Here is a 57,671-nt window from a genome sequence, read left to right as displayed (position 1 = left end):
GCACAAATGTTTGTGCGCCATCAAGGTGTAATTTAAAACTGATTTCGGTTCCTATCCAAGCTTCTGGCATATTACCTGAATGCTGCCAACGCACGGTTTTATTTGGCACTAGCTCGATCACTTTAAAATCAGGGCCGCCGCCATTAAAACGAAACTTGATAATTGAACCAACCTCTCCTGCCCCTGAGATATCGTTGGTCCACCATTGAGTCAGGCCATCATTAGCGCTAGTTTTATACTAATGGCTTACATAATGTCGACTGAACATTAAGAAAAACTAATCACGCCAGCTTTATAAATTCGACTTTACTGACTTCTGAGCAACCACTGTTGTCGCTTTATTTAGTGGTTTTAACCCAAATAAAAACCTAAGTATATTAAAGGGTTTAATAATGAAATAACAAATTCCACTTGTTATCAAAAATGATAAAGCGAATAGTGAAATTACTTTAATCGACAAGGGCATTTGCCAATTAATTACAAAATAACCTATCACCACTATTACGGTTTGATGAAAAATATAAAAGGGGTAAATAAGCTCATTGCTGATGTGAAGCCACTTGGGTGTTTTTGTTAAATAATACTGAGCGAAACCTAACATAGTTAACAGCATAGACCAGGATACCAAGCAGCAAACTGTCCACCATAATGCCCAACGGGTATCTAGTGACAAGTATTCACTCAGATCAGGTGAATAATAGTACCCATAGAAAATCAATGTACTAACGAGCAGTATAATTAGATTAAAAAATCGTTGGTCGCATATGGCTTGCCAAACACTTTTACTACGAATGAAAATCATACCTGTGATGAAAAAGAAAAAGTAATAGGCTGAAGATGACAGGTTCTCAATTTTGTTATCATCGCTGGCAAACGTTAAAGAAAAATATACTTTGATAATGATTAGAAACCCAACCAATAAAAACAATCCTGCTCTGCATTTAGCAATGGTTTTCACCGCGTTTATGACTACCTTCCCAAAATTAAAATTTAAAAACATATTGATAGGAATGGCCAGAAAGGCAAATACAATCAGGTACTCAATAAACCAAAGATGATTCGCTTCAAAATTAAGCACAAGTTTGGGGTATTCTTGCCAGTATGACTGAAGTTGATTGATGTTTTCAATATAGTTCTGTGGGGGAACAACCAATAACAACCCAACAAGTAGAGGAATAAAAAGCCTTAATAACTTGTCTAATGCAAATTTTTTAATTGTTACCTTGGACAGTAAAATAACGGTGCCAACCCCAGAAATAAAAAATAAGGCAGGTAACCTAAATTGTTCAAAATAGACCATTACGTCATCAAGTAACTTACTTGATTCATTATTCATGATATGCCAATTATCACCATTAAAAGGCATAAAAACATGATGAAGGAATACTGCAAAAATCAATATAACCCTCAACCAATCTAATTCAGATAACCTGGCAGCATTCTTCAATTCCATTTGATAACCGTATCCTTAAAATATAAATTAATGTTATGACATTGGCATAGCTTGCAGCGTGGTTATACTCTATACATCTTTAAAGCTTCATTCATGCTTAACTAAATTTCAGTAAAAATGCCAATTTATGCCGTTTTTGGTGCGAACATAATAACAGCCATACCAACTAATGCAATTGAGCCACCAACAACATCCCAAAATGTAGGTTTGACGCCATCAACGCCCCAAAGCCATAATATTGCGACAAAAATATATACACCACCATACGCCGCATAAACACGACCAGCGGCCGTAGGATGCAACGTTAGTAGCCATGCGAATAATGCGAGACTTGCCGCTGCTGGAATTAGCAACAAAATACTTTTATCTTGCTTTAGCCAAAGGTAGGGTAAATAACAACCAACAATTTCTGCTAGCGCAGTAATGGCAAAAAGAGCGATTGTTTTAAGTTCAAACATAAGAGTCCTCGTATCTAGTTAAATTGCCAACTATTAGCTCAACTACTTGTTGTACTGGTTTTGCTAATAGGATATTGACGTTGCTAAAAGCGGTAAATGAATATAGCCAACTGGATTTTTTCACATCCGAACAGTACTAAGTAAACGATTATCAGTTTTGGCTTAATTGACTTTTTAGTGGTTGGGCAACAACTTATATCCACTTTCAACATAAACATTACCCTAATTTAGGCCTATCAGTTAAAGTTATTCGCCCTTTTGCTTTACAGAATTCAACCTCAGATATAATGCGCCAAGCACTGCGGCAAGTACCGAGGCAACTAAAATAGCTGTTTTGGCGTATTGCAGTTGCTCAGGTCGTCCATCAAATCCTAGCATGGCGATAAAAGTAGACATGGTGAAGCCAATACCGGTTATCAGTGAAGCACCTACAACGTGTTGAAAGTTAACGCCACCGGGCAAGGTGCCTAACTTGTAACGCAGAGCTAGCCAACAAGCGCCAGAAATACCGATAAATTTACCCAGTAATAACCCAGAAATAATACCTAAACCAATAGGATGTTGCAGGCTATCAACAAGTGAGTTTAAGCTAAACACTACACCCGCATTAGTTAAAGCAAATAGCGGTAAAATAAACAATGCTACTGGCAAATCTAGGGCATCTTCCCATCTACGCAAAGGCGTACTAGCTTCTTCAACAACATCACGTACTTTTAAGACCTTTTCGTGGTCTTCCTTACTACCAAGCACATCTACCGACTTAGGTTTCTTCTCCATCGATTTAATGATTGATTTTGCTTTATTTAGTAATTTTTTTGATGCTAACTCTGGACGTGCTGGTACGGTCAAAGCAATGGCGACACCGGCAACCGTAGGATGAACGCCAGATTTAAGCATTAGCAACCACGTGGCAATGCTAACAATAATATAAAACAGTGGTTGTCGTACGCCGGCATAGTTAGCAACGGCTAAAAAAGCGATAAGTGCAAATGCGCTCGACAGTGGCATGATAGAAATTTGCTCAGTATAAAATATGGCAATAACAAGTATTGCGCCAACATCGTCAACAATAGCAAGGCCAACAATGAAAGCTAACAGGCTGTCAGGTATATGTTTTCTTACGATGGTCAACACACCGAGAGCAAAAGCAGTATCGGTGGCCATGGGTATGCCCCAACCTATTTGTGAATCAAGAGAGTAATTAAACATTGAGTAGATTAATGCCGGACAAATCATGCCACCTAGCGCACAAAAAATCAGCATGCGACGATTTTCAGGTTCCGCCAGATCGCCCACTAACACTTCGCGTTTGATCTCAAGGCCAAGTAAAAAGAAAAATATCACCATTAAGCCATCATTAATAATATGCTTAAGTGACGCTTTAAATTCGAAGTCGCCAAAAATCAAGCCAATTGGCGTGTGCACTAAATTGACATAACTTGCTGAGTAGATTGAGTTTGCCCACCATAGAGCTACGATTGTTGACAACAAAAGAAACAAACTGGAGGTTGTTTGGGCACGAATAAAGCTGGAAAATTGTGGCTGAATATTGTTCAAGCCTCGTTCTAATGCATTTTTAGAGTCGTTGGTCATCTAGTTTCCTTAATGATATAAATGGGCTGAATTACCAATTAGCTCCAACTAACCGAAAACACCAATATTTTTTGTAAATATGAAAGTACTGAAAGCAACTTAAAGGGACAAGCTTTCTAAAGTCAGCTTATAAAATGATAGATGCTAACCAGCTGCTTAATATTTACAGCTAATAGTTACTTAATAGCATACTAATTCATAGCCAAAATGCCAACTTAATCATGTTTATTCAAAGCCTTGTTCAAATTTATTATTACCATTCGCTTAGTTTTAAACCATACAAGTAAGCCACTATAAATTGCAGCAAGATTTTGTTTATAAAACACTAATATAGTTTGTTCGTGCTACACTGTTTTATCAAAATTTCATTGCTAATAGTGCTTTGCAATAGTGCATTGTTAATGTCGCTTTATCAATGGTTAGACTAATTTTCAACTTGCTCGATATTTTAAAATAACGAATTTTAAGAAATAAATGACGAAGAAACTAAAAGGCTATTAAGTGAGTATTCTAACGGTTGAGCATATCAGTAAAAACTTTGGTGAATTGCAAGCTGTAGACAATGTCAGCTTTGAAATTAACCAAGGAGATATTGTTGGTTTTTTAGGAAAAAATGGCGCAGGTAAAACGACCTTAATGCGTATTATAACAGCTTTTCTAGCGCCATCTTCTGGCAGAGTTTTCATTGATGGCGATGATATTACTCAGCACTCGTTAACCATTAGACAGAAAATTGGTTACCTACCAGAAACGCCGCCTTTGTATAACAACATGACGGTATTGCAGTATGTAAAGTTTGCCGCTGAAATAAAAGGCGTGTCATCTAAAAATCAAAAGGTTCAAATAGCAAAAACCTTAGAAGAATGCCAATTAGCGCACGTTAAAGACAAAATTATTTCAACATTATCTAAAGGTTACAAGCAAAGAGTCGGTATAGCTCAGGCTATTATTCACGAGCCTAAATTACTTATTTTAGATGAGCCAACCAGTGGCCTAGATCCCATACAAGTTCAGCAAGTTTTAGCGTTAATTAACAATCAACGAGAACAGAGAACGGTATTGCTCAGTACACATACTTTGCCTGAAATTGAAAAAATAGCACAACGCATATTAATGATTAAATCTGGTCAGCTTATTATAGATGAACCTTTAGATACCTTACTCAAAGGTAAAGAGCAACAAGATAGCCAAGCGCTCCCCATAACATTAGAGCAAATATTTATTAACCATCATCAAGCACCAACGTCCGTACCCTCGTCAACATTAACGCAAAGTGTAAGTCATTACTGATGAATAAAATTATCGCACTAACCAAAAAAGAGCTACATAGCTATTTTAGTAGCCCTGTCGCTTACATCATTCTCATTGCTTGTTTGTCTTTGTTTAATATCCTTTTTTTCATGCTTATAGAGCAAAATAGAGAAGTGTCGTTACGCGATATATTCCAAGTCATGGAGTTTATGTTCATCTTCATTATCCCTTTATTAACCATGAAGTTATTTGCTGAAGAAAAGGCTAATGGCACCATGGAATTTTTACTTACCGCGCCTTTAACTCCGAGCATGATAGTTTTAGGTAAGTATTTCAGCATGCTGATTTTTTACTCGCTATTAATTGGCGTAACCAGTGTTTATTATTTTATTGTTGATTATTACGGAGAGCCTGATCCTTACAGTATTTTATCGGGTTATGTCGGTATTTGGTTAGAAGGTGCCTTTTTTATCGCTATAGGTTTACTAACCTCATCATGGACACGCAATCAAATAATTGCCGCCATGACTTCTTACCTGATCCTATTTTCACTTTACTTTTCAATAAGCTTTACCAAATATTTCACAGGTTTTGCTGAAAGTTTTTTCACTCAATTAAGCACACGCACACATCTTGAAAATTTCGCTATTGGTGTTATCACAGCCAGCGACGTTATCTATTATTTAGCCGGCATTGTACTTTGTTTGGTATTAACCTGTTTAAGCATCAACCATAGGTTGTGGCAATAAATGAGCATTAAAAACAATAAACGTTTACACATTACAAAGTTATTACCAACGTTGGTTGGCGTAGCACTGTTTAGCTTTATATTAGGCTTGTCATTATTTTATATCGACGCAGCGTTTTCTTTACTTTCCTTAAGCCTAGCCAGCGGTTTAACACTTAGCGGTGGCATTACTCTTTTAGTCTTACTGATATTGAACAACAAAATTAATCATAAAGCTTTGACGGAAAAAACTAATCAAGTTGCTAGCAGCGGACGTTTTATCGGTAAACAATGGAAAAAAATCTTAATCATTTTGATCATGATTATGGCGAGTGTAGCCTTTATTGCAATTAGCCACTATGCGGCTAATAGCATAACTACACGATGGGATGTTACGGAAAATAAACAACATACTTTAACAAAAAACACTGTCGACTTTATTAGTACCCTTAAAGAAGAAGTAGAATTAACCGCACTTTATGTCGGCTTACCACCAAAATATTTACAAGATTTATTTAATGAATATGAACGGCTATCTGCTGGACTTATTAGCACGCAAATAATTGACCCAATAGAAAACATTTCATTTGCTGCTAAATTTGGCAATGTGGTGAGTGGCCGTGAGCGCAAAGTTATAGTGCAATCGAGCAATGGCCGTAAAGACGTTGATTTTAGCGATGACGCACTAACGGAAGAAAAACTCACTAATACCATTGCCCGTGCTAGTCGCCCACCAAGGCAAGTTTACTTTCTCGTGGGCCATGGCGAATATTCACTAACAAATACTGACAATGTTGGCTTATCAACTTTTAAACAATTATTGGCCGATAACAACGTACAAAGCAAAACATTAATGTTAGGTATTACCCAGTCTATCCCTGTTGATTGCGATGTGCTTATTATTGCTGGTGCGCGCACTGAACTTACCGCACAGGAAGATAAGTTAATTGTTGATTATTTAACCGCGGGTGGCGATGCGCTATTTCTGATTGAACATACTACAGTTACAACACCTGATAAGCCCTTAACAGCAGAGCAGTTGCAAGAAAACCCATCATTAAATAGCATTATTAATCAGTGGGGACTTAACGTTAAGTCAGATATTGTGGTTGATTTAACTAACCATGTTGGCGACGATGTTGGCAGCCCCGCCACCAAAAACTACCAAAAGCATAAAGCCATTACCGAAGGTTTAGATTATACCTTTTACGTTAGGCCACGCTCCATTGAGAGGTTAGCTGAACGTCGCCCAAGCATTAAATTAGCGGTGATTGCGTCTACGGCATCAAAAGAAAAAAGTTGGGCAGAAACCAATAGAAATTTAGCCATTCAATATGATCAAGGCATAGATACCCCTGGCCCAGTACCAATTTCTTATGTCGTGCTTGAAGAACACAAAGCTGAAAATACTGCGCCAAATAGCCCCCCCTACAAAATGAAAACGGCTCGTTCAGACACTCGAATCATTGTTTTTACTGACGCAGACTTCTTAACCAATGTTTATATTAATCAATACAGTAATGCCCAAATGGGGCTTAATATTGTTAACTGGTTAGCGGAATTAGACTATAAGGCTTTTGTCAGTGCAAAAGCGATAAAAATTGAACGTTTAGACTTAACCAGCAAACAAAAACGTCAGGTTGTAGTGATATTATTCTTCACCATATTTATCTTTTTTATTGTCGGGATTGTGGTTTGGTTAAAGTCTAAACAGCGTTAATTTAAAGCTGCAACTGTTACCTAATACCAAACTTGGCTAACCATAATTGCCAACGTAAATGCCGATAACTGCTTTGCAATTTAATTAACTGAATATGACGTTCTTGTTGGCTTATATCATCAAAGTTTTGATAAGCTAAATGTGCAAAGCACTTTGATATTGTCGTAAAGTGCGCTGACAACTCAGGACGAGTGGCTGCAACAATGTCAGCAAATTGCTCTGCGGTCATCGACCTTGCCTTTACCAACTTATGCTTTGCCATTAATGCTAGCGTTTTTAAATAAAGTGCTTTTATTTTATCATCAGGTTTCACTCTCACCTTAACTGATTTATACACATAAACCAGCAAGGCTATAGTGATTAATATCAGTAAAAAATAAACAATGTTTTTGCCCTGCTTTAAACTTGCTAAAAGCTCTGCCATAACTCGTGATTGTTTTTGGCCTGTGTAACCAATAACCCAGCGAGTCCATTGATAGTCAATGGCGTCAATTTGCATTTTAAGTTGCTTATACCACCACATTGCACGTAACGGTTGCATCGAAAAAAGCCCGGAAGATAAATTGTCATATTCCTGCATTAAATTGCTCGAAAAACCACTTTCTACACGCTCAGGATCTACGGCTGCTGTAGGGTCTACTCGCTGCCAACCACTATCTGGTAACCATACTTCTGACCACGCATGGGCATTGCGCTGATAAACACTTAAATAATTACCGCTAGGATTAAACTCGCCGCCTAAATACCCCACCACCATACGAGCAGGAATGCCTGCAGCACGCATTAAATAAGTAAATGTGCTAGCATAATGTTCACAAAACCCCGCCCGAGTGTCAAAGTAAAACTGATCTAAACTATTATTGTTCAAGCGCGGTGGCTGTAAAGTATAGAAATAGTTTTCTTGGTTAAACTCAGCTAACACGCGATTAATTAATTGGCTATTATCGCTATACTGCCTGCGTAATTGTCGACCTTTAGCCAACAATCTGGGGTTATTTTCGGTGCTTAAAAGCAAATTCAAAGCACGTGTTTCATCAGCTAATATCGGCGCAAGTTTGGCTTTGGGATAACTGGTAACTTGATAACTCAATGTTTGGCTAATAATACCGCGATAAAACAAAGAAAAATCATTACGTTGACCAATATCTCCTTGTTCACTGGTAGCAAAATCAAGCGCAAACAACCAAGATTGAAAACTGGGTTCCGCAATAACTTGATAACTTAAGCCTTCACCAGTTATCTGAACACTTGCTGAGCTATTCGCATGCTCTAAGGTTGCTGAGCCATAGCGCTGATTATTTCGTTGGCCTTTTTCTCGCAAACCTTGTCGCCAAGTAACACCATCAAAATCATCTAATACCATTGCGCGCCAGTATAGCTGTGCATGTTCGGGGTTACTGTTTTGAAAACTCACTCGAAACGCTAATTCATCTGACAAAGCTAACTGCGCTATATCGCCAATTTTTACGTTATCAGAAAGTCCAACCTTGGCCGATTCAACATTGGGCACCTGCCAAAATGGACTTAACTTGGGAAAACCAACAAATAAAATCACCGCTAACGGTACTGAATATAAGCTGAGTTTTGCTAATAACTTAGCTTGTGCAGACATCGCCATTGTTGGTGCAAATAAATTAATTAAAATTAAAAAGTTGCCTAAAACTAAAACAATAACTGCTAATGAAAAGTAAATAGATTGAATAAAAATCAATGACGAAGTAGCAACAAAAATGCCTAATACCACTAATTGATATAAATCTTTACGACTGGGTATTTCAAACATTTTTAAGCTATAAGCAAAGCATAATAAATGGATCATGCTCAGTAAAAGTCCTAACTCTTGCCCTGCGAACGCAATTCCTACGCTACCTGAAATAGCTAATAAAAATATCAGCCATGAAGGTAATATTTTAGGTGCTGCATAGAAACTTATAGATTGGCTAGTAGGAGATGCTAAAGAGCTTTTACGCACGAGTTTGAAATGCACAAAAAATTGTAGCGCCAAAGCAAAAATGGCAAATAATAAATACAACAAATTAAACTGCAGAACTAAGGTTAAAAGGTTAAGCAGTTGAAAAGCTAATAAACTAAAATACATTTTGCCATTAAGCTTTAGCTTATTATTTTTGCTAGGCTTTTTGCTTTTTCTTGGCAAAACGTTTTCTTCAATGCTTTGTTTAGATTTTTTTGTCATCATGCGCTCAATAACGTGCCAATGCACTTAAGCATTTTAAGGTATGTTGTGAACTATGGTCATATTCAACCATTTGATTAGGCAGTTTCAGTGAAAAGGCTATCTGTTTATCACTGCAATCTTTAATGGCATAACTAAGCCAACTTAAACGCTGTTCAAGTGTGCCTGAGGGCAAGTGTTCAAAGTCTAATTCTAGCTTGCCTGATAAGGCTTGTTGATATTGTTTTGTTAACCAGCCTTGCCCACGAGCTACATGCTTCCATGCGACACGACTGAGAGGTTCGCCCAGCTGATAATGTTGTAATTGATGAAATTCATCTTGGCCCGGTTGATAGCTGTCTTGATAACTTTCAACATTATTTTCTGCCTCTTCGCCTGCAACACTTTGTTGCTTATCAGTCCAAAGGTTGGCGATAGGTTTAGGGTAAGCCGTTACTTGCTGAGCAAAATCTAATCGTGTCCAGGTTCTAAATAAGCCAAAACCAAACTCGCTGATAATTAATACCCTACCTAACGGGTATTCGCCGCGTTTGCACACTCGATACGGTATGCGAATATTATTTTCACCTGCAGTTAATTCAATAAGTTTTACTTGGTCAAACTGGCTTGTGAAGGTTTGGCTTTCAATCTGCTTATTGTCGCTTAAGCTGTTATCAATTTTTTGATCAAGCTTTGCGGGCGCTTGAGCAAAAGAAAAACTAATATTAAAGCGCGCTTTATTACTAGTAACAACGAGCGGAAAATAAAGCTGCGCATCAACAAAACCTTGCAATGAACTGGTTGCCTGAAACTTTAAGCCAGAAAGATTAAAAAAGCTGTGGTGTAAAACCACAATAAAAAAACTGACCAGTAAATAACTGATTAAGATAATGACATTATTTTGGTAATTGGTGCCCAGTAAAAAAAGCAACAACATAAATATCATCAAACCAGCGCCAAATCGCGTTGGAATAATAAAAATATTGCGATGATTAATAACTTGTTGGCTGTGTTGTGGAATGCGACGTGCTAACCAAGTATTAAAGCGCTTATTTAATGCGCCTTTTAGTCCTGCAGTTACCGATGAAAACATGGTGTTTTTTCGCTTACTTAACAATTAACTGCCCTTACTCAATAGCTTTGATTGATAGCAGTGATTCGATAGGCCTGCTAAATTTACAATGTGATATATCGCAAGTTTATGTCTTAAGTAACAACTAAACTAGCGGATTGGTCGGGTCAACTTGTGACAATATTTGCTGAGATATTTCATCTGTCTGATCAAAAATATGATGTTGTTGTGGTGCTAATCTATGTTCACAAACAGGAGAAAACACCGCTTGAATATCTTCGGGTATAACATAATCACGATTTTCCATAAAAGCCCAAGACTTAGCAGCCGCTAATAATGATTTTCCTGCACGTGGCGATAATGCTTTAGCTTGTGACTCACTTTGTCGACTGACTCTACATAGCGCGATAACATAATCAACAATCGCCGGTGAAACGCGAACGCTAGAGATATGCTGCTGTATTTCTCGTAATTGCTCAACCTGTAAAAAAGGCTTAATTTCAATGACATCACGATGTGACGCTGTTGATTGTAAAATTTCACGCTCAGCATCTATGCTAGGAAACCCAAGTGAAAGTCGCATCATGAAGCGGTCTAATTGTGATTCAGGTAACGGATAAGTTCCCGCATGTGACATCGGGTTTTGCGTAGCAATAACAAAAAATGGCTCAGGTAATTGATGAGTAACACCATCGACACTCACTCGCCCTTCTTCCATCGCTTCTAGCAAAGCACTTTGGGTTTTAGGGCTAGCGCGGTTTACTTCATCAGCTAAAACCACTTGATTAAAAATAGCCCCCGGATGGAGTTGAAATGATTTGGTCGTTTCATCAAAAATAGCAATACCGATAACATCGGCAGGCATTAAATCTGAGGTAAATTGAATACGTTGATACGACAAGCCTAACGTTAAGGCTAAAGTATTAGCTAGGGTAGTTTTACCCATGCCTGGTAAATCTTCAATTAAAATATGCCCTTTAGCTAACAAACACGCCAAGGCTAACTTCACTTGATGAGGCTTGCCAATGACAACGGATTCTATTTGAGCCAAAATTTTGGCAACCACAGTTTGCATACTTGTTGTTCCTCATAATTGAAACATCAGCATAATTAATTATTTAGTGAATACCAAGAAAAATAAATAAATAACAAGGACATTATCATCACACAATATGACGCAGTAACAGCATGAAAAATATAGTTGAAATCAAATAAACGACAAATAGCATGAAATTGACTAAAAAAAACAGCTTATTGTTTGACCTCAGTCAACGACCGACATTAAAAGTTTGTGGCATGCTAGCTAAATGGGTAAATCGAGACGCTAAATAAACATGTATTTGCTATCGATTAATCATTACTTTAGCCCAGTTGCCCGCGCACTTTCGAGTTTTGCTTGCTCATATGCCGTAACTGATTCAACAAATACCCATGAGAACAAATTGTATATAGGGGGGAAGTTATGGATATATATTTTAGCGAAATAAACTATTTAATAGACCCATCAAATCGAACGTTACATGCCGACTATCAGCAGTTTTTACTATCGCTCATTGGTCTTACCGTTATAGATATCAGTGGTGAAAATAATAGTGAATGGCGAGTTATTTCGACATTATTGCACGGAGATGAACCTTCAGGACTTATTGCCATACACCGATGGCTTACCACGGATAATACATTACCTCGACCTAAAACCAATATTCGTATCATTATTTCCTCCGTTGAAGCGGCTACTTATCAACATTTATTTCATCACCGATACCTACCTAAAGGTGTTGACTTAAATCGTTGCTTTAATGAGAAAATCATCAGAAATAGCGATAGTAAAAATAAAAATATTGCTGGTTATATCGAACGGGCGAAATTAATAGTCAATGCGATTAGTGAAGTTAACCCTAAGGCCATCATCGACTTACATAATACTTCAGGTAACGGGCCTGCTTTTGCCGTCAGTACCTTGATTAACCCCAACGTGTTGTCACTGACTTCTTATTTTTGTGATACCTTGATCTTATCTAATATTCGCATTGGCGCTATGATGGAGCTGAATTTTTGTTGCCCTGTTGTCACCATTGAGTGCGGTGGTAGCCATGATGACCAAGCACACGAGGTTGCTTACAAAGGCATTCAAAAATTTACTCAATACGATGGCCATTATGCTCTACCACAAAATAAAGCCGTAAAAATATTTTACAAACCTTTGCGTGTGGTGATTAAAGCCGAACGAAAACTTTCATTTAGCGAACATGATGAAGGCTACAGTGGCGTAACCTTAAGAAAAAATATTGAACAATTTAACTTCGGTGGATGCTGTGACGGACTACTATTAGGCTGGATCGATGATAATGGCTTAGAAAATCTTGAAATGTTCAACGACCAAGGGGTTAACGTTATTGAAAAATATTTTAAAATAGATGATAACAAATTGGTCTGTGCGACCAATTTTAAAATGTTTATGGCGTCAAATAAAAGTGATATTTCTCGCTCTGATTGTCTGTTCTATGTGGTTAATAATGTTAATAACTTTCTGTAATAATTATCATCAATGATTATATTATTAAATTTTAATAACTATCTATCTCAATTTAGCTATTGATGCACTTAGCTAATAGCAAATGGTGCATCAGCTATCGCTTGTTCAAGTGCGATATTAACTAAACCAAAATCGCGTAGCGCGTGAATAAACTTCAAGGTTTTAAAGCTGTCAAACCATACGATTAATTGCTTATCAAATTGTGCTTGCTTCGCTGACTGTTGTTTGGCAATAAAAGCGCGTAAACCGATATCTGTTAATGCCTGTTGAATGTTTTCAGGTAGAGTTATAAACCAAAGTTCAGGTTGTTGTCGATATTGCCATAGGCTTTCAAAGGCTTGTAAACAGACTTTTAATGCGGTAAAAATCTCTGGATGATAATAAAGATAATCCTGGCCTTGCTCCGTCAATTGCATAATATTTTGCACGGCTGGCCCAGTGCCAAAAGGCACGCGTTGTGAAGGTCTTGCATCAAGCTTAATCGTTACATCGCCTAAATATGTCACTTCACCCAGTTTTGCGAGTTTATTTAAGAGATAAAAATCTTCTCCTGCGCTGCGTTTAGGAAAACCTCGTGCCTGACAATAGGCCAGCATATCGAAAGATAAAATACTGCCGATGGTAAAATATGCATAAGGTGATTGCGCGTATTTTAAACCGGCAACGTAATAACGTAAGGCATTTTCATAGCGTAAATTTGCCTGGTGAATTGCCTGTTGGTTACTGTGATGATAAAAATTACAACACGTTGCTACGGCATTTTTAAGCTTTAAACTATCACTAGCATGAGCGCTAAAATAATTATCAGGAAGGTACGCGTCAGCATCGGTTGAATGCACCCAAGCAGATAAAACATTACCGGTAATAAATAGTTTAACGGCTAAGTCTGCACCAATTTTTCTTGCTAAGCCCACTCCTTGCTCCGATGGAATAGGTTGATTGTAACGATTAACCATCAAGATGGCCGAATTAGCATTTTCATTCCGACTAGCATGGTTTATATCGATTAAGCTTAAGTTATCTTGCTGCCAAATCTTCGCCCCCTGCTTAGCAATATTCTGTGCTAAATCAATTTGATCCTGTTGGTGCTGACGACCAAAGTCATTATCAGGTTGATTAATGACCACAATAACTAAGCATTGTTGCTCAGCAAGTGTTGAGTCAATAAAACGCTCAATAAATTGCACTGTCTCTTGAAACGCTGGGATTACTAATACATGTTGATAGCGGTGATGTTCTGAGAACGTCGCCAGCGATAATACTTCTGGCTCAGCATAATGGGCTAGGTATTTAACCGATGTTTTATGCTGTTGTAGCCTAGTGCTGTCGTTAATCATAATACTTAGTACTTAGATTGGATAACTAAAAGCCTGTTATATAAAAACCTGTTTTACAAACTTGTACCTAACAACTGGCTATCACAAACGCTTAAGATTAATTAATGTAAAGCAGCACGAAATGGCAGCGCCGCACAAATATCAGCTTCTATGTCTAAAACTTCAGCTAAACGTTGATCAACATCTGCCTTGTCAAAATACTCATAAGCTAATTCAATAAATAAATTTTTATGCTTTTCTTCTGATTTAGCAATAGCTTGATAAAAGTCTTTATCTTTACCTTCTGGCAACGCTTGTGCAATTAGAGAAAATCGTTCATGGCCGCGAGCTTCAATAACGCCTGCTACGATTAATCGGTCCATAAAAAAAACATCGCTGCCATTGCGAAATACTTTCCTAATTTGATTGATGTAAGGGTCTTTTTCATCAGCGCCTAATTGTCCACCGCGGGCATAAATTAACTTTAGTACCTGTTTAAAGTGGATAAGTTCTTCAATGGCTAAATCTGCCATGGCTTTTACCACTGACTTTCTATCAGGATAATGAGAAATCATTGACATCGCCATACCTGAAGCTTTTTTCTCTGCTGCGGCGTGATCAGTTAAAAATGCATCGAAGTCGCTAAGCACGACTTCGGCCCACGCTTTAGGGGTTTGATATTTTAATTCGAACATAGATAAAATTTTACTAATGATAAAAGAAATAAATAATGGCGTCATTTTACACGCCTAAAAATAAGCGACAAGAAAAAGCGACAATAAAATACTTAAATCAGAGCAATATTATCGGCTTTGCCATCTCTGCTGCGTAGCTGGTCTAAATAAAAGTAAATTGTATTTAAGACACATTTTGAATAATTAAAGCGTTAACTTAAGTGATTAAATTCACAATAATTCTCTTCTGCTCATCACGCCAATATCTTATACTGCGCAGTCATCATAATTGAGACTTAAATGACAAATAAACAACTTTTACCCCTACTGATTTTAATGGTTATTTTTAGCCCATTAGCCATAGACATTTTTTTACCCGCTTTGCCGGTTATGGCAGCAGAATTCGTCGTTCCTATGAATGAAATTCAGTGGAGCATAACAATATTTATTTTAAGTTTGGGTTTTGGCCAGCTTATAAGTGGGCCACTTGCTGATCGTTATGGTCGTCGACCTATCGCTATAGGCGGCATAGTTATCTATGGCTTGGCTTCTATCATCTCAGCTTATTCGGACAGCTTAGCGTTTTTTCTTGTCAGTCGTTTAATGCAAGGTTTTGGTGCATGTGCGATAGTCGTTTCAGCGTTTGCCAGTGTACGTGATAAATATAACGCGATTGAAAGTGGCGTGATGTACTCTTATTTAAATAGCGCCATATGCTGTATTCCTGCCCTAGCCCCCTTGTTAGGTAATGTACTAACAGAGCATTTTGGTTGGCGTAGTAACTTTGAATTTATGGCAGGCTACGCTGTTTTTGCCGGTTTAATTTTGTTTTTCACTCTTAAAGAAACCAGGCCAGCACATACACAAAAACATAAAAACCTGATTTCTATAGCGCATTTTATGCCGGTATTGAAACATCCAGTATTTATGTTTAATGCCTTACTTGTAATGTTATCTATGGCAATTATTATTGCTTATGTCAGCAGTTCGCCAGCTTGGTTAATGGTACGCTTAGGTTTAAATCAAGAAAGCTTTGTCTATTGGTTTAGTTTAAATGCCACGATTAACATTGTTGCTTGTTTTCTGGCTCCTAGAGTTTTAATCAAGTTTGGTGCCAGAATAACAATAGGCTTTGGCATGGTTTTACTCATTATCGCCGGTTTGTTAATGTTAGCTTTATTGCCTTGGCAAACACCTAGCGCGTTTATGATACCGATAATGATCAGTTCACTCGGTTTTTCGTTCCTTATGGGCGCATGTGCTGGACAAGCACTCGCACCTTTTGGTGAAAAAGCAGGTTCAGCTTCAGCTCTTTTAGGCTTTATGCAAATGAGCGGTTCAGCGGTTATTGTTTACTTATTACAATTATTACCCCTAAATGAAGCTGAGCAATTAACTTTATTGATGCTGAGCATAATTCCCGTATATGCGATATGGAAATTACCGCAAGTAAAAAAACATATTTTGCTAGATAACTATTAAACGCTTTAACCAATCGATTTAAATTGATTGGTTAAACATTACTTTTACTGTTGAAAATTATGCCTGATTTTATCCTTTCACAGTTGCTCGTTACCGTGACACTTATTATTGAGTGCTGCGCCATGCAATTTAAAAACAAAAACTATATTTTAGCAGCGTTATCAGTGAGCTGCTTGTTTAATGGTTTTCATTATCTGTTGCTTGACCAACCAACAGCTGGCTATATATTTTTATTTTCTAGCATTCGTTTTTTAATATCCATTAAGTGGAAGTTTCAATGGATTTCGATAGCATCGCTCAGTCTAAGTTTACTGATCACCGTATCCACCTATAACGGCCTACTGAGTATTATTGGCTTTATGGCAACCATTTTGATCACCACAGGTTCATTTAGCCATAATGATAAGTTTTTACGCTTAATGATGATTTCGGGCGGATCACTGTGGTTTATTCACAACCTTATTTTAGGTTCACCAATTGGAGTTGTCGTAGAAACTGTTTTCGTTGGCAGTAGCTGTATTGGTTATTATCGTTATTATATTGCGAAGAAGCCGGAACAGCCTTTTCCTTTATAACATTGGCTGAGCAAACCATTGCTAAAGGCTTAAATTTGATAATTGTAAAACATGATCAATTTGGTGAGCTAGCTATGCCAAAATTTATATAAATTATTTACTTAAAAAAAGCGACATTCGTCGCTTTTATAAACTTTCATTTAGCTACTAGCTGAAAATACTTACCCGTTAATTGCAGACTACTTTAACGGCCTAGCATGCGCTGCAGCTCTGAAAATAGTATTCATCAACATAACATTTAAACCATCTAAATAAGCTCGAGTAGTTGGCTCTTGGGTAAAAGCGATCACCATACCGCGGCCCATGGGTTGATGAATAAGGTAAGGCTTATAAGCCAGTTGCTTTTTATTTTCTGCCCATAAGTAACCACTTGCTAAAACATTTTCTGCATCAGTAAACCAAGCTAAATTTTTACCAGACGCTAGCTTTATTGGCGTGTAAATATCACTACCATAGGCAATAGCCGTTAAGCTTTTATGCACGCCAGCGGTCAACCAATGTTCTTGATCTACTTCAATATTTGCCAATACACCGGCAACAAAGTCGGGTTTCTCTTTGGTATTTTCACTGGCTGAAACTAGCTCATCTTTAGTTGAAAATAGCTGCCCATCAACCATAGATTCACCTTCAACTTCTTTAACGGCTTTGGTGGCTTTTGATTTATCGTCTTCTTGCGCTTGAAATGCACGTTCTCTTTTAACATCTAACAAAGCAATATCATGCTCGGCGGCAAATTGAGTTGCACGACCTAGCGTGATCAATACCCCACCACGTTTTACCCATTGCTTAATATTATCAGCACCACTTACCCCTAGGATTTCTTTATAGTCACCTGAAGGTAAAATTAGCACTTGGTAATTTGATAAATCAGCACTTTTAAGGGTTTGAGTACGTATTGCGGTAACAGGGTAATTAAACTGGCGTTCAATAACAAAGCGCGTATTACCAGCACTGAGCGAGCTCACTGGGTTATCCCACGCCATGGCGATTTTAGGTGCTGACATAGTAACTGTGTTGCTACTGCCAAAACTTGGGCCTTGAGTCACCCAACTTGAATTTACACCTTGAACTTGTGCGCCTGTATTTTTGGCTATTTCGATGATTTTAGTTGCTAAGTCATCGTCATTACTGCGTTTTTCTATGATTAGTGTACCCGCAGTAAACTTTTGATTGTCCTCTAAGGTAAAGGCTTTATCTGCACTTTTAAGCGTAATATTTTGCTGAAGTGCTGCCGTTAAAAATCGACCTGCCGCCATATCCCCCCAAGGTATTAAATACGCAACGGTGGCATTTGGGTTAATCACCTTGCCAATGAGTTTGTCATTACTTTCAATTAAGTGGTTAGCAACTTTTACCGCTTTTGAACAAGAGTCGATATCAACATCGAACATTAATGGTAATGACCAACCGGTGACATCATAGATTTCATCATCTAATTTTCTTGCCCGTCGGCGTTCTTGCTCTTTAACAAATGCCGATGACATATCAACTTGCTGGGTAAAGGTTGTTCTAACAAAGCGACCTTTGGGCTGCGCGGTATCGATAAAATAAGCACCCGCTTGATAGCTTTTACCACATTGTTTAAAGTCACTGTTGGCTTGTTTAACTTCAACACCATGTTGCGCCATTAGTGTTGCAAGGCGATGGTTTCCCGCTATATTTCGCTTATTGGGTAATATATAAACCCGCTCTTTGCTGTTTTTACCCGCTTTAATCGCGCTAGTTTGATAATTGTAATAGTCATTGAGTAACTTATTATGATTATCAGCTACGCCTTCAGCGGTAGAAATTGACGCAACAAAATGTCGTTGTACGGTGTTTTTATAAGTTAAAGTCTCACCCGTTCTCTTTTTAAAGAGCTCACCTCTTGAAGAAGAAACTTCATAGGTTGACGCAGACGCACCATAAAATACTGGCCAGCTATCACCATAACCCGGATAAAAAGCATCAAACACTTCACGAGTAAAATAATCAAACCCGTAGCGGTCAAAATGTTTACCATGGTTTTTACCAATCGTAGTCATATTATCAATTTGATTTTTGGTCATATGCGGATTAAAAGGTTGTGCGGCAGGCGAAAAGTAGTAACTGCTGTCACCCCCCATTTCATGTAAATCAATAACCACTAAAGGACGATAATGATTCATTGCACGAATACGACCTGCAGTTTCAGGTTGTGTTATTGCTAACCAATCTCTATTCATATCAAACAGGTAGTGATTAGAACGACCACTTGGCCAAGGCTCATTATGCTCTGCGCTTAATCTATCATCACTGTGTTGCATGCCGACAGTAGCGTAATATCGACTGGTAAATCGTGTACGTCCATCAGGGTTTTGCAAAGGGTCAATAAAAACTAGCGTGTTTTTTAAGATTTTGCGGTTGGTTGCTTCATTCGGTGCGGCGAGTAAATGATACGCCGTCATCATTGCCGCATCGGTACTACTAATTTCATTGCCATGCACACCATAACCTAACCATACAGAAGAAGGCAGTTGGGCAATTAACGCTTTAGCCGTGCTTTTATCGGTGATTCGTGGATCGGACAGCTTTTGCATTTTATCAGCAAAACCATCGAGGTTTGCGATAACATCACGGTTACCAATGGCCGCATATATAAGCTTACGGCCTTCCCATGTGCGCCCGTATTCAAAAAGTTTAATTTGCTTTGGCGCCGAACGTTCTAACGCTTCAAAGTAACGCAGCATATCACCATAGTTAGTGATTCTTTCGCCAACGTCGTAACCTAAAACATCTTTAAAAGTGGGGATTGAAGGAGAATACTCACTGCCAGGCCACATTTTTTCTGTACTATTGGCTGCTAATGAAAAAAAATAAACAAAGCTGATAAGGAGTGAAGAAAGTAAATGGGCGCATTTTTTTAGCATATTATTTCTCGTTCATGAGTCCTGAATTAGCATCAGGCTTTAGTGATATAACTTCACTAAAATACTACGACAAAAATAGTCTAAGTACTCAATTTATCGATGAAATTTATATAATATCAGTTGAACGCCCTGCATTAACAATTACTGGTTGTGCAGACTCACCTACTTTATCTAATAATCAATTGCTGTATAAATGTTTAATATAATCATGAGCGACGTCACTCCATAAATATCGTGACTTCAAAGCATTGTCAGAAATAGTTGCCCATTCTGTTGGACTATGTTGTTTAAGTGCTAATACTGAATGGAAACAGCTGAGCATATTTTCAGCTTGCTGTTGAGGATTTTCACCATCAAAGGTAAAACCATTTTCATTATTAGTTATAGTGTCACTTAAGCCACCAACGCTGTGCGCTAGACATGGCTGCCCTGCTCGCATTGCCAACATTTGGCTGATACCACAAGGCTCGAATGAACTTGGCATTAAGAATAAATCGCCAGAGCTGTACATACTTATCGATAACGCTTCTGAGTAACCTTTTAAGAAAATAAAATTACTATGCTTCGATGCAACCTGTGATAAAAAAGCTTCTAGCTCATTATCGCCACTGCCTAATAGAATAAACACACCATCATCAGATAGTAATCTTAATAACTGCTCTAAAGCCGTTTCACCATTAGACATCACTTGTTGAAAAAGTCGTACTTTTTGATCAGTAATTCGCCCGACTGACGTTAATATTAAAGCTTGTTTTTTATGCTTTTTCGCGGAAAGTTGTTTTAAGCGAGTTATCGCAATTAAGTGCGCGTTATCCACTAACGGCTTATCCGCTACCCACTTCATAACTTCTTTTTCAGAAAGCTTGATTAACGCTTTTAGATTAAGCGCATCAGTAGCGCTATCAGGATACTCACAACCATTCAATATGCCGTGTAATCTGCCAGTTTCAGACGCATGACGTAAATCATTTTCTAAACCTTCACCACCGAAATAGCCATACTCTTTATTGCTAGGTAACAATATTTCTTTTGCGTAAGTCGGTGAAACTGCATGTACTTTATCTGACAAATTAATCCCAGAGCGCATTGGGTTGTAACAATTATTATATCGGGGATCGTTAATTTGATTTTCATCGAAAGCTAAGTCAGGGAACCAAGCCTTTAGTGATGATTCATCACCATCAAAAGGTCTGATACCTTGCAGTGCTATATTGTGAATAGTGAATACGGTTTTTATAGCTTTTAATACTTGATATTGTGGATCGTAAGCGCGTAAAACTGACACCATAGCCGTGTGCCAATCGTGTAAGTGAATAACATCAACCTTACCAAAAACATCACTAACAATAGCTTTAGCAACAGCGGCACTGAATAAAGCAAATTTACTGGCATCAGAAGCAAAAGGTCGATTACTTGGGTCATCACAGTAAATTTTTCCTTCGCCGCCGATGGCAAACAACGGATGCTCAATTACCCATTGAGTAACTTTTGTTGATGAAGCGTTTGATGTGTCTGCCAATGAAATTTTAAAAATATCAATAGTTTGTACTTGTCCACCAAACATCACATCAAGCGATGTAATGTGTTTGGCACCGGCAAGCTTAGAGAAACTTCCGTACCCCGGCATCACCACATCAACTTCTTGACCTATTTTGCCTAAAGCGAGCGGAATATCTCGTACCACATCGCCAATGCCACCAACTTTTCCACGAGGTAGAGCATCATTTTCTGCAGCCGCCATTAATATTTTCATTTAATACCTTTCACTTACTTTTATATTTTTAATTTTTTTCTTAAAAATAAATCTTAAAATTTAATCTTGAGCACCCTTATTGAAATCGCATTATAACGCTTATGTGATCACATCAGGCTTTGTTCTGCCGGTAAATTTTTTAATACCTGCTACTGACTCTGCCACTTTAATTAGTTCACTCAGGGCTTGCTGTGTTTCTTGTTCTAACAAAGCAGGGTTTTGTTGATAACAGTCTAAATAAACTCTTAACGTTGCCCCTTGCGTACCGGTACCCGAAAGCCTAAAGACAATGCGTCCACCATTTTCTAAATAAATGCGAACGCCCTGTGCCGTAGTTTTACTATTATCAACGGGGTCGATATATTGAAAATCGTCTGCTGATGTTATTTTAGCACCCGCAAATATCTGACCAGGTAAATCTGCAATTTTGGCTTTAAGTTGGCTGATCATTTCATGCGCATTAGCACTGTCTACGGCTTCATAATCATGGCGAGTAAAATAATCACGGCCATATTGCACCCAGTGGTTTCTCACAATTTCACTGACCGGCTGTTTTTTTACAGCAATTAAATTAAGCCAAAACAATACCGCCCATAAACCATCTTTTTCTCTGATATGATCAGAGCCAGTACCAAAACTTTCTTCACCACATAAGGTTATTTTTCCAGCATCTAATAAATTACCAAAAAACTTCCAACCCGTTGGTGTTTCGTAGCAGGGTATATTCATCGCTTCGGCCACGCGATCAACCGCTCGACTGGTCGGCATTGAACGCGCAACACCTGTAATGCCTTTAGCATAAGCAGGTATTAAATTAGCGTTGGCTGTTAATATCGCTAAACTGTCGCAAGGGTTAATATAAAAGGCTTTACCTAGCACCATATTTCGATCGCCGTCACCATCAGAGGCTGCGCCAAAATCAAAACCATCGTCACCATAAACTAAATCAACTAACTCATGCGCATGCACTAAGTTAGGATCGGGATGTCCACCACCAAAATCAGTTAATGGTACACCGTTAATAACTGAGCCCGCAGGTGCACCTAAGCGTTTTTCAAGAATTTCTTTTGCATAAGGGCCATTAACCGCATGCATAGCGTCAAAACATAAACGAAAGTCGCCTTTTGAAAGCAAGCTCTTCATGGCGGAAAAATCAAACATCGACTCCATTAAGTCTGCATAATCACTCACGGGATCAATAATATCAATTTGGCATTGTGCTATTTGTACTGTGGCTAATTGATCTAGTTCAATATCGTCCGAATCAATACTCAGGTATTGCTCCATCGATAAGGTTTGTTGAAATATCGCATCGGTTAATTTTTCTGGCGCTGGACCGCCATTTTCACCATTGAATTTAATACCAAAATCTTCATCTGGACCACCGGGGTTATGACTAGCTGATAAAATAATACCACCACAGGCTTGATTCTTTCTGATCACACAAGAGGCTGCCGGTGTAGACAAAATACCGCCCTGACCCACCAAAATATGAGAAAAACCGTTGGCAACTGCCATGCGAATAATCACTTGTATCGCTTCGCGGTTATAAAATCGACCATCACCACCAACAACCAGCTTTTTACCTGTACAAGGCGCTATGGTATTAAACACCGCTTGAACAAAGTTTTCTAAATAACCAGCTTGTTGAAATTGCTTAACTTTTTTTCTTAGGCCTGAAGTACCTGGCTTTTGATCCGTAAATGCTTGAGTCTTCACTTGCTGAGCTTTTTTCACATGTTCAGTGGTCATAACTTACCCTTAAAAAAATAATATATTTATGCGCTTAAATATCTTGTAGATTGCACTTTAATCCATCAGGCTTAATCCTGATTTAACGCCTAGCTTTATTAATATAAAACTAAAAAAAAACCCGCTGCAAATATTATTCAATCCATCGAATTAATTGTCTGCTAAGCGATTAACGGACTAAAGTCCGACCTACAATACACTTGCCCAGCAATACTTTAATCGTTTTGTTGCCATTCAAAAATCATGGTCGCTAATGGTGGAACCGATAAAGAAACTTTATTCGCTTGACCCGCGTAAGCCTCATTTACCGAATTAACACCGCCGCCATTGCCGACATTACTACCGCCATAAATGCTGCTGTCAGTATTCAAACATTCTCGATAAAAACCATGATGCGGAACACCAACAGAGAAGTTTTCGTAACTTGTTGGCGTAAGGTTTACAACAACTAAAGCCGGTGCAGTACCTGCTTGACCTTTTCTTAAATAAACCAATATCGATTGCGCACTGTTTTGTGAATCTAACCATTCAAAACCATTTCCGTCACAATCTAATTCATGTAATGCAGGAATATTTCGATAAGTATGATTTAGATCTTTTATCAGTGTTTGCATGCCTTTATGACTGTCATGTTCAAGTAAATGCCAATCTAAGCTTTGATCGTGATTCCATTCAGCACGTTGAGCAAATTCACAGCCCATAAACAATAATTTTTTACCGGGATGTGTCCACATAAAACCGTAATAAGCACGTAAATTAGCAAACTTTTGCCAATCATCGCCAGGCATTTTATTCAGTAATGAACCTTTACCATGCACAACTTCATCGTGACTTATAGGTAAAACAAAGTTTTCACTAAAGGAGTAAACCAAGCCGAAGGTCATTTCGTTGTGATGATGTTGACGATAAATAGGATCACGTTCCATAAACTTTAACGTGTCATTCATCCAACCCATGTTCCATTTGAAACCAAAGCCTAAACCGCCACCGTCAACAGGTTTAGATACACCAGGCCAAGCGGTTGATTCTTCAGCAATCATCATTACACCAGGGTGTTTTGCATAAGATCGCGCATTAACCTTTTGTAATACCTCAATCGCTTCTAAGTTTTCTCGACCACCATGAACATTAGGTAACCACTCACCAGCTTCGCGGCTGTAATCTAGGTACAACATAGAAGCAACGGCATCAACGCGTAAACCATCTATGTGGAATTGATCTAGCCAGTAAATAGCATTACTAAGCAAATAACTTTGTACTTCTGAGCGACCGTAGTTATAAATAAGGGTTTTCCAGTCTGGATGAAAACCTTTACGTAAATCTTCATGTTCATACAAACATGAACCGTCGAACTTACCGGTACCGTGTTCATCGGTTGGAAAGTGACCTGGTACCCAATCAAGCAGCAAGCCAATTCCAGCACGGTGACAACAATCGACAAAGTATTTAAAATCTTCCGCACTGCCAAAACGGGCAGTTGGTGCAAAAAGTCCAATAGGTTGATAACCCCATGAACCGTCAAATGGGTACTCACTTACTGGCATAAGTTGCAGGTGGGTAAAACCCATTTCTACAACATAGGGTACTAATTGCTCAGCTAATTCACGGTAAGTTAAATAACTTGGTGAGTGTGAATTATCCGCACTATCTTCTGCGTTTCTTTTCCATGAGCCTAAATGCACTTCGTAAATAGAAACAGCACCATTGTAATGATTTGATGCAGTATCACGTTCATTCATCCACTGCTTATCTTGCCACTGATATTCACTATTTTGAATAACTTTAGAGGCTGTTTCAGGGGCAAGTTGCATAGAGAAAGTATATGGGTCAGCTTTTAAAGGCTGAATTTGACCGTTTTTATCAGCTATTTCATATTTATAACTGGCACTCGCTACAACATTAGGTAGGAATATCTCCCAAACGCCTGAGCCAGGATGTTTGCGCATTACGTGATGTCGACCATCCCAAAAATTAAAATCACCCACGACAGAAACACGAGAAGCATCTGGTGCCCATACAACAAAATGTGTTCCTTGAACATTACCTACTTCAACTTCATGAGACCCCATCCACTGATAGGCTTGCTCATGAGTACCTTCACAAAAAAGGTATAGATCGTCATTTTTTAATAAAGAAGGATAACGATATGGGTCATCAACAATAACAGTTTCATTTTTATATAAAACACGTAAACGGTAGTCAAAAACGTTTCGTTTTCGACCTAATTTCCCTTCGAATAGTCCAGCTTGATCTACTTGGCTAAGCTCAGCTACCAAAGCATTAGTTTTAGTAGCTATGACCTCAACACTTAAGGCTTCAGGTAAAAAGGCACGAACAATTAAGCCGCTGAGAGATGGGTGGTTGTGTATGCCTAATACAGAAAAAATATCTCTATGTTTTACATTTACTATTGCTGAGACTTCTTCGTTATCTAACAAGCTTTTTGCTAGGTTTTTCATTGCGTATTCCTAGTGTACCGTTAACTTTTATTCGATTACTTTAATAGCTTATTTATTTAATCATAAATTTAAATACAATTGATAATAACGAGGGTAATTTCATTAAATTTGAAATTACCCTACATGTTAATCATTATTTATCGATAGCTATGTATTGTTACTTTCAAGCTTTTCAAGCATACCTCTGGTGACTAGAACAACACCTTTATCAGTAACTCTGAAGCCATTTGCACGATCATTGTCGTGATTTACGCCAATTTCCATACCTTCTGGAATAACACTACTTCGATCGATAATTGCTTTTTTAATGACGCAATTACGATTAATAATAACACCGGGTAAAACAACTGACTCATCAATATTACAGTAAGAGTTAACTCTTACTTTTGAAAATAATAAAGATCTTTTCACCGTTGAACCAGAAACTACAACACCACCAGAAACAGTAGAGTCAATTGCAATTCCACGTCGTTCGTCTTGGTCAAATACAAATTTAGCCGGTGCGGTTTGTTCTTGATAAGTCCAAATAGGCCAGTTTTCATCGTACATATTAAGTTGAGGCTCTGGCGCCACTAATTCCATGTTAGCTTCCCAGAATGAATCTAATGTACCAACATCGCGCCAGTAGGGTTGTTTTTCGCTATCAGGGTCTTTAAATGGAAAAGCAAATACACGGTGTGATTCAATTATTTTCGGAATAATGTCATTACCAAAATCACCACTTGAACCCTCTTCTGCGGCATCTTTTTCTAGTTGCTCAAATAAGAACTCAGTATTAAATACATAGTTACCCATTGACGCTAATGTAACGCCAGGTTTACCAGGTACTTCTGAAGGGTTAGCTGGTTTTTCATCAAATCGACAAACTCGACTGTCTTCATCAACGGTCATAACACCAAACTGCCCAGCCGCCTCTTCCACAGAGGTTTCAATACAACAAACGGTCATATCTGCTTCGCTCGCTACGTGCTGAGCCAGTAACGGACCATAATCCATACGATAAACGTGGTCACCTGATAAAATCATGACATATTTAGGTAATTCATGTCTGATAATATCGATGTTTTGAAACACGGCATTAGCGGTACCAAGATACCAACCATCACCTGTTTGCTGTGATGCAGGCAAAATCTCAATTGATTCACCTAACTCTTTTTTAAAGTGTCCCCAACCACGATTTACATGACGAATTAACGAGTGCGATTTATATTGAGTAGCAATACCGACACGCCTAATACCTGAGTTAATACAGTTTGATAAAGGAAAGTCGATGATGCGAAATTTACCACCAAAAAATGTGGCTGGTTTCGCTCTTCTGTCTGTTAATTCATAAAGTCGCGAACCTCGGCCCCCCGCCAAAACCAACGCATAAGTTTCTTTTGTTAAACTACTTATTCTTCTTTCTACATAATTAGGCATAACGTGTCCTATCCTTTACAAACATTAATTAACGTTCAATAAATAGCGTTTTACTTTTTAGTAAATTACTAAAGCTTCCATATTTCATCTCGATACTGCCTGATCGTATGATCGCTCGAAAACACACCACTCGCTGCAGTGTTTAAAATACTCATTTTGGTCCACAACGTTTGATCTTGATAAGCTTTATCAACGCTTCTTTGAGCTTGAAAATAACTGTCAAAATCGTATGCTGTTAACCACATATCATGTGGGTCACGAATAGAACTTATAATTGAATCAAAAATTCTTGGTTCAAATAAATTAAAGTGACCACTTTCTAACAAGTGCATAACGGCTGATAACGTTTCAGATTTAGCTATGATCTCATTAGGTTGATAATTTTCTCGAATGTCTGAAATTTCATGAGCTTGTGCGCCAAATAAGAAAAAGTTTTCTGCACCAACTGCATCTCTAATTTCAATATTTGCACCATCTAACGTTCCAATGGTCAGTGCACCATTCATCATAAATTTCATGTTGCCCGTGCCCGAGGCTTCTTTACCTGCCGTTGATATTTGTTCAGACAAGTCAGTTGCTGGGCAAATAATTTCCATCGCAGATACATTGTAATTTGGCACGAAAGCTACTTTTAAGTACTTAGCTGCTTTAGGGTCTAAATTAATGGTGTCTGCAACATTATTAATTAATTTAATAATTTCTTTTGCCATCACATAACCGGGAGCTGCTTTACCACCAATGAGTACGCAACGTGGTGTAATATCTGCGGTATCACCTTTGCGAATTCGGTCGTATAGGCCAATAACATGTAAAATATTCAGTAGTTGGCGTTTGTATTCATGAATACGCTTAACTTGTACATCAAACATCATATCGACGTTAAACTTAACGCCTGTTGCTTGTTCTACATAATCAGCTAAAACCATTTTGTTGGTTTTTTTACTTTCTCGCCATTGTTTTTGAAAGGCTTTCTCTTCAGCAAATTTAGCTAATTGAGCAACATTAGAAAAATCAGCAACCCAATCTTTATCAATTTTACTTGAGATGAGTTCAGCTAAAGTCTTATTACAATGCGATAACCAACGACGTGGAGTAACACCATTGGTTTTGTTATTGAATTTTTCAGGCCAAAGTTGATAGAAGTCTTTAAATAATCCCGCTTTTAAAAGCTTGGTATGTAAAGCTGCAACGCCATTAACTGAATAACTGCCAACAATAGCTAAGTGTGCCATGCGCACTTGTGGCTCATGTCCTTCTTCAATTAATGACAACGCTTGTTGCTTATTAGAATCTCCAGGCCATGCAACTGCTACCTGTTGAAGAAAATGAGCGTTGATTTCATAAATAATTTCTAAAATACGCGGTAATAAATTTGCAAATAAACTCACCGGCCACTTTTCTAAAGCTTCAGGTAATAAAGTATGGTTGGTATAGGCCATAGTTTTTGAGGTGATACTCCATGCGTCATCCCATGGAATACGATAGTCATCCATCAAAATACGCATTAATTCAGCTACCGCGATGCTAGGATGTGTATCGTTGAGTTGAAAACTATTCAGTTCAACAAATTGATCAAAGTTGTCACCACAGTGTTCAACATAACTATTAATTGTATCTTGCAGCGATGCAGAAGATAAAAAGTACTGTTGTCTTAGACGAAGCTCTTTACCATTTTCACTACTGTCATTTGGATAAAGCACCATAGTGATTTGTTCAGCTAGATTTTTTTTAGCGACCGATTCGGTATAACTACCGGCGTTAAATTCACCAAGATCAAATTCATCTGTCGCTTCAGACTTCCATAATCTTAAAGTATTCACAATACCATTTTGATAGCCAGGAATTGGCATATCATAAGGCACAGCAAGTACGTCTTGAGTATTATTCCATTGGCGATATTGCTGGCCATTACGTTTATTGATCACATCTACTTGACCAAAAAATTTCACTCTTATGGTTTTTTCAGGTGCGGCAATTTCCCATGGATTACCGTTACGTAACCAATTATCAGGATGCTCAACTTGCGCGCCATTTTTAATTTCTTGATTAAACATGCCGTATTCATAACGAATACCGTAGCCAATAACAGGTAAAGCCAAACTTGCACAACTATCTAAAAAGCATGCAGCTAAACGTCCTAAACCACCGTTACCTAAACCAGCATCGTGCTCTGATTGCTCAACGTCTTCTAAATCACAGCAATAGCCTTTTAAAGCTTCACGAACCGTATCATCTAGATCTAAATTCAAAATCGCGTTATTGAGTGTGCGGCCCATTAAAAACTCTAATGAGATATAACCAACTCGGCGCTGGTGCCCAAATGATTCTCTAGTTTCCCGCCACTGGGCAACTAAACGATCACGAATGGTGATGGCAAGTGCATTATAAAGATATAAGTGAGATTTTTGAACTTTGTCACGACCTAATGAAAAATGGAAATGTCGCGCTAAATCTTCGGAAAAAGTGTGTTCATTCATTAAAACACTGCCATTTGATGCAGTAACTTCACATTGAGTATTTTTTTTATTCACAATCAGTACATCCTATTTATTTTTATAAACAATTATTTAATAAAATAATTGTTGAAAATGGTGCCATGGTAACCATGCGTTCTGCAGCTATATTACGTAGTTCTTTTTGCTCACTACTAGAAGTTGTATCTATCATCACTTGCCAATGTTTTATGGTGTCAATCTCTGGCAATTGAAATTCTATGGGCTCTTCTCCGGCATGAAAAAGGCACAAAAGACTAGGGCTATCTGGCGCTTTCTCATGGATTAAATAACCTAATGTGGCCGCATGATGAGAATGCCAATGATCTTTTTGCATCTCAAACCCTGACGGGTGAAACCAAGTTATATCCACAGCAGATTTTTTATCATCTTTATGAATAAAACGATCATGGGTTAACATAGAGAAACGTTTTCTAAGTTCAGTCAAACTAGCAGTAAACAATTTAAGTTCCTCTGCGTATAGCGCGTTTTCATCCCAATTTAACCAATTTATTTCATTGTCTTGGCAATAAGCATTATTATTGCCCTTTTGACTACGACCGATTTCATCTCCGGCAAGCAGCATAGGCACGCCCTGCGATAAAATAAGCGTTGCCATCATATTTTTTATTTGTCGTAATCGAAGCGATAAAATATCTTTGTCTTGGGTTTCACCTTCAATGCCGTGATTATGGGCAAAATTATCTGAATGACCATCCCGATTATTTTCGCCATTAGCTTCATTATGGCGGTCTTGATAACTCACCAAGTCATGTAAAGTATTACCGTCATGACTACAAAGAAAATTGATGCTAGCAAAAGGTTTGCGACCACTATGTTCGAAAATATCACTTGAGCCATGAATTCTGCGCGCAAATTCAGGCAACAAGCCTTTATCTCCTCGCCAATAACGTCTCATGGTATCTCGATAACGGTCGTTCCATTCTGACCACGGCGATGGAAAACCACCTAGTTGGTAACCACCAGGGCCAATATCCCAAGGCTCAGCAATCATTTTGACACTACTGAGAATAGGATCTTGTAAAACAGCATCTAAAAAGCCATTACTTTGATCAAAGCCGTGTAACTCTCGACCTAAAATAGTGGCTAAATCAAATCTAAAGCCGTCAACACCCATCACTTGAACCCAATAACGCAAGCTGTCCATTACCATTTGCAACACACGAGGATGGCTAATGTTTATGGTATTTCCGCAACCGGTATCATTAATGTAATATCGTGGCTCAGCAGGATTTAAGCGGTAGTAAGAAAGGTTGTCTATGCCTCTAAAACTTAGCGTAGGTCCTAATCTATTACCTTCACAAGTATGGTTGTAAACCACATCAATAAGCACCTCAAAACCCGCTTGATGAAGTTCATCAACCATGCGTTGAAAATCAAGCATTTGATGTTGGTTTAAATAATCTTGATGGGGAACAAAAAAAGCAAGTGAGTTATAGCCCCAATAATTAGAAAGTTTTTTGTCAGTTAAAAATTGTTCTGAAATGAATTGCTGCACCGGTAATAATTCTATTGTTGTAATACCAATAGCGCGATAATGAGCGATCATCGCTGGGTGACTAATACCTAAAAATGAACCGCGTAATGCTTCAGGTACCTTAGGGTTTAGTGCGGTTAAGCCTTTTACATGCCCTTCGTAAATAACGGTATTTTTCCACGCTATAGAATTTCTTGGAACAAGCGGTGCAGAGACGTCCATAACAACCGCTTTAAGCATTACATCGGCGTTATCTCTAGCGTCGAAAGATAAATCTTTTTTTGGATCATGAACATTATAAGCGAAGTGACGTTCTGACCATGAAAAATTGCCTTTTAATGCTTTAGCATAAGGGTCTAACAATAACTTATGATGATTAAAGCGATGACCTAGCTCTGGCGTATAGGGTCCATAAACGCGATAACCATAGACTAAACCTGCTTTAGCGCCTTTTAGAAAACCATGCCAAATATTATGATCGCACTGTGGTAAAACAAAGCGTTTTAATTCTTGGTAACCATTTTCGTCAAAAATACACAGTTCAATTTTTTCAGCATGGGCTGAAAAAATAGCAAAATTAACCCCGGTCTTATCGACAGTTGCACCTATGGGATAGATACTTCCGGGCTCTATTCTAAATTGTTCCATGTTTCTCCAGTTGAGAAAAATTGATGATCATTGTTTGAAATATTACAACATGCCATCTTGCTTAACGTGATATCCGATAAAATTTTTATATAAATTAAAATTATAAAAATTAAAGTTATATTAAATTAAACATTAGCTTTTGACTTTAGTTCATTTAATTAAGTACTTGCCTGTCATGAAATAAGAGCTAAGCCTTGAGTCAGGACTTAACTCATCATAAATATATCTTCAACTACACTTTAAGCTGTTGTACTAACCACACTATTTTCAGTGCCAAATTCATTAGGTAGGTATTGATCTGCTTGATAATCATTTTCCCACTCACTGTCATTTAACAGGTAGCGAAAATGAAAAACGCCTCCTTTTGGTAACCTCAGCTTGGTTTTAAAACTCTGCGATTTTTTATTAAACTTCATTTCAACAGTTTGCCAGTCAGTAAAATCACCAACTAATGCAACTTTAGTTACATCACTTCTGTTAAATTCAAAAGTTACTTCTGTTTCATCTTTAGTCTTAAAAAATTTTTTAGTTAGCATTGTTATTCTCCATTAATCATGCACTAATTAATTTAACATTACTGATGTTGCTTTATTTAAGTGCTAAATTTTACAACTAAGTCCCAATAATGTGCGTTTACAATTTAAAATAGCCGTTATATGTGTCGGCTTGATGAAAAAGCATAAAACGAGCCGCATTTCATTAAAGTGATTTTAATATTTTATATTGTAATGCTATTTATGTTTTGTTGCAAAATAATGTAAAAAAATTACATTTAATAAATAAACTGTTAACAAAAGTAATATTTAAAGCTTTATTTGCTGTAATTCTAACCTAAAGCTTGTTAAAATTACAACAATATGTAATTTTATTTCACAATTAAAGAGAGTTTAAATGAGTCTCATCGAACAGTTAGCCGACATAGTGGGTTTTCACCCAAGTTACACCGGAGCATTTGGCGATCAAGTGCACGCGAAAGACCAAGCTAAACGAGCATTGTTAAAAGCTATGGGCTTCGAGTTAGATGATGAATCATTAACTAAATCTATTGCTTTATTAAATCAAAGTCAGTGGACAAACATATTACCCGTTGTTCATATTGCTAAACTTGAAGAGCAACAACATGCGATTAAAGTAAGCCTGCCTAAAATTGGCAAGTTAGTACTCAATTGGAAAGTCACTCCTGAGGTTGGGAGCGAAATAGGAAATGAAGTCGTTGGCTCTATTAATGTTGACGATATGCCAGTTATTGCTGAGACAACAATAGCTAAAACGCAATATTGCCAATATTTATTAATTTTACCTACCGTTGAGCAAGGTTATTACCAACTAACGATCAGCTTTGGTGAAGCGCAAGCGAGTTGTCCGTTAATTTATGCACCTAAAACCTGTTATAGCCCGCAAACAGCGTCAGTTAATAAAGTGTGGGGCTATACTGCTCAATTATATTCGCTACGTAGCAAAAGCAATTGGGGAATGGGTGATTTTACTGATTTAGGAAAGCTCGTTGAAAAATCAGCACAGCAACAGGCCGCCACTATTGGGTTAAACCCATTGCATCCACTTTATCAACAAAATCCAGCGCATCGAAGCCCATACTCGCCATCAAGTCGTTGTTTTTTAAACCCTCTTTATATCGATGTAAGTAAAATACCAAATTATGATTTTTGTGAACTCGCACAAGAAACAGTAAACAACACCGCATTTCAGCAAAACATTGCTAACGCTAAAGCAAGTAAATTAGTTGACTATCCTGCAGTCGCAAAACTTAAATTTGAAATCACCGAGTTACTATTTGAAGATTTTTACCTCAATCAAAGTAATGCTAATAAAACAGATTGTTATAAGAAAATGTCAGCCGAATTCGATCATTTTAAACAAATAAATGGTCATGACTTACAGCGTTTTGCAACTTTTGACACTTTATATGAACATTTTAATTTAGCTGATGAAAATGTCTATGGCTGGCCCGATTGGCCAAAAAGCTTTCAAGATCCAGATAGTGAAGATGTACATAAATTTAAACTTTCTCATGCTAAGCGCATTGAGTATTTTTGTTTTGTACAATGGGTAGCACACAAACAGTTAAGCGAAGTAGCTCAACAGACAATCGATAAAGATATGGCGATTGGTTTATATCTCGATTTAGCCGTAGGCTGTGATGGCTCAGGTTTTGACGTTTGGTCTGATAAAGAAGTTTATGTGGCAGGCGCTTCAATTGGCGCACCACCCGATGGTATGAACCCTCTAGGACAAAACTGGGGATTAACGCCTATCAACCCTGTAGCATTACAAAAACAGGGCTATCAGCCATTAGTAAAAGCCCTGCGTAGCAGTATGCAATATGCTGGTGCTTTACGCATTGACCATATTTTAGGCTTAATGCGTCAATATTGGGTAGCCCCTGGTATGGAAGCAGATGAAGGGGTTTATATTAGTTTTCCTTGGGATGATATTTTGCGCATAATCTCCTTAGAGTCTCGTCGTAATAACTGTGTAGTTATTGGCGAAGACTTAGGTAATGTTCCCGAAGGATTTAGTGAAACCATTCAAAATTCAGGCCTGTTATCGTTCAAAGTCTTGTTTTTTGAACGATGGGAGTCCGGTTTATTCAAACGCCCTGACAACTTCCCTACACAATCAATCGTCACCATTGCTACGCATGATACCTCAACATTAGCGGGTTGGTGGCAAGGAAGAGACTTACAATGGCGACAACAACTTAACCTATATCCTAATGATGAAGCGGGACATGCAGACAGAAATGCACGCGCCAGTGAACGTGAAAATCTGATAGCGGCATTAAACGACCTGCAAGTAATAGACATGAGTAAAGCACCACAACTAGACCCAGCCGTGATGAATACCGAACTCAGTATTGGTGTACAAAAATATTTAGCGGCCTCGCCTAGCCATATACAACTGATCCCGTTGGAAGATGCCTTAGAGATACCGGAACAAGTCAATATTCCAGGTACGATTGATCAACACCCTAATTGGCTGCAAAAATTACCGGTATCGCTAGAAGACTTTTCTCAAACACCTTCGGTAATGGCAATAGCCCAAGCGATGAATATAGCGCGGCCAAAATGAATCAAGTAACTGATTGAATTTATTTATTATTATAAATAGTGGGGATCACTTATTAGGGTCGAAAATAAATAGGGACTAAAATAAAAAATTAATCTGCCATCATGAAAAATGCCATTCAAAATTGGCATTTTTTTACATTGTTGTTAGTCGCCTAATAAGCGACTTAACCCACGTCTAATTAACTTTTCACTCTTTGAACAGCTGTTAGCCATTTTCCGTACAAATCATTCCGCTGTTCATTATCAATTGTTGGGGTAAAGCGTTTTTCACAATGCCACATTTTAGCCAGCTCATCAGTTGAGCTAAAAACACCGGCTTTAAGTCCTGCTAAATATGCAGCACCTAATGCAGTGGTTTCGATAATTTCAGGTCTATCTATCGTAGCCCCTAAAATATTAGCTAAGAAACTAAGTAACCAGTTGTTAGCGACCATACCACCATCAACACGAATTAAACTGGGTCTTAGGCCATCACTTTCCATGGCTTTTTGTAAGTCTTTGGTTTGATAGCAAACAGATTGCAGGCCGGCAGTAACAATTTCATTAATTCCCGAATCTCGTGTTAGGCCTAATATGGCACCTCTCGCATTTGGATCCCAATAAGGAGCCCCTAAGCCTGTAAACGCTGGTACAAGAAAAACGCCATGATCCAGAGGCATTTTTTCAGCAATGGATTCAGTTTCACATGCAGAGCCTATTAACTTTAAGCCGTCTCGGATCCATTGAATGGTCGCCCCGGCCATGAAAATACTGCCTTCAATAGCATAAGTTGGTTTACCATTTAATCGATAGGCTACAGTCGTTAATAGTTTATTTTTAGACTTGAGTGCCCTACTACCTGTGTTTAACATTAAGAAACAGCCTGTACCATAAGTACTTTTCGCCATGCCTTCATCAAAACATGCTTGGCCAAATAAAGCCGCTTGTTGATCTCCTGCCATACCTAGTACGGCAATTTCGCTGCCAAATAATGCACTATCAACATGGCCAAAATCATCTGATGAGTCCATCACTTCAGGTAACATAGCGGCTGGAATATTGAATAACTCGAGTAATTCTTGATCCCATACTTGCTCATGAATGTTGAAAATCATGGTGCGAGAGGCATTGGTTGCGTCTGTTCTATGTACTTTTCCGCTTGTAAGGTGCCATAACAAAAAGCTATCAACTGTGCCAAAAGCGAGTTCTCCATTTTTGGCTTTTTCTTGTGCTCCGTCGACATTATCAAGTATCCATCGAATTTTAGTGGCTGAAAAATACGGATCGAGTAACAAGCCAGTTTTATTATTGATAAGCTCTTCTATTTGCGGGCTGGATATTTCTCGACAATAATCCGATGTTCGTCTGTCTTGCCAAACAATCGCATTATATAAAGGTTCGCCCGTTTTCCGATCCCAAACCAAAGTAGTTTCCCTTTGGTTGGTGATACCTATGGCAATTATTTCTGTTGCAGGGACATTATTATCAGCAAGCACTTTACGACAGGTACGCAAAACTGTTTGCCATATGTCACTAGGATTATGTTCAACCCAACCATCTTGAGGAAAATATTGTTTAAACTCTTCTTGTGCAGACGCATGTATTTTCCCAAGCTTAGTAAAAAGTATAGCCCTTGAGCTTGTTGTGCCTTGATCTATGGCTAATAAGTACTTCAAAATGGCTCCATCCTTATTACTTAATCAATTGGTATTATTCGATAATGCCGATAGCCTTAAAGGCTTTCAACAACAATAGCTTTTAAAAGCCGATAATTAAAACAATAAATGAGTGAAAGCGAGTAAATAAACAATTTATATTAGTTTAAAACTACGCAAGAATGTTAGCCTTAATAACCTAAATGCGAGTATGGTCATTGCTGATGGAACGCCATATTTATCATATTAAATAATCAGGTACGTTATATGAATGAAGTACATGAAATATTTGACCTTGTTGTTATTGGCGGTGGTATTAATGGCACAGGTATCGCCGCAGATGCTGCTGGTAGAGGGCTAAAGGTGGCCCTGTGTGAACAAAATGATCTTGCTTCGGCTACTTCTTCTAACAGTAGTAAACTTATTCATGGTGGTTTACGGTATTTAGAACATTATGAGTTTAAACTTGTCAGAAAAGCGCTTGCTGAACGCGAAATTTTACTAAAAAATGCACCGCATATTATTAAACCCTTAACTTTTTGCTTGCCTCATCAACCTCATTTAAGACCTGCTTGGCTGATCCATATTGGCTTGTTTCTCTACAACAACTTAGCAAAGCGCGTCACTTTACCTGCTTCAAAAGGCATTGTATTTTCACCCGATAGTCCCTTAGTTAGTACAATAACTAAAGGTTTTGAATACTCAGATGCTTGGGTAGACGATGCAAGGTTAGTCATATTAAATGCCCTTGCCGCGCAAGATTACGGTGCAAGTATCAAAACACAAACTCAGTGTATAAAAGCGATACGCGAAGATAATATTTGGACGATTACCTTAAAAGATAGTTTGCACGGTAAAATTAGTGTTATTCGTTCACGTAGTATTGTTAACGCTGCTGGACCTTGGGTTGCAAAGTTGTTTTCAAGTGTTTTACCCCACAAATCGCCTCAAAACATTAGGTTAGTTAAAGGCAGCCATATCGTAGTACCGCGCATCCATGATCAACCACAAGCTTATATTCTACAAAATGTTGATCAGCGCATTGTCTTTGTATCTCCTTTTGAAGATAGCTTTTCATTAATCGGCACCACAGATGTTGAATATAATGGTGATCCCTCTGCTGTTGAAATATCAAATGAAGAAATTGACTATCTAATAAACATCACCAATACCTATTTTAAGAAAAAAATATCACGTAAGGATATTGTAACGACATTTTCAGGCGTTAGGTCTTTATTAGATGACGAGTCAGTAAATGCTCAAGCCGTAACCCGTGATTACAAGTTAGAAATAGAAGATGTAAATAATAAAGCACCTGTCATGTCAGTTTTTGGCGGTAAAATAACAACTTACCGAAAACTCGCGGAAGCAGCTGTAAATAAACTAGCGCCATATTTCAACAGTATGGGCCCAAAGTGGACAGCCGACAGACCCTTGCCAGGTGGTAATTTCGAAAATATAAACTTATTTACTGAGAAAGTTAAAAAAGAATTTCCCTGGTTACCTTCGCTCCTGCGCACTAGGTTGGTCCGCAGTTATGGAACAGACGTTTTTGAATTATTAAACACGATCACTTGCCTAGAGGATATGGGGATTAACTTTGGCGCTGATTTATACCAACAAGAAGTTAATTATTTAATTGAAAAAGAATGGGCGCTGACGGTAGAAGATATCATTTGGCGAAGAACCAAAAGAGGTCTTTATTTATCAGCTCAGCAAGTAGATAAGCTACAGCAATATCTTGATGAGCACTCTACGGTTTTAGCTCGTAAATCATAGCAAAATAAAAAGTTACTTGAACAGCTTTATGTGGAGTGTTGATAAACCCATTTGCTGCCCGTTATTGAACATTTAAAGCAAAAATTATTATTTGAGATCTAACAGCGTTAAAGCAAACTTTAGTATTTGTGAAGACTTCACTCTGTGCATCGATTACGCGAAGACCAAAATACAAAGTAATATTTACCGCTTGATAAAACCACTGCTATGATGACATTAATGGATACTATAAGAAGCCAATGGGGACTTAAAGGTATGGATGAATAGTGTATATCTATCATTAGGCTATATTGAAAAATCCACACCTAAGTAACATAACTTAACATTCAATAAAATATAATAAAAATCAATGGAAGTATGATGCAAATTATAAAAAATAAATCACTAATAATTGGCACTTTATTGTGTTGTTACTTTCAGTTTAACGCTACGGTAAAGGCATCAAATCTCCCGACATTACCAGACAACCCCCCTGCAACTAAACCAGAGCAATTGCAAAGCCAACTGCCTAGCGATGTCGTTCCTGAACTTGCTGACAAAGGTCAGTTTAGTGTGGGTGTCAGAACAATAAATATTATTAACCCTGAGCAATTTGATCCTGCAACACAATCAAATAAAGACAGAAAATTAACCTTGGAAGTTTGGTACCCTAGTGCCGTAGATGCTAATAGTGTTAAAACCAGTTATGAAAACGTTACACGAAGCGGTATAAAATTTTCGATTCAAGCGGATGCATTTCGTGACTCGCCTGTGTTGCCTACCTCCAAGACAGATAAGTTTCCGCTGGTGATAATTTCACATGGTTATACTGGCTACAGAACCTTAATGTATTATTTAGCAGAACATTTAGCCTCACATGGCTATATTGTTGCTGCTATCGATCATACCGACTCAACTAACGCCGAAATAGACATGATAAACAGCCCTTTCTCGGGTTTTTTCAGTACCTTAATCAACCGCTCACGCGACCAACAATTTACCCTCAACTACCTCACCTCAACACCAAACTTTGCCTCAACGGCTATCGATAATACGAAGGCAGGCCTTATAGGCTATTCAATGGGCGGCTATGGCGCTATTAACACGGTTGGCGGTTGTTATAACTTCACTAGTACAAGTGCATCAACTTATACCGGGTTAAAAGATCCCAAGCAAATACAAAAAGCAATGGCATTACTTAACAGCTGTGCGGGTGGTCAATATGAAAATAGTAAAGTAGACACAAGATGGCAAGCGGTTATTGCTATGGCCCCATGGGGTGGACAACACAAGTTATTTAACCAAGAAGCATTATCAAAAATTAACACACCTATACTTTATATAGCTGGTGATTTAGATGATATTTCGGGTTACGACGGTATTAAATCACTTTATGAACAAACGGGTAGCAAAGATAAATATTTGCTGACCTATCAAAATGCTCGACATAATATTGCCCCACATCCTGCGCCGAGCGTCGCCAAAAAAAGTGAATTAGACATAGGCCATTATTATGAACCAGCTTGGGATAGCACAGTGTTAAATAATAACAATAAACACTTCACGCTCGCTATGATGGACTGCCACTTAAATAAACAATTAGATAAATGCACATACCTTGATTTATCGCCTAATTCTAATCAAGTCGCCATTGATGGCAAAACACCTAAACCTTGGCAGGGGTTTGATCACCGTTACTCTGTTGGTATGGGTTGGCATAAAAGCCAGTAGGTTTATCTGGTGGCGGTTAAATACAGAAAATAAGCATGAAAGTTCGCTGCCGAGCTTTCTTGCTTTGATTACTATTATTTAATGGGTCAATTATATTTGCTGAGTCAGAGAAATATTGGCTGAACAGAAATTGTTGGATAATGTTAATTTACGATTAAGTTTCATTTGCTACTTAGTTAAATTGAACAGTTTTGATATAAAAACATAAAAAAACTGTTCAACTTAATATCCCAATAAGCATTATATTCTGTGATTTATTTGCTCATTGGGATGTTGAAGTTAAATTAAGTTAAGTTAATTTAATTAGCTACTGATTGATTTAATTTCCAGAAAATCTTCAAAACCAAACTCTCCCCACTCCCGGCCATTACCTGATTGTTTAAAACCACCAAAAGGAGAACTATGACGATGAGCCGCACCGTTGATACAGATCATACCTGCGCGTATTTTTCTGGCTACTTTTTCTGCCCGCTCAGGACTTTCTGATTGAATAAATGCAGCTAAGCCATAAGGAGTATCATTAGCAATAGAAATAACCTCATCTTCATCTTTATACGGAATCATCACTAAAACAGGACCAAAAATTTCTTCTTGAGCAATACTCATGTCATTAGTTACATTGCTGAAAATAGTAGGTTTAACAAAGTAACCTGTTTCAAAACCTTCAGGCTTACCCACTCCGCCAGCAAGCAATGTTGCTCCTTCATCAATACCCGCTTGTATCATTGCTTGTACTTTTTCAAAATGGGCAGCACTCACTAGTGGGCCGATATGATTACCCTGCTCGGCCGGATTGCCCACCTTTACTTTCGCTGCGGTTGCTTTTGCTGCGATTACAGCTTGTTCATATTTATTTGCAGGTATCAACATACGTGTAGGTGCGTTACAAGACTGACCCGTATTGCTCATGCAATGAAATACTCCTTTTTTTACCGATTCATCGATATTGGCATCATCTAAAATGATGTTAGGTGATTTACCACCCAACTCCTGTACAACACGTTTAACGGTATTCGCTGCAGATTTTGCAATGGCAATACCCGCACGTGTTGAGCCGGTAAATGACACCATATCAATATCTTTATGCGCCGATATGGCTGAACCAACACCCATGCCATCGCCATTAACCATGTTATATACACCAGCAGGGTAACCTGCATCATGTATCATTTGTGAAAATAATTTTGCTGATAAAGGGGCAATTTCACTCGGCTTGAGAATCATTGAACAACCGGTTGCAAGTGCAGGAGCTACTTTGCAAGCGATTTGGTTAATTGGCCAATTCCAAGGTGTGATAAAACCACAAACCCCAATAGGCTCTTTTACAATTTTTGCATTGCCTAAAGTACGTGAAAATTCAAATGTTTTTAGTGTTGCTAATGCAGATTCAATATGGCCCTTACCCGCATATGCTTGTGCCTTAGTAGAGAAATCAATAGGCGCGCCCATCTCTAATGAAATAGCATGAGCCATGGCATCATAGTTATCCATATATTGTTTTAATAAGGATTCTAATAACGAAATACGCTCTTCTACGCTAGTGTAACCAAAAGTAGCAAAGGCATTTTTCGCTGCTGCTACTGCTAAATCAACATCTTGGCTTGAGCCTAAAGAAATGGTTGCGATTTCTTGTTCTGTTGCCGGATTAAACACAGCAAAGTCTTGTTTAACTAATGGATTAACCCATTGACCATTAATATAAAATTGACGGTAGTCTTTCATGTAAATCTCCAAATTAATTGTGTATACCTATTTATAGTCATACTTGTAAATAGGTGTTATCAACAGCGGTAACATACTTATTGGTCAGTCTTAATTGTCATGAAGTGATAGTCATGAAATTGACAAGGGCATGCCAACTTACATTGCCATGCCCTTAAATTATCCTGTAGCCGTTGTTATCTAGCTGGTATTTTGAAGTGAGGCCCTTATATACCACTTAAATATGCCGTTTGAATCGGCTCTTTAAAACAACAGTGCTAATGTAGTCTAATGCGCGAGTAATTAACAAAAAGCCTGATGACCTGTGATAGCACGACCTAATATTAGGGCATGAACATCATGTGTACCTTCGTAAGTATTAACCGCTTCAAGATTCATCATATGACGAATTACGCCATATTCATCACTAATACCATTGCCACCGTGCATATCACGAGCAACGCGTGCAATATCAAGAGACTTACCACAATTATTACGTTTCATTAATGAAATTAATTCAACTGGACATTGACCCGCATCCATTAAACGTCCCATTTGTAAGCAGCCCTGTAAACCAAGCGATATCTCTGTTTGCATATCTGCGAGTTTCTTTTGAATTAACTGATTTGCAGATAGAGGACGACCAAATTGCTCACGATCCGCAGTATAGTTTCTAGCTGAATTAAAGCAAAACTCTGCAGCCCCTAATGAGCCCCAAGCAATACCATAACGCGCTTTATTTAAACAACCAAAAGGCCCGGCTAATCCTGTAATTTTAGGAAACATATTTTCAGCAGGTACAAAAACGTTATCCATCACAATTTCGCCCGTTATTGAAGCACGTAAAGAAAATTTACCTTCAATTTTTGGAGCAGATAAACCTTTCATACCTTTTTCAAGCACAAAGCCACGAATTTTACCCTCGAGCTTTGCCCAAACAACAAAAACATCAGCAATGGGTGAATTCGTGATCCACATTTTATTACCGGTTAAACAATAACCTCCATCAACTTTATTGGCGTGAGTTGTCATAGAAGCTGGATCACTACCTGAGTTAGGCTCAGTCAAACCAAAACAACCAACCCATTCACCCGAAGCAAGTTTAGGTAAATACTTCATACGTTGTTCTTCAGAGCCGTAAGCATATATTGGATGCATAACTAGTGAAGATTGCACACTCATTGCGCTGCGGTAACCACTATCTACACGTTCTACTTCACGCGCTATTAAACCATAACTAACATAATTGACTTCACTGCCGCCGTATTTAGCTGGCAAAGTAGCGCCCAACAGACCTAGCTGACCTAATTCACGCATTATTTCACGATCAAAGTGTTCATGTCGATTAGCTTCAAGCACACGTGGCAGAAGTTTCTCTTGGCAATAGTCATGAGCAGAATCGCGGATCATACGCTCTTCTTCGGTGAGTTGATCATCAAGAAACATCGGATCTTGCCAATTAAAAGCGGTTAATTTATTGCTCATGGGGTTACCTTATTTATACTGTTTATCAGTAATGGTTTAATTTATTGCCTTACTCTATCCTTAAAACATAAATAAATATAATATATAGTTATTATAATTTTCATAACTTTTACTTATAGCTATTAAACATATGAACTTAAAACGTCTTGAATATTTTTGTCAATTAGCTGTGCTCGGTAACTTTACACGAGCAGCACATAAAATTGGCATTGCTCAACCAGCATTGACTATTGCCATTCAAAAACTAGAACAAGAAGTCGGACTAAAGCTGATTAACCGTGCGGAAAAAAATGCTTTATTAACCGCTGAAGGTGAAGTTTTATATAAACTGGCAACCCAACTATTAAGTCAGGTAAAGCAAGTTGAGTTAGAGTTAGAAGATCTAAAAAACCTAGAGCAAGGTACTATTCGTTTTGGCGTTTCCGCTATGATGGGCTCTTATTACTTCCCGAAAGTATTAACTGAATTTAAGCAAAAATATCCAAAAATAAAAATACAGTTAGTTGACCAAGGTACAGCCGCGCTTGAAAAAATGTTGCTCAACGGTGAGCTTGATTTAGCCTTAATCCGTGGCGATTTAGAAAACCCACAACTGCGTTACACTGAACTTATTAATGAGGAAGTTGTGGCCGGCATGGTCAGCTCACACCCACTTGCCGCAGAGCAAACCATATCACTTGCACAATTTTGCCAGCAGCCACTGGTATTATTTCATGAAGGATATTTTTTACGAGAAGTGGTTAGTCAATATTCAAAAAAACATAGCTTAGATTTAGATGTTCGTATGGAAACTAATCTTATTGAGCTGCAAAAGTCGTTGGTTCGTAATGGCGTTGGTGTCACGACTTGTCTATCGCGTATTTTACAAAATGAACATCAGATGACATCAATTCCCTTTGAACCAAAAATTGAATTTAAATTGAGCTTAGCATGGAAAAAAAATCACTCTGTTTCTAAAGCTAGTAAAGCTTTTATGACTTATTTAAGCTCAATGGTCGAGCCTGTAGATTAAGCTACATTACTTGTATTACTTGCATTACTTAGTAAATATTCAAAGCATGACTCTATATTAAGATTAAAATTTTATTCTCTATTCACCAATACAACCTGATTATAAAGTTCATATATTTACCTTAACGTAAAGAGATAACGTTACTAAAAATGGTTATATACAATGCCATTGAACATATTTTAGAAAACGCTTCTTAAAAACACTGTACTAAATCATTGCTCATCATATTAACTCAATTAATTTTAATATCCCCTTTGATAACCCCCTGATGATTCCTGATGAAGGTTTAAAACAACTTGATAGCAACTGAGCCGCTAATACTGTTAATTTAATTTTTAAAGCGCTATTTTTATGCTTGCGGCACTATCTTTGTTATTGTACAGTAACGAACTAAAGCGGCTCACAAGTTCCGCCAAGCGAAACACGAGGTATTCTGTGATGAGTCGAAAAATTAATATGATTAGTAAATTTTTCAAAGTAGTAACATTTACCGTTGCTGTTTTGAGTGCAGTTCCCGCTTTAGCTGCAACGGTTCTCTCCTATGGTGAACCTGGGCCAAATCGAGGCGCCCGTGCTGGCGCCACTAAATGGTTTGCACAGGAAGTTGAAAAGCGCTCTGGTGGTGATTTAAAAATTGATATTATGTGGGGTGGTGCTTTATTTAAGGCAAATGCAGCGCGACAATCTATTGCTGCGGGCGTGGTCGATATGGGAACCATTATCCCCGATTACTTTCCAAAAGAGATGGTGTCTTTTTCACTGACTAACTTACCTTTTGAAAACCTCGACCCCTGGGTTGGTTTAAAAGCCAATTTTGATCATATGCAATCCCCTGAGGTAACAAGTAATTTAGAAGAACAAAACTTATCCTTTGTTACTTCATACATGCTTTCAAACGTTATCGTATTATGTAAAGGAGACGCTGTTAGAACACTTGATGACATAAAAGGTAAAAAGATACGTGGTGTTGGTACCTTCGGTAAAATATTTGGCGACTTAGGGGCAAACTTGGTCAGCATGAGCATTTATAAGGCTTATCAGGGGCTAGGTAACGGTTTACTTGATTGCAGCCTAGGTTACATGAGCGCCACCATTGCTTTGAAACAACATGAGGCGTCTGACAGCCTAACCAAACTCAATTGGGGCACTTATACCGGTTTGGGAATATTTATAAATAAAGATGCACTATCCAAATTGAGTCCTTCTCAGAAAAAGGTAATAAATGACGTTGGCGCTGATTTTGTCAACTACCTTGGTGAAAATATAATGAAAGCTGACAAAAGAGCAGAAGATCTACTGACGCAAGGGATTGATGGACACAAGTTAGAAATTATTAATCTTTCTTCTTCAGATTCAGCTCAATTATATGCAGCAAGTCAATATCACATTACTAAATGGGAAAAAGAAGCAAATAAAAGTGGTCTCGATGGAAATACCATGGTTAAAAACTACAAAGCTTCCCTTAAAAAATACAGCCAAGAACGAGATCTAAATGGCTACCCTTGGGCACGTTAATTTAATTACACCCGTTTTATTCATGAGGTGATCTACTTTATACGCAGAGAAATGGCCAAATAAATAACCCACAAGCGGCTTATTTCAACCAGTAAAATGATCACAACGTTAGTCAAATTGGTATCACATAGAGTTTAATATTATGTTGAAAAAAATGGAACAAGGGGCATTAATTGTCGCTGGCGTTTGCATTATCACGCTCGGCCTAATGATCACGCTAACGGTTGTCACACGTAACCTTTTTGGTTGGGGAGTAACTGACGATGTTGTTATCGTTCGAGAACTCATGGTAGGAGCCGTTTTTCTACCGTTAGCTTATGTCACCGCAGATTACAGTCACATCACCATAGAATTCTTATTCAAACGTTTGGGTAAACATACCAAATTATGGATGCTTGCCATTGGTTCCCTCATCAGCCTATTAATATTACTGCCACTTGCATTTGCTGCATGGAAAGGTTTTTTCCACGCAGCAAGCAGCGGCGCTTATTTCTTTAGCCAGCTAGATCTGCCTGAGTGGCCGGGTCGATTTGCTTTTTTTGCTGGGGCAGCATTATTTATTATACGTTTAACGATAATTTGCATTGCTGATTTTCGAGCAGCAATCAGTGGTAAGACTGAATATCTCGAGCAGCGTTCTGACGCGGCATACAATACAATTGAAGAGGGTTAATCTGTGGATCCATTGATGCTTGGGCTCGTCGGGTTTGCCTGTACGTTGCTTTTACTTATTTTACGTGTACCAATTGCCTTTAGCTTAGCTGGCGTATCATCGGTATTTATATTTTTATTTTTTGCTATGCGAAATGGTGGCTTTGACATTGACACAGCAGTTGCACCAGCGCTGACCATGATCTCATCCAATGCCTTCGACTTAGTGCATTCTTATGATCTAAGTATGATACCGCTATTCGTGCTTTTAGGTCATATTGCCTACCATACGGGTATCACTACTGACATTTATCATGCTGCGCGAGTTTGGTTAAAACGCCTACCTGGCGGAGTAGCTATGGCCTCTGTTTTTGGCTGTGGGGGATTTTCCGCTATTACCGGTTCGAGCATCGCTTGTGCTTCAGCAATGGGTAAAATTTGCGTGCCAGAAATGCTACGTATGGGTTACGATAAACGTTTAGCTACATCTACCGTCGCCGTTGGTGGCACGCTTGGTTCGCTTATTCCACCTAGTGTGCTATTTATTGTTTACGGTATTTTTACTGAAATGTCAGTTAGCCGCCTATTCTTGGCAGGTGTTATCCCAGGTCTGATATCTCTAGTCGGTTTTTTAGTGGTTATCTACATCTGGGTGAAACGTAATCCAAGTGATGCACCAGCTGATACCAGCATACTTGTTAAAGGAGACCGCCGAAAAGCCGCTATAAGATGTTGGCCAGCTATGTTGCTTTTTACTATTATTATTGGGGGTATTTATGGTGGCATATTTACCGCTACCGAGGCAGCAGCAATCAGTGCATTTTCAGTAATCATTATTGGCTCTTTGCAAAAACGACTTAATTGGCAGCAGTTTATCCAATCAATTAAAGAAACTTGCACGCAGACCACTACTATCTTCTTTATTGCGGCCGGAGCAAAAATTTTTGTTGGCTTTGTTGCGCTAACCGGCATGGCACCAGCACTAGTTGGGCTGATCGAATCTGCCGACGTATCACTATGGTTATTACTGGTAATGATTGCAGGTGTATATTTTCTACTAGGTATGTTTCTGGACCCATTAGGCATTATGGTACTTACCCTTCCTTTCTTAATTCCTATGGTGGAAGGTTATGGTTTAGACTTAATTTGGTTTGGCGTGGTCGTAATAAAGTTGCTTGAAATAAGCTTGATCACCCCGCCGGTAGGACTAAACGTTTTTGTTATCGCCAGTGTCACTAAACCTTCGGTAGCGGTGTATGACATTTTTATGGGCGTTACACGTTTTCTGGTCATGGATGTCTTAGTCTTAATTGCAATTATCGCCTTCCCGATACTATCGCTGCTATTGCCTAATCTTATGATGTAGCTTTTATTATTAGCGGTTTGGCCACCATGTGGCCTGCCGCGAACAACAATAACTGTTCAAGTGATACACTGCGCTCATACTATATTTTCAATTCCACTTAACCTCGATAAAATAATAATCAAAGTCAGGCTTTATTTGCCAAACTCCGCTATAAGTATTTTATATTCCCCTTCGCTTAGCGCCAAATCAATAAAATATAATCATCGGCCAATTGCAAAAAAGGCCTTTGCAATAAACAAAGGCCTTTTAACAATAAGTGAAATAATAAACTAAGACAAAGTATTAAAATCGAATTAACGTTGCTTCTATATTACGCACCATACTTTTTAATTGTGGCGCGACTTCTCCGCTCAAAAATTCTTTCGACAACCTAAATGCTGGGCCACCGGCATTGAATACATAAATTTGCCCTTGCGTGAGTTTCAGCGGTACAGCAATGGCATTGGTATCTCGCTCCCAATCGCCCCAAGAGTGACAAAAACCAAATTCTTTATAGCTTTCCACGGCTTGATCAACCCCAGCTTTGACCGCCTCGAACTTATCACCCAGTTTTTCTTTGAAATGTCTCATAAAAAAGTCACGTTCTTCTTCTGACAGTGCCACTAAATAAGCTCGTCCTGCAGCCGTAGTTGCCATCGGAATTTTATCGCCAATATCTTTTTTGAAGGTAACAATGTCTTTTGGAGCGCAATGATCAACATAAATCATGTCAAGACGGTCTCTGTCTGCAAGGCCTATCGATGTACCTGTTTCAATTGAAAGCTCTTTCATCTGAGGATTCGCCACTTGGCGAATAGCGAGATTAGAAACAAAGGCATAACCTAAGGCTAACACACCAGCACCGAGCTGATATTTTTCTAAGCGCTTTGAATAAGTCAAGTAGCCCAAACTTGTTAAAGTATAGGTTAACCGAGATATACTCGATTTTGGCAAACCTGTTCGTTGCGCAATTTCCTGATTGCCAAGAAATCCATCTCCCGGGTTAAATGCCCGTAATATATCTAATCCTCTGGCAAGCGCTTCGACAAACTTACGATCGACTTCCCCATTAATATCTCTTGGCATACCAGTTAGTGTATTCATTTTGAACTACTCAATTGTTTTAATACCAGGCGTATTGACTTGTTTTAACTGTCAAAACGTTTTTCAAATTATCGGCAATATAATCTCATTATTTGCGCTAAAAATAAAGATTATAGATAGGTTTAAGGATGAAGTTTATAAATTTATAGCTACAACTTAGAGGGAATCGCATTAAAATATGCTTTTACACGTTACTTGGTTTTAATTGTTAATGAGCTTTATGCTCTACAAATAGACAAAAATCGATATTATTGAACATTTCGAATGTATTACAGCCACTTAGCTAATCAAGAAAACACACATAATTTAACGATATGTTTTATAACATTAGGCTTGGTTATTTATACTTGAATTTAACTAGTTTGCTACTGAAGATACTAACCAAGGACTTATATCACCTAATATATTGGCGCTGTTAAGCTCTTTATATGTTACTCATCAACACGACTAACCAAAGTTAAAAACAAGATTGAAAACAAGGTTAAAAACCAAGAATAATTTCAACGTTTAGCTTGGTTATCATGTGATGAGTATCAAGTCACCTTAGCGTAATCAATGCTTACAAGGCGTTTTCTAATTCAGGTAGCGCTTCAAATAGATCGGCCACAAGACCGTAGTCAGCTACTTGGAAAATAGGCGCTTCTGGATCTTTGTTTATCGCCACAATCACTTTCGAATCTTTCATGCCGGCAAGATGTTGAATTGCGCCTGAAATACCTACCGCAATGTATAAGTCAGGCGCAACAATTTTACCTGTTTGGCCTACTTGCATGTCATTAGGGACAAAGCCCGCGTCTACAGCCGCGCGTGATGCACCAATAGCAGCGCCTAACTTGTCAGCAATACCGTCTAATAACTTAAAGTTATCGCCATTTTGCATACCACGACCACCTGAAATAACGACGCTTGCTGCGCCTAAGTCTGGGCGTTTTGAAACTGTTAACTCATCACTGACATGGCTTGAAATACCTGCGTCTTTGACATGTTCGAGCATTGTGATCTCTGCAGAGCCATCAGTGGCAACCGCATCAAATCCGGTTGAACGCACTGTGATTACCTTTTTAGTATCTAAACTTTCTACAGTTGCAATGGCATTACCTGCGTAGATAGGACGCACAAAAGTATCAGCACTGACTACCGCAGTAATATCTGATATTTGAGCAACATCTAATAAAGCGGCAACACGAGGCATAAAGTTTTTGCCGGTGGTTAATGCTGTAGCCATAACCACATGGTAATCCGCCGCTAATTCTGTGACTAATAAACTAATATTTTCCGCCAGTTGATGCTCATACGCTAGATTGTCTGCAACGATTACCTTGGTAACACCATTAACTTTAGCGGCTTTTTCAGCAACGCTTTGACAGTTATAACCGGCAACTAAAATGGTGATATCACCACCTATTTGTTGCGCCGCGGCAACTGTTTTTAAGGTATCAGCTTTTAACGCGCTGTTGTCGTGTTCTGCGTAAACTAAAATGCTCATGAGATCACCTTTGCTTCATTTCTTAATTTTTCAACTAACTCATCAATTGATTCAACAATAATACCCGCTTGTCTTTCTTTAGGTGGTGTCACTTTTAATAAGTTAGTGCGGGGGGTTAAATCAATACCAAAATCAGCAGCCAATTTAACTACTAAAGGCTTACGTTTAGCTTTCATGATGTTCGGTAAAGACGCATAACGGGGCTCATTTAAACGTAAGTCAGTAGTTACAATTGCAGGTAAGTTGAGCGCAACAGTTTGTAATCCAGCGTCGACTTCTCGAGTTACGTTAATTTTGTCGCCTGCAACCTTAACTTCAGAGGCGAAAGTACCTTGTGATAAACCGGTTAATGCGGCAAGCATTTGGCCAGTTTGGTTGTTGTCGCTATCGATTGATTGTTTACCTAAGATAACTAATTGCGGCTGTTCTTCTTCAACAAATTTTTGTAATAGTTTAGCAATATTTAACGCGTCAAGCGTCAGCTCTGTATCAATATGAATGGCACGATCTGCGCCTAAAGCTAGTGCAGTACGAAGCTGCTCTTGGCAGCTTTTATTACCAATAGAAATCGCAATAACTTCAGTAGCTGTGCCAGCCTCTTTAAGACGAACAGCTTCTTCTACAGCGATTTCACAAAAAGGGTTAATGGCCATTTTAACGTTAGCTAAATCAACGTTTGAGTTATCAGGTTTAACACGTACTTTGACGTTATAATCAATGACACGTTTAATCGGGACTAATACTTTCATAAATTTATTTCTCCTCAATGAGTTATCTGACAAAATTTGCTTTGTTATATATTTTAAATTTATTCAAATTCCTGGTTTAATTCTTTTTCTAACAAAGTAAACGCCGCGCTCGGAAGGTTAATCTTGCTTTGCATTTCATGGCTAAAGGAAACAATAATACTTTCACTTTTAGCGGCAACTTTTTGATGTGTTTCACTATAAATAATTTGGCTTAAAGTGAATCTATCGCTACTTATTTTCTCAACTTTAGTGGCAATAATAAGATTATCAGGATAAGTCACCGGAAACTTAAACTTGCAATCAATATAGGCGACAACAAAACCGAGCTTATCTTGCCCAAGCGCGGCTCTGATATTACTCTCAGAGAAAAATTTAACTCTACCTTCCTCACAGTAACGAAAATAATTAGTGTTATTGACATGCCCTAACATATCAATATCTCCCCATCTAACCGGGTGCTTTAGTTGATAAGGATAATGATGTAATTGATCTTTCAAAAAATTCTCCACTTCTATAGCTAGGTATTAACTGTGTGACTTACCAAACTACTGCATCTTGCATGATTCAGTTGGCAATAAATCACTCTTTTCTATAACGAAAGACGCCTTGACCTGAAGCAATAATATTGTCAAAAGCATCGTATACTTCAGCAGCGCCATAATAAATATTTCGACCCGAAGCTGTTACTTTTCCAATGGCATAAAGCTTGTTAGATTGCGCTTGCCCCAAGTAGTTTATGTTTAGCGATAACGTTAATGCTTTTCTATAATAAAGTGGATCTTCACTATAGGCTCCAGACAATGCAGTAGCTGCATCTAACAAGGTCGAAATATAGCCACCATGTGGGATGCCTGAACGATTCAAATGCTCAGGTTTAAGCTCTGCACTCATTTTAATATGATTTTCTCGCCATTGTTCAATAACAAAGCCTAAATGTTCATTAAATGGTGGCATTTCTTTATTTGCCCAAGGTTTCATTTTAATCCCTTATTTTCTGTTTCTTGCCACGTGAGATTCTTCACTTTGAAGTAACTGTGCAAAAATCACTAACTCCTTTTTAATAATATCGGTCAGTAATGTCTGCTGAGGATCTTTAAGAAGTTTTTTAGTCGTACGCAAGGCATTTTGAGGTTTCAGCGCTAATGCTTTCGCTTTGCTTAAAGCAAAATCAAATACTTCAGATTTGTCTATTTGCTGATTTACTATACCGAAATCAATTGCCGTCTGGGTATTAAAAGCATCACCTAACATTAATATTTCAGCCGCTTTACGATGGCCTGCTAATTGAGGAATAAGCAAGCTTGATCCTCCTTCGGGGCATACACCTAAATCGACGAAAGGCATTTTGAAATAAGTTTCTGATGCATAAACCAAATCAAAATGAAGCAACATAGTTACGCCTATTCCAACGGCAACACCAGATACGGCTCCGACGATTGGTTTTGGGTAATTATGCAGCTCATATAATAAAATTGATGCGGGCGAAGCTTTATTAACATCTCGATTATTGAAATCGTTTAAATCATTCCCTGCTGAAAACGCATCGTCTGTACCGTGTATAAGTACGACATTAATACTGTCATCTGAAATACTATCTTTCAGTGCTTTAGCCATAGCTGAATACATTAAGCTGGTTAAGGCATTTTTTTTCTCTGGACGATGAATACCTATGTGTAAAACACCATTGTCTTTATGAATTAATATATTGTCTTGAGATGTCATTTTGTTGTACCTATTGTTTGTTCAGACGATTTAAACGAGATAACGCCAGATCGTATTCTGTTTTGAAACGCTCAACGATAGTAGACACATTTGTAATCTCGGTAATACTGCCTAACCCTTGACCTGCCCCCCAAATATCTTTCCAAGCTTTAGTTTTACTACCACCTGATGAGCCAAATTTCATTTTATTTTTATCGCCCTCTTCCAAGTTATCAGGGTCTAAACCCGCATTAGAAATACTTGGCTTAAGGTAATTCCCATGAACCCCGGTAAATAGCGAGCTATAAACAATATCTTTCGCGCTATATTCAACCAACATGTTTTTATATTCTGGATCAGCATTAGCTTCTTCGGTGGCAATAAAGCACGTACCTATATAGGCAAAGTCAGCACCTAAAGCTTGTGCTGATAGTATTGACGCGCCATTAGCAATCGAGCCAGACAACGCAATAGGTCCATCAAAAAACTGCTTAATTTCACTCACTAAAGCAAAAGGACTTAAGGTTCCAGCATGACCACCTGCGCCAGCGCACACCAAAACTAAACCATCTACACCTGCTTCTATGGCTTTTTCGGCATGACGAACATTGATAATATCGTGAAAAATAATGCCTCCATAGGCATGAATACGTTCAACTAACTTAGGATCTAACGCGCGTAAACTGGTGATAATGATCGGCACTTTATATTCAATACAAGTATTTACATCATCCTCTAATCGGTCATTACTTTTGTGAACAATTAAATTAACCGCATATGGCGCAACAATAGCGTTCGGATTAGCTTCCTGATACTGCGATAATTCTGTTGTAATGGTGGTCAGCCATTCAGCGAGTAATGACTGTGGGCGCGCATTGAGAGCAGGGAAAGAGCCAACAATACCGGCTTTACACTCTGCGATAACTAATTCTGGTCCCGAGATGATGAACATAGGGGCACTGATAACAGGTAAAGATAATTTATTTTGTAAGGTTTTTGGAATTGACATTTTGATCCCCTAAAGCATATTTTCTGTGATAAAAAATTAGCCATACCAAAAAATGGTATAGCTAATTTTTCACTCTTTTAGCTATTGGCTATTGGCCCACTGAGTTAAGGTTTTACCTTCTGTGACAAGTTGTTTTAATAATGCTGCTGGTTGCCAAAACTCTTCACCGTAAGTAGCGCCAAATTCACATATTGTTTGATATATATTGTCTAAACCTATGGTCTCGGCATAAAACATTGGACCACCTCGATAAGCTGGAAATCCATAACCGAAGGCGTAAACCACATCAATATCACTCGGGCGTTGTGCAATGCCCTCTTCAAGTATTTTGAAACCCTCGTTGATCAAAGCAAAAGTTAAACGTTGTAAAATAGTCACGTCATTTATTGCTTTGCGCTCTACCCCTCTTTGTTTGGCTTGTGCTTCAATAACTTCAAGTACTACAGGGTCAGACATACGCTGTCTAGTGTCAGGATCATATTGGTAATAGCCTGCACCGGTTTTTTGACCTAAACGGCCCATGTCATATAAAGCATCAGCAATGCAGTAGGTTCTAACATCACCTTTTTCTTCATCAGTTAAGCCCTCACGCGCTTTATAACCAATGTCTATTCCGGCTAAATCGCCAACAGCAAGCGGCCCCATTGCCATACCAAAGTTTTGCATTACGGTGTCTATACCTTGAGGTGTTGAGCCTTCAAGTAAACATAATTGGGCTTCACGCGCATATTGTCGCAACATACGGTTACCAATAAAGCCATAACAAACGCGAGATAATGCAGGCACTTTTTTAATAGTTTTAGCAATAGCCATCGATGTTGCTAGCACTTGATCAGACGTTTTATCACCGCGAACAATTTCAAGTAATTTCATTACATTAGCAGGGCTAAAGAAATGCAGACCAATAACATCTTGTGGTCGAGAAGTAGACTCTGCAATTAAATTTACGTCTTGATAAGAGGTGTTACTGGCTAAAATAGCGCCGGGTTTACACACTTTATCGAGCTTGGCGAATACTTGTTTTTTGATGTCTAAATTTTCAAAAACGGCTTCGATTACCAAATCCATATCAGCTAAATCGTTATAATCTGTGGTGCCTGTGATCAGCTCTTGGCGTTGTGCGGCGAGTTCAGTAGTCAATTTACCTTTTTTAACGGTCATCGCGTAATTTTTAGCGATAATATCTTTACCACGCTGCAATGCTGCATCGTTAATTTCCAGTAAAGTCACAGGGATACCCGCATTAACAAAATTCATTGCAATACCTCCGCCCATGGTACCGCCACCAATAATACCCACGCGTTTAATATCTTTTAGCTGAGTGTCTTTTGGTAAATCTTTAATTTTTGAGGACATTCTTTCGGCAAAAAACATATGACGTAATGCAGCAGACTGCGACGATTGCATGCACTCTATAAATAAACGTCTTTCAACTTTAAGACCTTCATCAAAAGGTTTGTTCATTGCCGCTTCAATACATTCAACAATACGTTGAGGTGCTTCTTGTTGACGAAAACGTTTACTTAATTGCGCTCTATATTCAGTGAAAAACTCTGCTGACGCACCAGTTTTATCAAGGTCTATATCTCTTACTCTTCTAAGCACAGCGCCTTGTGCGACAATTTCTTCGGCAAACATAATTGCTGAGGTCAATAAATCTCCTTCAACTACTTTATCAATTAAACCGAGGCTTAGCGCTTTGTCTGCAGAAATTGGCGTACCCTTAGTAATTAAGTCCAGTGCGGCTTTAACACCGACTAACCTAGGTGCTCTTTGTGTTCCACCAGCACCAGGTAATAAACCTAATTTAACTTCAGGTAAGCCAACATTAGCGCTAGCCAATGCACAACGATAGTGACAAGCCAAAGCAGTCTCTAATCCGCCACCGAGTGCGGTGCCATGAATGGCGGCAATAATAGGCTTTGTTGATGCTTCAACAGCGTTAAGCAGCTCAGGTAACGAAGGTAACATAGGGGGTTTACCGAACTCTGAAATGTCTGCCCCCGCAATAAAAGTACGCCCTTCACAAATCAAAACTAAGGCTAATGAAGCATCATCTTGTGCTTGTGCTAACGCCTCTTGAATTCCTAACCGTAATGCATGAGAAAGCGCGTTAACTGGCGGGTTATTTAAACGAATAACACCGATATCACCTTCTAATTGATAACTAACAACTGACATAAACTTAATTCCTTACTTTTAGAAAGTTAAACACGCTCAATAACGACAGCGATACCTTGACCAATACCAATACACATTGTTGCTAATGCGTATCGACCACCGGTTTTTTCTAATTGTCGCAATGCCGTTAGCATAATACGCGTACCACTAGCACCCAAAGGGTGTCCAATCGCAATCGCACCACCATTTTGGTTAACACGGGGGTCATCAAAAGCGATACCTAGTTGTTTCATGCAACCTAGAGCTTGTACGGCAAAGGCTTCATTGAATTCTAAAACATCCATATCAGCTAATGTTAAACCCGCTCTTGCTAAGGCTTTTTGTGAAGCTGGAACTGGCCCTAAGCCCATAACACGCGGTGGTACGCCGGCAATCGCACCCGCTATAATTCTACCGCGAGGTTTGATACCCGCTTGTTCACCGACTTCTTTACTACCAATAATCATGGCAGAAGCACCGTCATTAATGCCTGATGCATTACCCGCAGTTACTACACCATCAAATAATGGTCTTAATTTACCAAGCGCGTCTACAGTTGAAGCTGGGCGTGGATGCTCATCAGTTTCAACAGAAAGTGGCGGCAACTTGCGCCCTTGTGACACTTCAATAGGAATAATTTCATCAATAAAATATCCTGCTACTTTTGCCGCTTCATATTTGGCTTGAGAGCTTGCAGCGAATACATCACAGTCTTCTCTGCTAATATTTAAATCACTGGCAATATTGTCAGCCGTTTCTGGCATAGAGTGACCACCATAGGCTTTAATAATTTCCGGGTTAGTAAAACGAGCCCCCATGGTGGTATCAAACATTTCTTGTTGGCGAGAAAAGGCTGAGGTTGCTTTAGCTAAAACAAATGGCGCGCGACTCATAGATTCAACACCACAAGCCACAAATAGCTCACCTTCATTAGCTTTAATACATCGAGCGGCATCTAAGGCTGCCGATAAACTTGAACCACATAAACGGTTAACGGTTAAACCACCTGTTTCAATTGGCAAGCCTGCTAATAGCCCGGCAAAACGAGCCACATTGCGACTGTCTTCGCCTGCTTGATTGGTACTACCTGCAATAACATCTTCATAAAGGCTTAAATCAAAGTCGTTGCGTTGTACTAAGGTTTTTATAAGGTGTGCAAGCATATCATCCGGTCGAACAGAAGATAAAATGCCTCCGTGACGTCCAAAGGCTGTTCTTGCGGCATCGTATATATACGCATCTTTCATAATTTTTCCTTATAACTTACTATTAAACTTTATGGTCTTCTACTGGTTAAAGTAGCTCACCTAATTAATGAAACGGGTGTAATTAACTAAAATAGGAAAGGCAATTAATAATTTAGCGACTTTGTGTTTGTCTTCTATATTTGATAACTGAATATGAACAACCTGACCTTTCTCTGGGTCAAATTCTGATTTAACTTGCGCGGTAATATCATTTTCTTTCAACAAAGTACTAACGCTAAATTCAGTGGCTTTATTACGTAATATCGGTTTAAAAACTTTACCTACAGCCGTTAACGGCAGGCTATCAAGTATTTCAATACGTTTAGGAATTGCCGCTCTTTCGCTAATATGTGTT

Annotated in this window: 43 protein-coding genes (2 of these 43 running past the window's edge); 13 read left to right on the top strand and 30 right to left on the bottom strand. The window is 38.4% G+C overall.

Annotated features, from left to right (window positions below; all coding sequences use genetic code 11):
- The 4 genes from H4J38_RS07785 to nhaA all read right to left on the bottom strand — a co-directional run.
- Window positions 1–214, bottom strand: the 5' portion of a protein-coding gene (locus H4J38_RS07785; protein ID WP_182131276.1) for an SRPBCC domain-containing protein. The gene continues 149 nt to the left of window position 1, outside the view; 214 of the gene's 363 nt are visible here — the first part of the coding sequence; its start codon is at window positions 212–214; its stop codon lies off the left edge, out of view.
- Window positions 215–292: 78 nt separating this feature from the next.
- Window positions 293–1,453: an acyltransferase gene (locus H4J38_RS07780; protein ID WP_182131111.1), complete on the bottom strand. Its 1,161-nt coding sequence runs from the start codon at window positions 1,451–1,453 to the stop codon at window positions 293–295.
- A 125-nt stretch (window positions 1,454–1,578) separates the two neighbouring features.
- A complete protein-coding gene (locus H4J38_RS07775) occupies window positions 1,579–1,911 on the bottom strand; it encodes a YnfA family protein (protein ID WP_182131109.1) in 333 nt (110 codons plus the stop codon).
- A 246-nt stretch (window positions 1,912–2,157) separates the two neighbouring features.
- The gene (gene nhaA, locus H4J38_RS07770; protein ID WP_182131107.1) at window positions 2,158–3,504 is read right to left on the bottom strand and encodes a Na+/H+ antiporter NhaA; all 1,347 of its coding nucleotides are present in this window, start codon (window positions 3,502–3,504) and stop codon (window positions 2,158–2,160) included.
- Between the two features lie 501 nt (window positions 3,505–4,005).
- On the opposite strand from nhaA, the gene H4J38_RS07765 reads away from it, so the two are divergent.
- From H4J38_RS07765 to H4J38_RS07755, 3 genes are read left to right on the top strand one after another with little or no spacing between them, the layout of a single operon-like run.
- Window positions 4,006–4,794, top strand: coding sequence for an ABC transporter ATP-binding protein (locus H4J38_RS07765; protein WP_310733454.1), 789 nt, complete (start codon window positions 4,006–4,008; stop codon window positions 4,792–4,794).
- A complete protein-coding gene (locus tag H4J38_RS07760; protein WP_182131105.1) occupies window positions 4,794–5,504 on the top strand; it encodes an ABC transporter permease in 711 nt (236 codons plus the stop codon). The genes H4J38_RS07765 and H4J38_RS07760 overlap by 1 nt, the downstream gene beginning before the upstream one ends.
- Window positions 5,505–7,202, top strand: coding sequence for a GldG family protein (locus H4J38_RS07755; protein WP_182131103.1), 1,698 nt, complete (start codon window positions 5,505–5,507; stop codon window positions 7,200–7,202). It abuts the gene before it with no gap.
- A gap of 16 nt (window positions 7,203–7,218) precedes the next feature.
- Here the strand turns inward: H4J38_RS07755 and H4J38_RS07750 are convergent, their stop codons facing one another.
- The 3 genes from H4J38_RS07750 to H4J38_RS07740 form a co-directional block, all read right to left on the bottom strand.
- The gene (locus tag H4J38_RS07750) at window positions 7,219–9,396 is read right to left on the bottom strand and encodes a DUF3488 and transglutaminase-like domain-containing protein (RefSeq protein WP_220465475.1); all 2,178 of its coding nucleotides are present in this window, start codon (window positions 9,394–9,396) and stop codon (window positions 7,219–7,221) included.
- Window positions 9,397–9,403: 7 nt separating this feature from the next.
- The gene (locus H4J38_RS07745) at window positions 9,404–10,492 is read right to left on the bottom strand and encodes a DUF58 domain-containing protein (protein ID WP_182131099.1); all 1,089 of its coding nucleotides are present in this window, start codon (window positions 10,490–10,492) and stop codon (window positions 9,404–9,406) included.
- Window positions 10,493–10,592: 100 nt separating this feature from the next.
- Window positions 10,593–11,522, bottom strand: coding sequence for a MoxR family ATPase (locus H4J38_RS07740; protein ID WP_182131097.1), 930 nt, complete (start codon window positions 11,520–11,522; stop codon window positions 10,593–10,595).
- A 387-nt stretch (window positions 11,523–11,909) separates the two neighbouring features.
- Here H4J38_RS07740 and H4J38_RS07735 point away from each other — a divergent pair, with 387 nt between their 5' ends.
- Window positions 11,910–12,983, top strand: a complete 1,074-nt coding sequence (locus H4J38_RS07735) for a succinylglutamate desuccinylase/aspartoacylase family protein (protein WP_182131095.1) — start codon at window positions 11,910–11,912, stop codon at window positions 12,981–12,983.
- A gap of 68 nt (window positions 12,984–13,051) precedes the next feature.
- On the opposite strand, the gene H4J38_RS07730 is transcribed toward H4J38_RS07735, so the two are convergent.
- Window positions 13,052–14,320 (bottom strand): hypothetical protein, encoded by a 1,269-nt coding sequence (locus H4J38_RS07730; protein ID WP_182131093.1) that lies wholly within the window; start codon window positions 14,318–14,320, stop codon window positions 13,052–13,054.
- A 101-nt stretch (window positions 14,321–14,421) separates the two neighbouring features.
- The gene (locus H4J38_RS07725; RefSeq protein WP_182131272.1) at window positions 14,422–14,994 is read right to left on the bottom strand and encodes a tRNA-(ms[2]io[6]A)-hydroxylase; all 573 of its coding nucleotides are present in this window, start codon (window positions 14,992–14,994) and stop codon (window positions 14,422–14,424) included.
- A 279-nt stretch (window positions 14,995–15,273) separates the two neighbouring features.
- On the opposite strand from H4J38_RS07725, the gene H4J38_RS07720 reads away from it, so the two are divergent.
- Together H4J38_RS07720 and H4J38_RS07715 are read left to right on the top strand one after the other, a co-directional pair.
- A complete protein-coding gene (locus H4J38_RS07720; protein ID WP_182131091.1) occupies window positions 15,274–16,455 on the top strand; it encodes a multidrug effflux MFS transporter in 1,182 nt (393 codons plus the stop codon).
- 59 nt (window positions 16,456–16,514) lie between these two features.
- Window positions 16,515–17,030 (top strand): YgjV family protein, encoded by a 516-nt coding sequence (locus H4J38_RS07715; RefSeq protein WP_182131090.1) that lies wholly within the window; start codon window positions 16,515–16,517, stop codon window positions 17,028–17,030.
- Between the two features lie 179 nt (window positions 17,031–17,209).
- Here the strand turns inward: H4J38_RS07715 and H4J38_RS07710 are convergent, their stop codons facing one another.
- The 8 genes from H4J38_RS07710 to H4J38_RS07675 all read right to left on the bottom strand — a co-directional run bounded on the left by H4J38_RS07710 (window position 17,210) and on the right by H4J38_RS07675 (window position 32,475).
- Window positions 17,210–19,918 carry a M14 family metallopeptidase gene (locus tag H4J38_RS07710; protein ID WP_182131088.1) on the bottom strand — a complete coding sequence of 903 codons (2,709 nt, stop codon included), beginning with the start codon at window positions 19,916–19,918 and terminating at the stop codon, window positions 17,210–17,212.
- A 178-nt stretch (window positions 19,919–20,096) separates the two neighbouring features.
- A complete protein-coding gene (locus tag H4J38_RS07705; RefSeq protein ID WP_182131086.1) occupies window positions 20,097–21,671 on the bottom strand; it encodes a glycogen synthase in 1,575 nt (524 codons plus the stop codon).
- Between the two features lie 99 nt (window positions 21,672–21,770).
- A complete protein-coding gene (locus H4J38_RS07700; protein WP_182131084.1) occupies window positions 21,771–23,423 on the bottom strand; it encodes an alpha-D-glucose phosphate-specific phosphoglucomutase in 1,653 nt (550 codons plus the stop codon).
- A 215-nt stretch (window positions 23,424–23,638) separates the two neighbouring features.
- Entirely contained in the window at window positions 23,639–25,882 is a 2,244-nt protein-coding gene (glgB, locus tag H4J38_RS07695) for a 1,4-alpha-glucan branching protein GlgB (protein ID WP_182131082.1), read from the bottom strand.
- 147 nt (window positions 25,883–26,029) lie between these two features.
- A complete protein-coding gene (gene glgC / locus H4J38_RS07690; protein ID WP_182131080.1) occupies window positions 26,030–27,301 on the bottom strand; it encodes a glucose-1-phosphate adenylyltransferase in 1,272 nt (423 codons plus the stop codon).
- A 68-nt stretch (window positions 27,302–27,369) separates the two neighbouring features.
- A complete protein-coding gene (locus tag H4J38_RS07685; protein WP_404842602.1) occupies window positions 27,370–29,835 on the bottom strand; it encodes a glycogen/starch/alpha-glucan phosphorylase in 2,466 nt (821 codons plus the stop codon).
- Between the two features lie 19 nt (window positions 29,836–29,854).
- Window positions 29,855–31,939, bottom strand: a complete 2,085-nt coding sequence (glgX, locus tag H4J38_RS07680) for a glycogen debranching protein GlgX (protein WP_182131078.1) — start codon at window positions 31,937–31,939, stop codon at window positions 29,855–29,857.
- Between the two features lie 239 nt (window positions 31,940–32,178).
- Window positions 32,179–32,475, bottom strand: a complete 297-nt coding sequence (locus tag H4J38_RS07675) for an isoamylase early set domain-containing protein (protein WP_182131077.1) — start codon at window positions 32,473–32,475, stop codon at window positions 32,179–32,181.
- Between the two features lie 355 nt (window positions 32,476–32,830).
- On the opposite strand from H4J38_RS07675, the gene malQ reads away from it, so the two are divergent.
- A complete protein-coding gene (gene malQ, locus H4J38_RS07670; RefSeq protein WP_182131076.1) occupies window positions 32,831–35,029 on the top strand; it encodes a 4-alpha-glucanotransferase in 2,199 nt (732 codons plus the stop codon).
- A 178-nt stretch (window positions 35,030–35,207) separates the two neighbouring features.
- On the opposite strand, the gene glpK is transcribed toward malQ, so the two are convergent.
- Window positions 35,208–36,686, bottom strand: a complete 1,479-nt coding sequence (glpK, locus tag H4J38_RS07665; RefSeq protein ID WP_182131268.1) for a glycerol kinase GlpK — start codon at window positions 36,684–36,686, stop codon at window positions 35,208–35,210.
- A 243-nt stretch (window positions 36,687–36,929) separates the two neighbouring features.
- Between glpK and glpD the strand changes: the two genes are divergently transcribed.
- Entirely contained in the window at window positions 36,930–38,441 is a 1,512-nt protein-coding gene (gene glpD / locus H4J38_RS07660; protein ID WP_182131075.1) for a glycerol-3-phosphate dehydrogenase, read from the top strand.
- 360 nt (window positions 38,442–38,801) lie between these two features.
- Window positions 38,802–40,151: an alpha/beta hydrolase gene (locus tag H4J38_RS07655; protein ID WP_182131074.1), complete on the top strand. Its 1,350-nt coding sequence runs from the start codon at window positions 38,802–38,804 to the stop codon at window positions 40,149–40,151.
- 303 nt (window positions 40,152–40,454) lie between these two features.
- On the opposite strand, the gene H4J38_RS07650 is transcribed toward H4J38_RS07655, so the two are convergent.
- Window positions 40,455–41,873, bottom strand: coding sequence for an aldehyde dehydrogenase family protein (locus H4J38_RS07650; RefSeq protein WP_182131073.1), 1,419 nt, complete (start codon window positions 41,871–41,873; stop codon window positions 40,455–40,457).
- A 282-nt stretch (window positions 41,874–42,155) separates the two neighbouring features.
- A complete protein-coding gene (locus H4J38_RS07645; protein ID WP_182131072.1) occupies window positions 42,156–43,337 on the bottom strand; it encodes an acyl-CoA dehydrogenase in 1,182 nt (393 codons plus the stop codon).
- Between the two features lie 130 nt (window positions 43,338–43,467).
- Between H4J38_RS07645 and H4J38_RS07640 the strand changes: the two genes are divergently transcribed.
- The 4 genes from H4J38_RS07640 to H4J38_RS07625 all read left to right on the top strand — a co-directional run bounded on the left by H4J38_RS07640 (window position 43,468) and on the right by H4J38_RS07625 (window position 47,881).
- Window positions 43,468–44,349 (top strand): LysR family transcriptional regulator, encoded by an 882-nt coding sequence (locus tag H4J38_RS07640; RefSeq protein WP_182131071.1) that lies wholly within the window; start codon window positions 43,468–43,470, stop codon window positions 44,347–44,349.
- A gap of 438 nt (window positions 44,350–44,787) precedes the next feature.
- Complete coding sequence (locus H4J38_RS07635) at window positions 44,788–45,864, top strand: C4-dicarboxylate TRAP transporter substrate-binding protein (RefSeq protein ID WP_259365439.1); 1,077 nt, start codon at window positions 44,788–44,790, stop codon at window positions 45,862–45,864.
- Between the two features lie 142 nt (window positions 45,865–46,006).
- On the top strand, window positions 46,007–46,537 hold the full coding sequence (locus tag H4J38_RS07630) for a TRAP transporter small permease (RefSeq protein WP_182131069.1): 531 nt from the start codon (window positions 46,007–46,009) through the stop codon (window positions 46,535–46,537).
- Window positions 46,538–46,540: 3 nt separating this feature from the next.
- A complete protein-coding gene (locus H4J38_RS07625; RefSeq protein WP_182131068.1) occupies window positions 46,541–47,881 on the top strand; it encodes a TRAP transporter large permease in 1,341 nt (446 codons plus the stop codon).
- A gap of 282 nt (window positions 47,882–48,163) precedes the next feature.
- On the opposite strand, the gene H4J38_RS07620 is transcribed toward H4J38_RS07625, so the two are convergent.
- The 10 genes from H4J38_RS07620 to H4J38_RS07575 form a co-directional block, all read right to left on the bottom strand.
- Window positions 48,164–48,964, bottom strand: coding sequence for an IclR family transcriptional regulator (locus H4J38_RS07620; RefSeq protein WP_182131066.1), 801 nt, complete (start codon window positions 48,962–48,964; stop codon window positions 48,164–48,166).
- 559 nt (window positions 48,965–49,523) lie between these two features.
- Complete coding sequence (locus H4J38_RS07615; RefSeq protein WP_182131064.1) at window positions 49,524–50,450, bottom strand: electron transfer flavoprotein subunit alpha/FixB family protein; 927 nt, start codon at window positions 50,448–50,450, stop codon at window positions 49,524–49,526.
- A complete protein-coding gene (locus H4J38_RS07610) occupies window positions 50,447–51,199 on the bottom strand; it encodes an electron transfer flavoprotein subunit beta/FixA family protein (protein ID WP_182131062.1) in 753 nt (250 codons plus the stop codon). The genes H4J38_RS07615 and H4J38_RS07610 overlap by 4 nt, the downstream gene beginning before the upstream one ends.
- 59 nt (window positions 51,200–51,258) lie before the next feature.
- Complete coding sequence (locus tag H4J38_RS07605; RefSeq protein ID WP_070376525.1) at window positions 51,259–51,696, bottom strand: thioesterase family protein; 438 nt, start codon at window positions 51,694–51,696, stop codon at window positions 51,259–51,261.
- Between the two features lie 82 nt (window positions 51,697–51,778).
- Window positions 51,779–52,177 carry a PaaI family thioesterase gene (locus H4J38_RS07600; RefSeq protein WP_182131060.1) on the bottom strand — a complete coding sequence of 133 codons (399 nt, stop codon included), beginning with the start codon at window positions 52,175–52,177 and terminating at the stop codon, window positions 51,779–51,781.
- A gap of 9 nt (window positions 52,178–52,186) precedes the next feature.
- Entirely contained in the window at window positions 52,187–52,921 is a 735-nt protein-coding gene (locus H4J38_RS07595; protein WP_182131058.1) for an enoyl-CoA hydratase-related protein, read from the bottom strand.
- A 10-nt stretch (window positions 52,922–52,931) separates the two neighbouring features.
- A complete protein-coding gene (locus tag H4J38_RS07590; RefSeq protein ID WP_182131056.1) occupies window positions 52,932–53,909 on the bottom strand; it encodes a nitronate monooxygenase family protein in 978 nt (325 codons plus the stop codon).
- Window positions 53,910–53,990: 81 nt separating this feature from the next.
- Complete coding sequence (locus H4J38_RS07585; RefSeq protein WP_182131054.1) at window positions 53,991–56,090, bottom strand: 3-hydroxyacyl-CoA dehydrogenase NAD-binding domain-containing protein; 2,100 nt, start codon at window positions 56,088–56,090, stop codon at window positions 53,991–53,993.
- Window positions 56,091–56,116: 26 nt separating this feature from the next.
- Window positions 56,117–57,316 (bottom strand): 3-oxoadipyl-CoA thiolase, encoded by a 1,200-nt coding sequence (locus H4J38_RS07580; protein WP_182131052.1) that lies wholly within the window; start codon window positions 57,314–57,316, stop codon window positions 56,117–56,119.
- A 60-nt stretch (window positions 57,317–57,376) separates the two neighbouring features.
- Window positions 57,377–57,671 carry the end of an acyl-CoA synthetase gene (locus tag H4J38_RS07575; protein WP_182131050.1) on the bottom strand. It continues 1,559 nt past the right edge of the window, so the window shows 295 of its 1,854 coding nt (coding positions 1,560–1,854); its start codon lies beyond the right edge, outside the window; it ends in the stop codon at window positions 57,377–57,379.

The sequence above is a fragment of the Colwellia sp. BRX10-3 genome (assembly GCF_014077505.1).
In the GTDB taxonomy this organism is placed as follows: domain Bacteria; phylum Pseudomonadota; class Gammaproteobacteria; order Enterobacterales; family Alteromonadaceae; genus Cognaticolwellia.
This window is presented reverse-complemented; position numbering and strand designations above follow the sequence as displayed.

Bases quoted from the DNA above. Each gene is read 5' to 3' on its own strand.
- H4J38_RS07780 (WP_182131111.1), bottom strand. From the start codon at position 1,453: ATGGAATTGAAGAATGCTGCCAGGTTATCTGAATTAGATTGGTTGAGG.
- H4J38_RS07775 (WP_182131109.1), bottom strand. From the start codon at position 1,911: ATGTTTGAACTTAAAACAATCGCTCTTTTTGCCATTACTGCGCTAGCA.
- nhaA (WP_182131107.1), bottom strand. From the start codon at position 3,504: ATGACCAACGACTCTAAAAATGCATTAGAACGAGGCTTGAACAATATT.
- H4J38_RS07760 (WP_182131105.1), top strand. From the start codon at position 4,794: ATGAATAAAATTATCGCACTAACCAAAAAAGAGCTACATAGCTATTTT.
- H4J38_RS07755 (WP_182131103.1), top strand. From the start codon at position 5,505: ATGAGCATTAAAAACAATAAACGTTTACACATTACAAAGTTATTACCA.
- H4J38_RS07750 (WP_220465475.1), bottom strand. From the start codon at position 9,396: ATGACAAAAAAATCTAAACAAAGCATTGAAGAAAACGTTTTGCCAAGA.
- H4J38_RS07740 (WP_182131097.1), bottom strand. From the start codon at position 11,522: ATGCAAACTGTGGTTGCCAAAATTTTGGCTCAAATAGAATCCGTTGTC.
- H4J38_RS07735 (WP_182131095.1), top strand. From the start codon at position 11,910: ATGGATATATATTTTAGCGAAATAAACTATTTAATAGACCCATCAAAT.
- H4J38_RS07730 (WP_182131093.1), bottom strand. From the start codon at position 14,320: ATGATTAACGACAGCACTAGGCTACAACAGCATAAAACATCGGTTAAA.
- H4J38_RS07725 (WP_182131272.1), bottom strand. From the start codon at position 14,994: ATGTTCGAATTAAAATATCAAACCCCTAAAGCGTGGGCCGAAGTCGTG.
- H4J38_RS07720 (WP_182131091.1), top strand. From the start codon at position 15,274: ATGACAAATAAACAACTTTTACCCCTACTGATTTTAATGGTTATTTTT.
- H4J38_RS07715 (WP_182131090.1), top strand. From the start codon at position 16,515: ATGCCTGATTTTATCCTTTCACAGTTGCTCGTTACCGTGACACTTATT.
- H4J38_RS07710 (WP_182131088.1), bottom strand. From the start codon at position 19,918: ATGCTAAAAAAATGCGCCCATTTACTTTCTTCACTCCTTATCAGCTTT.
- H4J38_RS07705 (WP_182131086.1), bottom strand. From the start codon at position 21,671: ATGAAAATATTAATGGCGGCTGCAGAAAATGATGCTCTACCTCGTGGA.
- H4J38_RS07700 (WP_182131084.1), bottom strand. From the start codon at position 23,423: ATGACCACTGAACATGTGAAAAAAGCTCAGCAAGTGAAGACTCAAGCA.
- glgB (WP_182131082.1), bottom strand. From the start codon at position 25,882: ATGAAAAACCTAGCAAAAAGCTTGTTAGATAACGAAGAAGTCTCAGCA.
- glgC (WP_182131080.1), bottom strand. From the start codon at position 27,301: ATGCCTAATTATGTAGAAAGAAGAATAAGTAGTTTAACAAAAGAAACT.
- glgX (WP_182131078.1), bottom strand. From the start codon at position 31,939: ATGGAACAATTTAGAATAGAGCCCGGAAGTATCTATCCCATAGGTGCA.
- H4J38_RS07675 (WP_182131077.1), bottom strand. From the start codon at position 32,475: ATGCTAACTAAAAAATTTTTTAAGACTAAAGATGAAACAGAAGTAACT.
- malQ (WP_182131076.1), top strand. From the start codon at position 32,831: ATGAGTCTCATCGAACAGTTAGCCGACATAGTGGGTTTTCACCCAAGT.
- glpD (WP_182131075.1), top strand. From the start codon at position 36,930: ATGAATGAAGTACATGAAATATTTGACCTTGTTGTTATTGGCGGTGGT.
- H4J38_RS07655 (WP_182131074.1), top strand. From the start codon at position 38,802: ATGCAAATTATAAAAAATAAATCACTAATAATTGGCACTTTATTGTGT.
- H4J38_RS07650 (WP_182131073.1), bottom strand. From the start codon at position 41,873: ATGAAAGACTACCGTCAATTTTATATTAATGGTCAATGGGTTAATCCA.
- H4J38_RS07645 (WP_182131072.1), bottom strand. From the start codon at position 43,337: ATGAGCAATAAATTAACCGCTTTTAATTGGCAAGATCCGATGTTTCTT.
- H4J38_RS07640 (WP_182131071.1), top strand. From the start codon at position 43,468: ATGAACTTAAAACGTCTTGAATATTTTTGTCAATTAGCTGTGCTCGGT.
- H4J38_RS07635 (WP_259365439.1), top strand. From the start codon at position 44,788: ATGAGTCGAAAAATTAATATGATTAGTAAATTTTTCAAAGTAGTAACA.
- H4J38_RS07630 (WP_182131069.1), top strand. From the start codon at position 46,007: ATGTTGAAAAAAATGGAACAAGGGGCATTAATTGTCGCTGGCGTTTGC.
- H4J38_RS07620 (WP_182131066.1), bottom strand. From the start codon at position 48,964: ATGAATACACTAACTGGTATGCCAAGAGATATTAATGGGGAAGTCGAT.
- H4J38_RS07615 (WP_182131064.1), bottom strand. From the start codon at position 50,450: ATGAGCATTTTAGTTTACGCAGAACACGACAACAGCGCGTTAAAAGCT.
- H4J38_RS07610 (WP_182131062.1), bottom strand. From the start codon at position 51,199: ATGAAAGTATTAGTCCCGATTAAACGTGTCATTGATTATAACGTCAAA.
- H4J38_RS07600 (WP_182131060.1), bottom strand. From the start codon at position 52,177: ATGAAACCTTGGGCAAATAAAGAAATGCCACCATTTAATGAACATTTA.
- H4J38_RS07595 (WP_182131058.1), bottom strand. From the start codon at position 52,921: ATGACATCTCAAGACAATATATTAATTCATAAAGACAATGGTGTTTTA.
- H4J38_RS07590 (WP_182131056.1), bottom strand. From the start codon at position 53,909: ATGTCAATTCCAAAAACCTTACAAAATAAATTATCTTTACCTGTTATC.
- H4J38_RS07585 (WP_182131054.1), bottom strand. From the start codon at position 56,090: ATGTCAGTTGTTAGTTATCAATTAGAAGGTGATATCGGTGTTATTCGT.
- H4J38_RS07580 (WP_182131052.1), bottom strand. From the start codon at position 57,316: ATGAAAGATGCGTATATATACGATGCCGCAAGAACAGCCTTTGGACGT.